Raw genomic sequence first — 57,671 nt, 5'->3', positions numbered from 1 at the left:
TTGTCAACAACGTCAGATGAACTGATAAACGGTGTTGAATTTATTGGTGGACAGGAGCGGACTAACTATCCGTTTGTGTTGTCGGTAGAGGATTTTGGTGATGCATTGGGGCTGACTGCTCAGGTGGTACAACCTTTTGATCCGGAAAGCCTATGCGGTTATATGCAACAGGCGCTGGAAAGTTTGGTGGAAGCGCTGGAGCAAGTTCCAGACATGCCTGTTCGGGCATTGGAAATCCTGCCGGATGCGGAACGTACGATGTTGTTAACAACCTGGAACGCGACGGAAACCGTGTATCCTGAGGCGTTATGTATCCATCAGTTGTTTGAACAACAGGTGGAGAAAACCCCGGAAGCGACGGCATTGATAGCGGCAGACAAAATCCTGAGTTATACGGAACTGAATACCCGCGCTAATCGGTTGGCTCGTCAGCTCATCGAACACGGGGTGTGTCCCGGTGATCATGTTGCGCTCCTGTTAGAGCGTTCGATGGAACTGGTGGTGGCCCAATTGGCGATTCTCAAAGCCGGCGCTGTTTATGTGCCGGTTGATCCCAGTGTGCCGGATGAGCGGAAAAACTGGCTGATAAGTGATTGTTCCGCTAGGTTGCTAATCACCGATATACAGACTGATATTCCGGCTAATCTGGCTGTGCCGCTACTTCGTCTTTCGGATGAATCAGGCACTGACAGAGAGCAGGAGTGTCTCAACCTTGAATTACCGCATTCCAGCGCCGAGTTAGCGTATATCATGTACACCTCCGGTTCTACCGGTACACCTAAAGGAGTCTTGGTGCCGCATCGTGCGGTGGTCCGACTGGTCATCAATAATGGTTATGCCGACATCGGACCGGATGATCGGGTTGCCTTTACAGCTAATCCCGCTTTCGACGCCAGCACGTTTGAAGTTTGGGCTCCGTTGCTCAACGGTGGTGCTTTGGTGGTGATTGACCGCGCCACGTTATTAACACCTCAGGAGTTAGTACGAGTTTTACAAGCTGATCGCATTACGGTTCTGTGGTTGACTATCGGATTGTTTAACCGGTTGGCAATAGAGTTATCTCCGGTTCTGCCGCAGATTAAGATCCTGATTTTCGGGGGAGATATACCCGATTTACATGTGATTGCTCAGGTTCTGGATAATCGTCCGCCACAACAATTATTACAAGCTTATGGCCCGAGTGAGGGAACCACCTTTACCACGATATATCCTATTGAGGCGTTAGCGCAGGGAGCGACCCGGATCCCTATTGGCCGGCCGATAGCCAACACGCGAGTTTATTTGTTGGATGCGTATGGTCAGCCGGTACCATTGGGGGCGACCGGAGAGATTTATGTCGGGGGAGATGGCGTAGCCTTGGGTTATTTCAATCGCCCTGAATTAACCGCCGAACGTTTCCTTATTGATCCGTTTAGTGATAATCCAGATGCGCGCATGTATCGCACCGGGGATTTAGCCCGCTATTTGCAGGATGGCAATCTGGAATTTTTGGGGCGTAACGATCAACAAGTTAAAATTCGCGGTTTCCGCATTGAACCGGGAGAAATTGAAGCCCGGTTGACAGAGTATGCATCGGTGCGTGAAGCGGCTGTGCTGGTCTTAGGTGATGGGCCGGAAAAACGGCTAGTGGCCTATGTGGCGGCGGAAGCTCAGGAGGGGCTGGTGAACAGCCTGCGTGCTCACCTACAAGCTACTTTGCCTGATTATATGGTGCCGACGGCTTTTGTGCGGCTGGATGGCTTTCCGTTAACCCCTAATGGTAAGTTGGATCGTCGTGCGCTACCGGCACCGGATAGTGAAGCCGTTGCCCGTCAGGTTTACGCAGCGCCCCAAGGGGAAACGGAAATGATATTGGCAGCGATTTGGCGTGAATTGCTGGGTATAGAACAGATTAGCCGGCACGATAGCTTCTTTGCACTGGGCGGTCATTCTCTGCTTGCTGTGCGCATGATTGAACGCCTGCGTCACTTGTGGTTGACCCTAGCGGTGCGTGACTTGTTCCAGTCTCCGGTGCTGTCTGAACTGGCGCAAACCTTGGGGCAACATCAGGTTGTAGTGGTGCCGCCGAATGTCATTACGCCAGCGGCGACGAAAATCACCCCGACGATGTTGCCGCTGATTAACCTGACTCAGCCTGAAATTGATCTTATTGTTGGGCAGGTGCCGGGCGGTATCGCCAATATTCAGGATATCTATGCGTTGTCGCCGTTACAGGATGGTATTTTGTTTCATCATCTGTTGGCAAACGAAGGTGACCCGTATCTGTTGATGGGTCAGATGGCCTTTGCTGATCGGTCTCTGTTGGATCGTTATTTGGAGGCTGTTCAACAGGTGGTTGATCGGCACGATATCTTACGTACCGCCTTTATCTGGCAAGGATTGTCAGTTCAGGCACAAGTGGTCTTACGTCAGGCCACCTTATCGGTAACTGAACTGACACTAAACTCGATTGACGGTCCGATCAGCGACCAACTAGCTCAGCGTTTTGATCCCCGTCATTATCGTCTTGACCTGAGCGAAGCCCCGTTGTTGCGCTTTGTAGTGGCACAGGAAACTGATGGTCGTTGGATCCTGTTGCAACTACTGCATCACCTGATTGGCGACCATACCACGCTGGAAGTGATGAATCGTGAAGTACAAACTTATCTGGACGGACAGGAGGACAGTTTGCCTGTACCGGCCCCTTTCCGCAATTTGATAGCGCAGGCCCGGCTGGGTGTCAGTCAAGCGGAACATATCCGCTTCTTTACCGATATGTTAGCGGAGGTGGATGAACCGACCTTGCCATTTGGTTTGACGGAAGTGCATCGTGATGGCTCGCAAGTGACGGAATCGAACCGGATGTTGACGGCCGGGTTAAATGGCCGTTTGCGTAATCAAGCGAGACATTTGGGCGTCAGTCTGGCAGCGCTGTGCCATTTGGCTTGGGCGCAGGTGTTGTCGCGTACCAGCGGTCAGGAGAAAGTGGTGTTCGGCACGGTACTGTTTGGACGGATGCAGGCAGGGGACGGTGCTGACAACGGCATGGGGTTGTTTATCAATACTTTACCGTTGAGGCTGGATATCAATGATACGCCGGTACGGGACAGTGTGCAGGCAGCCCATACCCGACTGGCCGGGTTGTTAGAACATGAACATGCTTCACTGGCGCTGGCTCAGCGTTGTAGTGGCGTACAGGGTGAGATCCCCCTCTTTAGTAGCCTGTTGAATTATCGACATAATGCATTGTCAACAACGTCAGATGAACTGATAAACGGTGTCGAGTTTCTTGGCGGACAGGAGCGGACTAATTATCCGTTTATGTTGTCGGTGGAGGATTTTGGTGACGCATTGGGGCTGACCGCTCAGGCGGTACAACCATTTGATCCGGAAAGCTTATGCGGTTATATGCAGCAGGCACTGGAAAGTTTGGTGGATGCCCTTGAGCAAGCCCCGGACATGCCCGTTCGGGCATTGGAAATCTTGCCGGAAGCGGAACGCACGTTGTTATTGAAAACCTGGAACGCCACGGAAACCGTATACCCTAATCAGTTATGTATTCATCATTTGTTTGAACAACAGGTGGAGAAAACCCCTGACTCGATAGCGTTAGTGTATGAAGAGCAGACCTTCAGTTATACCGAATTAAATACCCGCGCCAACCGGTTGGCTCATCAACTTATTGCGTTGGGCGTCGTACCGGACCAGCGAGTGGCGATTTGCGTGTCTCGTTCACCGGCAATGGTGGTGGCGTTGTTAGCAGTGCTGAAAGCCGGCGGGGCTTATGTACCATTAGATCCGGCCTATCCGGGTGAACGTCTGGCGCATATCCTGCATGATGCCGCACCGTCAGTGGTACTGGCGGATGAGGTAGGATGCGTTGCACTGGGCGAAGAAGCGCTTGCTGGATTGACGGTACTGGACCCCAATATTTTGCCTGATCAAGTGGACAATAATCCTCAGCTACCTGCGCTAACTTCACGGCATCTGGCGTATGTGATTTACACCTCCGGCTCCACTGGGATGCCAAAAGGGGTGATGATTGAGCACCGGAATACGGTTAACTTCCTGCGCTGGGCACAACAGGCTTTTGCGGCCGAAGAAATCCGAGAGACGCTTTTTTCAACATCGATGAACTTCGACTTGTCCATTTTTGAATGTTTTATGCCGTTATTCCGTGGTGCGGCGATTCATTTGGTGGATGATGTCTTGGCATTGATGCAGCGTGCTCTGCCGGTGACCTTGCTCAACTCAGTCCCCTCTGCGATGAAACCATTATTGCAGGTTCAGGCACTGATGGCGTCGGTTCATACCGTTAATCTGGCGGGTGAACCGCTTAAAAGCGCTTTAATTGAACAGATTTTCGAAGAAACGCAAGTACAGCGGTTATGTAATCTCTATGGGCCTTCCGAAACGACAACCTATTCTACTTGGTTGCCGATACAGCGGGGTGACAGGATTATTGAAAGTATCGGCCGTCCGATAGCCAACACCTGCCTTTACTTGCTCGATAGGCATGGTCAACCTGTGCCATTGGGCGTGGTGGGGGAAATTTATATTGGGGGCGCGGGAGTGGCGCGTGGTTACCTCAATCGCCCTGACTTGACGGCTGAACGTTTCCTGAACGATCCCTTTAATGATAAACCCGATGCACGAATGTACCGTACCGGGGATTTAGCCCGCTACTTGCCGGACGGCAACTTGGAATTCTTGGGCCGTAACGACCAGCAGGTTAAAATCCGTGGTTTCCGCATTGAACCGGGTGAAATTGAATCCCGGTTGGTGGAACACCCGGCGGTAAGTGAATCAGTGGTATTGGCACAAGGGGAAGGGCAGGAGAAACGGTTAGTCGCTTATGTGGTAGCGGAAGCCCATGAGGAGCTGGTGAATAGTCTGCGTACCCATTTGAAGGCCACTTTACCTGACTATATGGTGCCATCAGCCTTTGTGCGGTTGGATGCGTTTCCATTAACACCGAATGGCAAGTTGGATCGTCAGGCGCTGCCGGCACCGAACAACGAGGCTTTTGCCCGTCAGATCTATGAGGTGCCGCAAGGAGAAATGGAAACTACATTGGCGGCCATTTGGTGTGAATTACTGGGCATTGAACAGATCAGCCGGCACGATAACTTTTTCACTCTGGGCGGTCATTCTCTTCTGTCAGTACGGATGATTGAAAGCCTGCGTAAATTGGGGCTGACGTTAGCGGTGCGTGACCTATTCCAGTCGCCGGTGTTGGCTGACTTGGCGCAAACATTGGGGCAGCATCAGGTTGTGGTGGTACCGCCGAATATGATTACACCAGTGACGACGGTACTCACGCCGGCGATGTTGCCGCTAATTAACCTGACCCAGCCTGAAATTGATCTTATCGTCGGACAGGTGCCATTCGGTATCGCCAATATTCAGGATATCTATGCGTTGTCGCCGTTGCAGGACGGTATTTTGTTTCATCATTTGTTGGCGAATCAGGGGGACCCGTATCTGCTGGTTGAACAGATGATTTTTACTGATCGGTCTCTGTTAAATCGTTATTTGTCCGCGGTTCAATGGGTAGTTGATCGTCATGACATCTTACGTACGGCTTTTATCTGGCAAGGATTATCTGTACCGGCTCAGATAGTTTGGCGTCAAGCCACTGTCTCCGTGACGGAACTGGCCTTGGATCCGACTGACGGCCCGGTCAGTGAGCAGTTAACCCGGCGCTTTGATCCACGTCATTATCGTCTCGACCTGAACGAAGCACCGTTATTGCGCTTTGTAGTGGCGCAGGAAACCGATGGCCGTTGGACCCTGTTGCAACTGCTGCATCATCTGATTGGCGACCATACCACGTTGGACGTAATGAATCGTGAAGTGCAAGCGTACCTTGCTGGACAAGAGAATCGCCTGTCGGCGCCAGTCCCTTTCCGTAATCTGGTGGCTCAGGTTCGGCTGGGGATGAGTCAGGAAGAACACGCCTGTTTCTTTACTGACATGTTAGCGGAGGTAGATGAGCCGACCTTGCCGTTTGGTTTGACGGAGGTACATCATGATGGCTCGCAAGTGACGGAATCTCACCGGATGCTGACGGCTGCCTTGAATGATCGTCTGCGCAGTCAGGCCCGGTGTTTGGGTGTTAGTGTGGCGGCGTTGTGCCATTTGGCCTGGGCACAGGTGTTGTCGCGTACCAGTGGACAGGAAAAAGTGGTATTTGGCACTGTGCTGTTTGGACGGATGCAGGCAGGTGAAGGGGCAGACAATGGCATGGGGCTGTTTATTAATACCTTGCCGTTGCGGCTGGATATCAATGATACACCGATACAGGATAGCGTAAGAGCAGCGCATGGCCGGTTGGCGGAATTGTTGGTGCATGAGCACGCATCGCTGGCGCTGGCTCAGCGTTGTAGTGGGGTGCAGGGTGATATCCCCCTCTTTAGTAGCTTGCTGAATTATCGACATAATGCATTGTTAACAATGTCAGATGAACTGATAAGCGGTATTGAGTTTATTAGTGGACAGGAGCGAACTAACTATCCGTTCGTGCTGTCGGTGGAGGATTTTGGTGACGCACTGGGGCTGACCGCTCAGGTAGTACAACCGTTTGATCCGGAAAGGCTATGCGGCTATATGCAACAGGCGCTGGAAAGTTTGGTAGAAGCGCTTGAGCAAGCTCCGGGAATGCCCGTTCGGGCCCTGAATATTTTGCCGGAAACGGAATGTTCATTGCTGTTAAGAACTTGGAACGCAACGGAAACCGAATATCCTGACCAATTGTGTATCCATCAGTTGTTTGAACAACAGGTGGAGAAAAACCCGGATGCCACAGCATTGGTGTATGAAAATCAAACTCTCAGCTATGCCGAACTGAATGCCCGCGCCAACCGACTGGCCCATCAGCTGATTGCGCTAGGTGTAGAGCCGGACCAGCGGGTGGCGATTTGTGTGTCACGTTCTCCGGCAATGGTAGTGGGATTGTTGGCGGTGTTGAAAGCGGGTGGCGCTTATGTGCCGTTGGACCTAACTTATCCTGACGAGCGTCTGGCGTATATTCTGATGGATGCCGCGCCGACTATTTTACTGGCGGATAATGCTGGACGTACAGCATTGGGTGAGAAGGTACTGGCAAAACAGGTTGTGCTCGACCCAAACACCCTGTTTGACCAACCGGGCGGCAACCCAAAGAGATCAATGCTAACCTCACGGCATCTGGCGTATGTGATTTACACTTCTGGTTCGACTGGTGTGCCGAAAGGGGTAATGGTTGAACATCGAGGGCTGGTCAATCTTATCCGGGATAAAATCACCCAATTCGCTATTCACTCTGGTAGCCGGATGTTGCAGTTTGCTTCATTTGGCTTTGATGCCAGTGTCTGGGAAATCATGATGGCGCTGTGCGGTGGCGCTACTTTGGCTATTTCTGTTGATATCGTTCGTCAGGACCCGCGCCGCCTCTGGTGTTATCTGGAGGAACAGGCGATAACACACGCCTGTTTAACACCGGCCCTGCTTCGGGATGGTGCTGATTTACCGATGATAACGATAAAACCGACCTTGATTCTGGGAGGTGAAGCCCCCAGTGTGGCGCTGCTCCGGGCATTGTGTGGTCGGGCAACGCTATTCAACGCGTATGGGCCGACAGAGATAACGGTTTGTGCCACAACCTGGCATTGTCCGTCAGACTATATGGATACAGAGGTGCTTATCGGGCGTCCAACGGCCAATACGTGGGTTTATCTGTTGGATGCTGATGGTCAGCCGGTTCCGTTAGGATGTGTGGGAGAGCTGTATATTGGCGGCGCAGGTGTTGCCCGTGGCTATCTGAATCGCCCTGAATTAACTATTGAGCGTTTCTTGGCGGATTCGTTTAGTGATATGCCGGATGCTCGGATGTATCGCACCGGCGATTTAGCTCGTTACCTGCCGGATGGCAATTTACTGTTTGTCGGTCGTAATGATCAGCAAATTAAGATCCGCGGCTTCCGGATTGAGCCGGGGGAAATCGAAGCTCGGCTGATAGAACATCCGATGGTGCGAGAAGCCACAGTGTTAGCGCTAGGTGATGGTCATGACAAGCGTCTAGTTGCCTATATGGTAGCACCAGAGGATGACGGGCTGGCGAACAACCTGCGTACTCACCTGCAAACTATTTTGCCAGACTATATGGTGCCGGCGGCCTTTGTGCGTCTCGATGCGTTCCCACTAACCCCGAACGGTAAGTTAGATCGTCGTGCGCTACCGGCACCGGACAGTAAAGCGTTTGCCCGTCAGGTTTACGCCGCTCCCCAGGGAGAAACGGAAATGGCGCTGGCCGCGATTTGGTGTGAATTGCTGGGGGTTGAACAGATAAGCCGGTATGACAGCTTTTTTGCCTTGGGAGGGCATTCGTTGCTTGCTGTACGTATGATTGAACGCCTACGTCACTTAGGGTTGACATTGGCGGTGCGTGATCTATTCCAGTCGCCGGTGCTGTCTGACTTGGCGCAAACCCTGGGGCAGCATCGGGTTGTCGTGGTGCCGCCGAATGTGATTACGCCAGCGACGACGGCACTCACACCGGTGATGTTGCCATTGATTAATTTGAACCAGCCTGAAATTGATCTTATCGTCGGGCAGATACCGGGCGGTATTGCCAATATTCAGGATATCTACGCGTTGTCGCCGTTGCAGGATGGCATTTTGTTTCATCACCTGTTGGCAAATGAAGGTGACCCGTATCTATTGATAGGTCAGATGGCTTTTGCTAACCGGTCTCTATTAGATCGTTATCTAGTGGCTGTTCAGCAGGTGGTTGATCGGCACGATATCTTACGGACGGCTTTTATCTGGCAGGGATTATCCGTACCCGCTCAGGTGGTTTTGCGTCAAGCCGCCTTATCCGTGACGGAACTGACATTAAACCCGGCTGACGGTCCGGTCAGCCAGCAGTTAACCCGGCGTTTTGATCCGCGTCAACATCGTCTCGATCTGAGTGAAGCGCCGTTATTGCGTTTTGTGGTGGCACAGGAAACCGATGGTCGTTGGTTCCTGCTGCAACTGCTGCATCACCTGATTGGCGACCATACCACGCTGGAGGTGATGGACCGTGAAGTACACGCTTATCTGGAAGGACAAGAGGGCAACCTGCCTGGCCCGACACCTTTCCGCAATTTGATAGCGCAGGCCCGTCTGGGTGTCAGTCAAGCGGAACATATTCGCTTCTTTACCGATATGTTAGCGGAGGTGGATGAACCGACCTTGCCGTTTGGTTTAACGGAAGTGCATCGTGATGGCTCGCAAGTGACGGAATCGCACCGGATGCTGACGGCAGCCTTGAATGACCGTCTGCGTAGTCAGGCTCGACGTTTGGGGGTCAGTCTGGCGGCGCTGTGCCACTTGGCTTGGGCGCAGGTGTTGTCGCGTACCAGCGGTCAGGAAAAAGTGGTGTTCGGCACCGTGCTGTTTGGACGGATGCAGGCAAGCGAAGGTGCTGACAATAGTATGGGACTGTTTATCAATACCTTGCCGTTACGGTTGGATATGGATGATACCCCGGTACGGGACACTGTACAGGCAGCGCATACCCGACTCGCCGGACTATTAGAGCATGAACATGCCTCACTGGCGTTGGCTCAGCGTTGTAGTGGCGTGCCAGGTGAGAGTCCTCTCTTTAGTAGTTTGTTGAATTATCGACATAATGCATTGTCAGCAACGTCAGATGAACTGATAAATGATCTTGAATTTATTAGCGGACAGGAGCGGACCAACTATCCGTTAGCGCTATCGGTGGAGGATTTTGGAGACGCTCTGGGACTGACTGCTCAGGTGGTACAACCGTTTGATCCGGCAAGGCTATGTGGTTATATGCAACAGGCGTTGGAAAGTCTGGTAGAAGCGCTTGAACAGGCGCCAGAGACACCGGTGAGGGCATTAAATATTCTGCCGGAAGCGGAGCGTACGTTATTGTTAACAACCTGGAACGCTACGGAAACAGTCTATCCTGAGGCGCTATGTATTCATCAGTTGTTTGAACAACAGGTGGAGAAAAATCCGGATGCGATAGCGTTGGTGTATGAAGATCAGACCCTCAGTTATACTGAATTAAATGCCCTCGCTAACCGACTGGCCCATCAATTGATTGCTCTGGGTGTTGTACCGGACCAGCGGGTAGCGATTTGCGTGTCACGTTCTCCGGCAATGGTGGTGGGATTGTTGGCGGTATTAAAAGCCGGAGGAGCTTATGTGCCGCTAGATCCGGCCTATCCGGGTGAACGTCTGGCGCATATCTTGATTGATTCCACTCCTGTAGTCGTGTTGGCTGATGGTATTGGACGGGAGGCACTCAGTGAAACAGGAGTGGCGGAACGGATTGTACTCGACCCGAATATCCAATTTAATCAGCCGGACAGCAACCCACAGGTTACGGCGTTGACGCCACAGCATCTGGCGTATGTGATTTACACCTCCGGCTCAACCGGGCAACCGAAAGGCGTAATGGTAGAACATCAGGCTGTTTATCAACGTAGTTTGGGTTTTAGTGAGACCTATGCAGTGACGGCGCAAGACCGGGTACTACAATTTTCCTCTTTTGCGTTTGATGCTTCAGTAGAAGAATTCTTTTCGTCATTATGTCATGGCGCCACGTTGGTTATCCGGAATGATAGTTGGCTGACTTCGGTGCCGGTATTTATCTCTTTAATCCGGCAACATGGTATTACAGTGATGTCTCTACCGACTCTATTTTTGTCTGAATTGGCGGTTGTAGGCGGTACATCACGGCTTCCTGAGTGCCTCCGGTTAGTCATTATTGGTGGCGAGGCGGTGAAAAAGAGCGTCATTCAGGCGTGGTTTGCTCAAGAAACCTACCATCCCCGGTTGTTAAATACGTATGGCCCAACGGAAAGTACTGTAATTGCAACCAGTCGGGAGATATTATCACCAGAAAATGATCGTTCAATTGGTCGGCCGGTTAAAAATACCTGTATTTACCTGTTGGACAGATACGGCCAACCGGTGCCATTAGGTAGTATTGGCGAGATATATATTGGTGGTGTTGGCGTGGCGCGTGGTTATCTGAACCGACCTGAATTGACGGCTGAACGTTTCCTTATCGATCCATTTAGCGATAAGCCGGGTGCACGGATGTACCGAACCGGGGATTTGGCCCGTTACCTGCCGGATGGCAATTTGGAATTCTTGGGGCGTAACGACCATCAGGTGAAAATCCGCGGTTTCCGCATTGAACCCGGTGAAATTGAGGCTCGGTTGGTGGAGCACCCGGCGGTGAGTGAATCTGTGGTATTGGCGCAAGGGGAAGGGCAGGAGAAACGGTTGATTGCCTATGTTGTGGCACAGGCGGATGAAGGGCTGGCTAATAGCCTACGTACTCACTTGAGCGCTATTTTGCCTGATTATATGGTGCCGTCGGCTTTTGTGCGTCTGGATGCCTTCCCGTTAACCCCTAACGGTAAGTTGGATCGTCGTGCGCTGCCGACACCGGACAATGAAGCGTTTGCTCATCAGGTTTTCGAAGCGCCACAAGGCGAAACGGAAACTGTATTAGCGGCGATTTGGTGTGAATTGCTAGGGGTTGAGCAGATTAGCCGGCATGACAGCTTCTTCGCGTTGGGCGGTCATTCCTTGCTCGCTATGCGAATGGTAAACCTTGCCGCGGGTCGTGGTTTAGTTTGTACATTGAATGCTGTGTTCCAATTCCCGGTGCTGACTGAACTGGCTGCAAAAATCACTTCAGATTTATTATCTCAGCCACAAAGTGAGGCTATATCGGTGCGACCTGACGGAACGGGGCTGCCGTTGTTCTTTGTTCCCAGTGGCATGGGTGACCACTCCTATGTCTTTGGGTTAGCTCAGCATATCCAGTCAGGTTATCCAATTTATGCTTTGCCTTGGCCGTCCATCCATGAGGAGCCGATGTCAACGATGGAGGAGCAAGCTGTCAGAATGATCACCTTGATGAAAACTGTTCAACCGGTAGGCCCGTACCAGATATGCGGTTACTCTTCTGGTGGGATATTGGCTTACGCTATTGCTCAACAGCTTTTGAATGCCGGAGAAACGGTTAATTTCCTGGGCTTGATTGATACGCCTGCGCCTCATTATTTTAGGAAAGAGTCCATACAGCCCAAATATCACTTCTTTACTGATCTGGCCCGGCGGTCAGGGGAGGAATTCCCAGAAGAGATTGCGGCGTTGTATCGGCAAATTGATGAGTTGAATTTGGTGCAGTTTATTGCAGCGGCGCAGGAACTGGCGTTATACCCTGCAAATCTGTGTGCTGATGTGATCGCAAAACGTTGGGAACAGATCGCGCGTTATGCACAAATAGTTGCCAATTATGAGCCGTCGACATTAGCAATAACGTTGCATCAATTCTATGCGGTAGACCCTTCCCCTGCGATTTCTTTTGTGACGGATGAAAAACCAAAGTCCATAAGCATAGAACCGTCGTTGGGCTGGGAACGGATAATGCCTAATACTTCTCTTGAGTTGATTGCGATGCCGGGTAACCATTTTAGTTTATTAGAGGATAATGAGAATAAAACTGTTTTAGCTCAAGCTTTGAATAGGGTGCTGGCAATCAGTTTTGAAAAGGAGGTGGCGTGATACTAATAAGTAAGGAATATTGGATAATTTAACGTTGGTGTGACAATCCGGTATATATTGTTTATACCGGATTGTTTTTGTTTTAAAACAGAATAATAGAATTGATAATTTCCATATGGGTTATTTAATCAAGTTTTTTCTGTCATCGATAGTAATTTAATCTAATCTGGCTTTGTTTTTTACTGATTTTCTTTGCTATATATAAAAATATATTTCATTGTTGTTTTCATGAATGATTAAGAATAATTAATGTAAAATATTGAAAATAGTCATATATTTTCCATTGTTAATATTGACCAATATCATGTCTATACCCGTAATTATTGAAACTGCTTGATTTTCGCCCAAATGAAGCTCATGGTATCAGTCATGAAAATATTCATTACCGATGAACAAAAGGCCGAACTTGAACACCTCCATCACACCTGCCGTGATAAGAGAGAGTGTGATCGCATCAAAGCGGTCCTGCTGGCCTCTGAGGGCTGGAGTTCAGTCATGATCGCTCAGGCCCTGCGTCTTCATGAAACGACCGTTAATCGTCATATCAGCGATTACCTTAATCACCGCAAAATCAAGCCTGAAAATGGCGGCTCTCAGAGCTATCTCAGCGAAACACAGACTCAGGAACTTATCGCTTATCTGACCGCCAATCTTCTGCCCACCACACAGGCGGTTACCCGTCTTGTCGAAGAGAGGTGGGATATCAGTTACACCGTTCCCGGCATGAATAAATGGCTGCACCACAATGGCTTCAGCTATAAAAAACCGACCGGCGTACCACACAAATTCAATGCGGAACAGCAACGGGCCTTTATGGAAGCCTACGGGAAACTGAAGCAGGAAGCCGGAGACCATGAGCCTATCCTGTTCATTGATGGCGTCCATCCCACACAGGGGACAAAACTCGCTTATGGTTGGATGCGCAAAGGCCAGAAAACTACGGTGAAAACAACGGGCAGCCATACCCGTCTGAACCTGATGGGGGCCCTGAATCTGGCCGATATCAGTCAAACGGTGGTGCGCGAATATGACCGTATCGACAGTTATCACATCGCCGAGTTTTTCATTGCCCTGCGTGAAACCTATCCGGTCAGTCAGAAGATTCATATTATCCTTGACGGAGCCGGTTACCACCGGAGTAGGCTGGTAAAAGACTGGGCTTATGTAATGAATATCGACCTTCATTATTTACCGCCATACAGCCCGAATCTGAACCCGATAGAAAGGCTGTGGAAGGTGATGAATGAACAGGTCAGAAATAACCATTATTTCGCCTCGACGGCCTTGTTCAGGCAGGCAATACATCGCTTTTTTACGGAAATATTACCGGAACTTGCCGGGAACCTGTCGTGCCGTATTAATGACAACTTCCAAGTTTTGAATCCTGCATCTTCAAGTTAAGCGGGTATATATATTTCTTTGATATGTTGAAATTAAACTATAAATTAATAAATGTCGCAGGGGTAAAGTAAATTACCGTGTAGAACGATTTACTTGGGGGATATTGTCCTGTAATGAATGATTCATTACATAGCTTATTGTTTTATAGCATTAATGTTTATTGTAAGATAGTGTGTAATAAAGCCATTTCTAGTTTTAAATTGTTTCTTTATGGTATTAAACATAGTCATATTTATATCGGCTTTATAATCTTATTATTATAAAACAATATAATGAATTTAATTTGAATTTGTATTGGTTCGTTTACGGTATTTACATTAACGATATTATTTATTTGTTGAAAAATAGTGCGTTATGAATTACTTTAACCCAGACTTATATCTTCAAATAATTGAATATATAGGAAGGCTTGTAAATGTTGAATAAGTTACATTTGTAATTGAAATATTAGTTAATTATTAAGGTAAAGAATTTATTTTATAGGTAATTATCAAAGTAAACTTTTTTGATAATTGAGGGTTAATTTATTCATTTTATCTTTATAAATTTTTAATTTATTTTTGAAATGATTTTAATTAGATATTAATAGAGAATTAGATAAAATACAGGAGTGATTTAGTATTTATCCATAATTAAATAAAGTTAACGATTCCATCTTAAATGATGGAATTCAATGTCAGCCAATTAAAATTGCAGTCAATTAATAGAATTTATCTAAAAACAGGGACAAAAATAAAATATTTTATTCCGGATTATAAGATGAATTATTTACTCCGTTGTCAGGAAAATTAGTGTCAAAAAATTGTTAATTAGTTGTTGTCAACCGGACTGTAGCATCCCGTATTTGAATGTCTTGAATTGATGTCAGATGTGTCCGTTTTTATTTCTTGGGGGCAAGAAGTAAGAAAGAAATATTGGTAATGGTTGTCAGAAATGACAGTTTTCAAATTTCTAACAGATTCGTTGAGGTAGTAAATGAAAGATAGCATTACTCAAGCAGGAAGTGCTTTTAAAGCTGAACTCCTCTCTCAAACATCAGAAAATATAACCAACGTAAATAACATTTTGCCACCGACTCAGAATGTAAAGAATATTCCCCAGACGTTTACATTCAGTGAATCATTTTGGTGTGAACGTCTTGCTGCTTTGCAACCCCTCCAATTACCTTTTGAAACCGCCGGAGAACAAGCGGAACCCAGTTGGGTAATCAGTGACTGGCAGCCGCCGTTGCCAAAAAATGGTGAAGAAGAGCCACTACGAACGTTGTTGCAGGCATTCGTTATCTATCTTGCGCGTCTGACTCAACAGACGACATTCCAAATTGGTTGGTGCGTGGATGGAGTAAACGATAAGTCGGCAGATTTGGCGCCGGTGGCGCCAATGGTCGTTGAGATGGAGTTTGATAAGCCCTGGCATGTGGCAGCGAACGGGTTGGATGGTGAGTTGGCCCGGTTGAGCCGGTACCACACATTTAGTCGAGATCTCCTCGCGCGCGCTCCTTCATTGTGGGCTATTCCGGCGTTGACAACTCATTGTCCGTGGCGGATAGCCGTTTCTGTCATAGCGGAAGATAGGCCGTGTGATCAGGCGCCACAGGGCGAATTACTGACGCTGCAAATCAATGCGCAGGGCGGTTTTCGTTGGATCTACGATGAAAATCGCCTGAGTACGGAAGTGGTTCTGCGCATGGGTGAACATTTACAGGTGCTGGCAGCGTCACAAAGACAGGGAGAGGAAATCCCTATCTGGCAGCTTAATTTGTTATCTGAAGCTGAGCGTACCTTGCTACTGGAAACCTGGAACGCCACGGAGACCCCTTATCCTGATCCATTATGTATTCATCAATTATTTGAGCAACAGGCAGAACAGGCTCCGCACGCCACAGCGTTGGAATATCAAGAACAGGCCCTCAGTTATGCGGAATTGAATACCCGTGCTAACCGATTGGCTCATCAACTGATTGCGCTGGGCGTCACACCGGACCGGCGGGTAGCGATTTGTGTGGAGCGCTCCCCGATGATGGTGGTGGCATTGCTGGCAGTGCTGAAAGCCGGTGGGGCTTATGTGCCGCTGGATTCGACTTATCCGCGGGAACGTCTGGCATATATCCTGAGCGATAGTGCGCCGTCAGTGGTGCTGGTTGATGAAGCTGGCCGGGCGGCGCTGGGCGAACAGGCGCTGGTAGGCATGACGATACTGGACCCGAATATCCAACTTAACCAGCCTGACAGCAACCCGCAGATCCCGGCGTTGACGCCACAGCATCTGGCCTATGTGATTTACACCTCCGGCTCTACTGGGCAGCCGAAAGGGGTGATGGTGGAACATCAGGCAATTTACCAACGTTATCTGGGTTTTAATGACACCTATGCCGTCACCGCGCAAGACCGGCTATTGCAGTTTGCCGCGTTTGCGTTTGATGTTTCAGTGGAAGATTTCTTTTCGTCATTATGCAACGGGGCCACACTGGTTATCCGGGATGATAGCTGGCTGGCTTCGATACCAGAATTTATTGCCTTAACCCGACAATATCGTATTACGGTGATGTCACTGCCGACGCTATTCTGGTCTGAGCTAGCGGCCAGAGATAGTGGATTACCGCTACCAGATTGTCTCCGGCTCATCATCATTGGAGGGGAGGCGGTGAAAAAGAGCGCCATTCAGGCGTGGTTTAGACAGACGGGCCACCGGCCCCGGCTATTGAATGGTTATGGCCCGACAGAAAACACCGTGACGGTGACCTATAAGGACGTGCTATCCCCGGAAGATGCCCGTTCTATCGGCCGACCGGCTAAAAATGCCCGTATCTACCTGTTGGGCAAATATGGCGAACTGGTACCCGTAGGTTGCGTGGGCGAGATGTACATTGGCGGCGTGGGTGTGGCTCGGGGTTATCTCAACCGGCCAGCGTTGAGCGTGGAACGTTTTATGCTGGATACTTTTAGTCCGGTATCCGGCGAACGGATGTATCGTTCTGGGGATTTGGCCCGCTATCTGCCGGATGGTGACTTAGAATTTCTGGGCCGTAACGATGAGCAGGTTAAAATTCGCGGTTTTCGAATTGAACTGGGGGAAATTGAAACCCGGCTAACGGAACATCCGGCGGTACAAGAGGCGGTGGTGTTGGCACTGGATGGCGATCAGGGCAAACGGCTGGTGGCCTATGTGGAGGCGGAAGCAAATGAGAGATTAGCGGCTGATTTGCGTGAATACCTGAGCGCCATTTTACCTGACTATATGGTGCCGGCGGCTTTTGTGCGTCTGGATACCTTCCCGCAAACTCCGAGTGGCAAGTTAGATCGCCGGGCGTTGCCAGCGCCAGGGGAAGACGATTTTGCCCGTCAGATTTATGAAGCTCCACAAGGGAAGGCTGAAATCACTCTAGCGGCCATTTGGCGTGAATTATTGGGCATTGAACAAATCAGTCGGCATGACAGTTTCTTTGCGTTGGGTGGTCATTCCCTACTTGGCGTGCAGATGATTGAGCGTTTGCGTCACTTGGGTTTGACGCTGACGGCGCGTGATCTGTTCCAGTCGCCGGTGCTGTCAGCATTGGCTCAAACGTTGGGACAGCATCAGGCTGTGATAGTGTCGCCTAACGTCATCACGCCAGCCACCACGGCTCTAACGCCGGAGATGTTGCCGCTGATTGATTTGATTCAGACTGACATTGACCGCATCGTCGAGCAGGTACCGGGGGGAATGACGAATATTCAGGATATCTATGCCTTGTCGCCGTTACAGGACGGTATCCTGTTCCACCACCTGTTGGAACAGGAAGGCGACCCCTATTTGGTGCTCTATCCGGTGGCTTTTGCTAACCGCTCTTTGCTGGAGCGTTATCTGACGGCGGTACAACAGACGATTGATCGCCATGATATCTTGCGGACGGCGTTTATCTGGCAAGGATTGTCAGTCCCGGCGCAGGTGGTCTTGCGCCGGGCACGATTGCCTGTGACAGAACTGACGTTAGATCCGGCTGACGGCTCAGTGATTGACCAGTTAACCCGGCGTTTTGATCCCGCTCAGTATCGTCTTGACTTGCGTCGGGCGCCGCTACTGCATTTTGTTATCGCTCAAGAAACCGATGGCCGCTGGTTCTTACTGGAATTACAACATCACTTGATTGGCGACCATGAAACGATGGAAGTCATGCACCGTGAAGTGCGGGCCTATTTTGCCGGACAGGGGGAGCATCTGCCGGTGCCGGTGCCGTTCCGTAATCTGGTGGCCGAGTCTCGGTTGGGAGTGAGTCAGGCGGCGCATACCCGTTTCTTCACCGATATGTTGGCGGCAGTGGATGAGCCAACGTTGCCGTTTGGGCTGACAGGTGTGCATCGTGATGGATCTCAGAAGACGGAATCTCACTGGATGTTAGCTCCTGAGTTAAATGACCGTCTGCGCAGTCAGGCCCGGCGTTTGGGTGTCAGTCTGGCGGCGTTGTGTCATCTGGCCTGGGCGCAAGTGTTATCGCGTACCAGCGGACAGGAAAAAGTGGTGTTTGGTACCGTCCTGTTTGGACGCATGGCTGTGGGGGAAGGAATGGGGCTGTTTATCAATACCCTGCCGCTGCGGCTGGATATGGATGAGACCCCGGTACGGGACAGTGTGCGGGAGGCGCATCTGCGGCTGGCTGAATTGTTGGAACATGAGCATGCTCCGTTGGCGCTGGCTCAACGATGCAGTGGGGTTGACAGCGGTACGCCGCTCTTTAGCGCCCTGTTGAACTATCGCCATAATGAGCAGCTCGATCCTTTGGATGAAACAATGGCCGGAATTGAATTCCTTGGCGAACAGGAGCGAACTAACTATCCGTTTGTGCTGTCGGTAGAGGATGGCGGTTCTACTCTGGGGCTGACGGCTCAGGTCGTGCAACCGTTTGATCCGGAAATTCTATGTGGTTATATGCAACAGGCACTGGAGAGTCTGGTGGAAGCGCTGGAGCAAACCCCGGAAATGCCTGTTCGGGTATTGGATATCCTGCCGGAAGCGGAGCGTACCTTGTTGTTAGAAACCTGGAACGCCACGGAAACCGTCTATCCTGAACAGTTATGTATCCAGCAGTTGTTTGAACAACAGGTGGAGAAAACCCCAACGGCGACGGCGCTGATAGCCGGAGATAAAACCCTGAGCTATACAGAACTGAATATCCGTGCTAACCGGCTAGCTCGTCAGTTAATCGAACAAGGAGTTCGGCCCGGTGATCATATTGCGTTTTTGCTAGAGCGATCGATAGAACTGGTGGTGGCTCAATTGGCTATTCTTAAGGCCGGTGCCGTTTACGTGCCGGTTGATCCCAGTGTGCCGGATGAGCGGAAGAATTGGCTGATAAATGACTGTTCAGCTAAGTTGCTGATTACTGATGAACAATCTGAGATTCCTGTCGGCCTTTTGGTTCCGCTGTTTCGTCTCTCGAATAAGACAGACACGAGCAAAGAGGAAGATTGCCTCAACCCTGATTTACCGCATTCCAGTGCCGATTTAGCGTATATCATGTACACCTCCGGTTCTACCGGTACCCCAAAAGGGGTATTGGTACCTCATCGTGCGATGGCACGGTTGGTTATCAATAATGGTTATGCCGAAATCGGTCAGGATGATCGGGTTGCTTTTACAGCTAATCCGGCTTTCGATGCCAGCACATTTGAAGTCTGGGCGCCGTTACTCAATGGCGGAGCATTAGTGGTTATTGACCGCGCCACGTTATTAACACCACAGGAGTTAGTGCGGGTTTTACAGGCCCGCCAGATCACGGTTCTGTGGCTGACTATCGGGTTGTTTAACCGGCTGGCGGCAGAGTTATCTCCGGTTCTGCCGCAGATTAAGCTCCTGATTTTCGGGGGAGACATACCCGATTTACATGTGATTGCTCAGGTTCTGGATAATCGTCCGCCACAACAACTCTTGCAGGCTTATGGTCCGAGTGAGGGAACCACTTTTACCACTATGTATCCTATTGCGGCATTAGCGCAGGGAGTGACTCGCATCCCCATTGGTCGGCCGATAGCCAATACACGTATTTATCTGCTGGATGCTTATGGTCAGCCGGTACCGTCAGGTGCGATTGGTGAGATTTATGTAGGGGGTGATGGAGTTGCTTGCGGTTATCTTAATCGTCCTGACCAGACTGCTGAACGTTTCCTGACAGATCCATTTAGTGATCAACCGGATGCGCGTATGTATCGGACCGGGGATTTGGCCCGTTATCTGCCGGATGGCAATCTGGAATTTCTGGGCCGTAATGACCAACAGGTTAAAATCCGTGGCTTCCGTATTGAACCGGGGGAAATTGAGAATCGTCTGGCGGAGCATCCGGCGGTGCGAGAGGCGGCGGTGTTGGCGTTAGGCGATGGGCCGGAAAAACGGCTGGTGGCCTATGTGGCGGCGGAAGCCCATGAGGGGCTGGCGATGAGTCTACGTGATCACCTGAGTGCCATTTTACCGGATTACATGGTGCCGACAGCCTTTGTGCGTCTGGATGGGTTTCCACTGACTCCGAACGGTAAACTGGATCGCCGAGCGCTCCCGGCACCGGACAGTGAAGCTTTGGCCCGTCAGGTTTATGCTGCGCCGCAAGGCGAAATGGAAATGGTTCTGGCAGCGATTTGGCGTGAATTACTGGGGATTGAACAGGCCAGCCGGTATGACAGTTTCTTTGCACTGGGCGGCCACTCGTTGTTGGCTGTGCGGATGGTTGAACGCTTGCGTCACTTGGGGTTGACGCTGGCGGTGCGCGACCTGTTCCAGTCGCCAGTGTTGTTTGAATTAGCACAAACACTGGGGCAGCAACCGGTTATGGCGGTGCCGCCGAATGTGATTACGCCAGCGACGACGAACATTACCCCAGAAATGTTGCCGCTGATTGATCTGACTCAGGCTGAGATTAACCGTATCGTCGGGCAGGTGCCGGGCGGGATGATTAATATTCAGGATATCTATGCCCTGTCGCCGTTGCAGGACGGTATTTTGTTCCACCACTTATTGGCAAATGAAGGCGATCCCTATCTGGTGGTCAGTCAGATGGCCTTTGCTGATCGCTCTCTGCTAGACCGTTATTTGGCGGCGGTGCAGCAGGTGATTGATCGTCACGATATTCTGCGTACTGCCTTTATCTGGCAAGAGTTGTCAGTACCGGCTCAGGTAGTCTGGCGTCAGGCATCCTTGTCGGTGGCTGAGTTGACGCTGGACCCGGCTGATGGCCCGGTTTGTGATCAACTCATTCAACGTTTTAATCCCCGTCATTATCGTCTTAATTTGAGTCAGGCACCGCTGTTACGTTTTGTGGTGGCACAGGAGACCGATGGCCGCTGGCTCTTACTGGAATTGCAGCATCACCTGATTGGCGACCATACCGCAATGAAAGTGATGAACCGTGAAGTGCAAGCGTACCTTGCCGGACAAGGGGATAGCCTGCCTGACCCGGTACCGTTCCGCAATCTGGTAGCTCAGGCCCGGTTAGGGGGAGATCAGGAAGCGCATACCCGTTTCTTTACCGAGATGCTAGCGGAGGTGGATGAGCCAACGCTGCCGTTCGGGCTGACGGATGTGCATCGTGATGGATCTCAGGAGATAGCGTCCCATCGACTGTTGACGGCCAGTTTGAATGACCGTTTGCGTAGTCAGGCTCGGCGTTTGGGAGTCAGTCTGGCGGCGTTGTGTCATTTGGCCTGGGCGCAGGTATTGGCGTGTACCAGTGGTCAGGAGAAAGTGGTGTTTGGCACCGTGCTGTTTGGGCGCATGACTGCGGGAGAAGGGGCTGATAGTGGCATGGGGCTGTTTATTAATACCCTGCCGCTACGGCTGGACATCGATGATACGCCGATACGGGATTGTGTACAGACAGTACATGCCCGTCTGGCGGGATTGTTGGAACATGAACATGCCTCACTGGCGCTGGCTCAACGATGCAGTGGGGTTGCCAGCGGTACGCCGCTCTTTAGCGCCCTGATGAACTATCGCCATAATGATCAGTCAGCTCCTTTGGATGAAACGATGGAGGGGATTGAATTCCTGGGCGAACAGGAGAGCACTAACTACCCCTTCGGGATGTCGGTGGAGGACGATGGCGCTACATTGGGGTTGATTGCTCATGTGGTGCGACCGTTTGATCCGGAAAGTCTATGCAATTATATGCAGCAGGCGCTGGAGAGTTTGGTAGCGGCCCTTGAGCAGGCCCCAGAAATGCCGGTACGGGCACTGAACATCCTGCCTGAAACGGAACGCACATTGTTGCTGGAAACCTGGAACGTCACGGAGACCCCGTATCCTGAGGCGTTATGTATTCATCAGTTGTTTGAACAACAAGTGGAGAAAACCCCGCAGGCCACGGCACTGGTGTATCAAGAGCAGACACTGAGTTATGCCGAATTAAATGCTTGCGCCAACCGATTGGCCCATCAACTGATTGCGTTTGGCGTAACACCGGAGCAACGGGTAGCGATTTGCGTGGCACGCTCACCGGCAATGGTAGTGACGTTGTTGGCGGTGTTGAAAGCCGGTGGCGCTTATGTGCCGCTGGACCCAACTTACCCGGAGGAGCGCCTGACCTATATCCTGCATGACACAGCCCCATCAGTGGTCTTGGCTGATGCGATCGGACAGGCCGCACTGGGTGGCGAGGCGTTGGCCGGGCTGACGGTAATTGATCCGAATATCCAGCCTGAACAACCGGGCAGCAATCCATTAGTGACCGCATTGACGCCACAGCATCTGGCTTATGTGATTTACACCTCCGGTTCAACCGGGCAGCCGAAAGGGGTGATGGTAGAACATCAGGCGGTGTATCAACGTTATCTGGGGGTTAATGAACCCTATGCCATCACCGCGCAAGACCGGGTGTTGCAATTTGCTGCTTTTGCGTTTGATGTTTCAGTGGAAGAGTGCTTCTCGTCATTATGCAGCGGCGCCACGCTGGTGATTCGTGATGATAGCTGGCTGGCTTCAATGGCGGAATTTATTGCTTTAGCCCGGCAAAGCCGTATCACGGTGATGTTTCTGCCGACCTTATTCTGGTCTGAACTGGCGGCCAGAGACAACGGATTATCGTTGCCGGCGTGTCTCCGGTTGATCATCATTGGCAGTGAGGCGGTTAAAAAGAACGCTATTCAGGACTGGTTTAGACAGGAAGGCCGCCGACCTCAGTTATTGAACGCCTACGGTCCGACGGAAAATACCGTGACGGCGACCTGTAAAGAAATAGTATCCCCGGCAGATGATCGTTCTATTGGTCGGCCGATTAAAAATACTCGTGTCTATCTGTTGGACAAATACAGCCAACCTGTGCCATTGGGCTGCGTGGGTGAAATGTATATTGGGGGCGTAGGTGTGGCACGGGGTTATCTGAACCGGCTGACATTGAGCGAAGAACGTTTTATGCCAGATTCCTTTAGTCCGGTGTCCAATGCGCGAATGTATCGCACCGGAGATTTAGCGCGTTATCTGCCGGACGGCGAGTTGGAATTCTTCGGTCGTAACGACCAACAGGTTAAAATTCGCGGCTTCCGGGTTGAACTGGGGGAAATTGAAACTCGGCTGGTGGAACATCCGGCGGTACAAGAGGCGGCGGTGCTGGCGCTGGATGATGAGCTGGGCAAACGGCTGGTGGCTTACGTAGCGGCACAAGCGCATGAGAGATTGACTGCTGATTTACGTGAACACTTGTGCGCAGTTTTACCTGACTATATGATACCGGCGGCCTTTGTGCGACTGGATAGCTTCCCGCAAACGCCGAATGGCAAGCTGGATCGCCGGGCGTTGCCGGCACCGGAGGCGGCGGCGTTTGCTCGTCAAGTTTATGAGGCCCCGCAAGGGAAGATAGAAACGATGCTGGCGGCTGTCTGGTGTGAGTTACTGGGCGTTGAACAGATTAGCCGACATGACAGCTTCTTTGCATTGGGCGGCCACTCCTTACTCGCCGTGCGTATGATTGAACGATTGCGGCGTGTCGGTCTGGGTGTATCAGTACAAACGCTATTTCAGCATCCAACACTCCGTGTTCTGGCACAGTCTCTGGTTCAGCATGATGAAATCCGGGTGCCTGATAACGGTATTACATCGGATACGACGGTGCTGACACCGGCGATGTTGCCGTTGATTGATTTAACTCAGTCTGACATTGACCACATCGTCGGACAGGTACCGGGCGGGGTGGCGAATATTCAGGATATTTATGCATTGTCGCCATTGCAGGATGGTATTTTGTTCCACCATCTGTTGGAGAATGAAGGTGATACGTATCTGTTAGTCAGCCAGATGGTCTTTGCTGACCGGGCGCTGTTGGATCGTTATCTGGCGGCGATTCAACAGACCATTGATCGGCACGATATCTTACGTACCGCCTTTATCTGGCAAGGATTGTCAATGCCGGCGCAGGTGGTCTGGCGTCAGGCCCCATTGTCAGTGACTGAATTGACGCTAAACCCGGCTGACGGTCTGGTCAGTGACCAGTTAACCCGGCGTTTTGATCCCGCTCACTATCGTCTTGATCTGAGCCAAGCCCCGTTACTGCGTTTTGTTATCGCTCAAGAAACGGATGGTCGTTGGTTGTTACTGGAATTGCATCATCACTTGATTGGCGACCATGAAACGATGGAAGTGATGCACCGCGAAGTGCAGGCGTATCTGACGGGGCAAGAGGAGCGCTTGCCGGCGCCGGTTCCTTTCCGCAATCTGGTGGCGCAGGCCCGGTTGGGCGTCAGTCAGGAAGAACACACCCGCTTCTTTACCGAGATGTTGGCGGAGGTGGATGAATCCACGTTGCCGTTTGGATTGACGGAGGTGCATCGTGACGGTTCGCAGGTGACGGAATCTCACCGGATGTTGGTTCCTGAGCTAAATGACCGTTTGCGTAGTCAGGCCAGGCGTTTGGGTGTCAGTCTGGCGGCGCTGTGTCATCTGGCTTGGGCGCAGGTGTTGTCTTGTACCAGCGGTCAGCAGAGTGTCGTGTTTGGTACGGTGCTGTTTGGGCGTATGCAGGCGGGGGAGGGTGCTGACAATGGCATGGGATTGTTTATCAATACTTTGCCGTTGCGGCTGGATATCGATGAGACCCCAGTGCAGGACAGCGTGCAGGTCGCCCATACCCGACTTGCCGGATTATTGGCGCATGAGCATGCTTCACTGGCACTGGCTCAACGTTGCAGTGGAATTGCCAGCGGTACGCCGCTCTTTAGCGCATTGTTGAATTATCGACATAATGCTTTGTCGGCAATGTCAGATGAACTGATCAGTGGTATTGAATTTCTTGATGCACAGGAGCGAACCAACTACCCATTTGTGCTGTCGGTGGAGGATTTTGGCGAATCTCTGGGGCTGACGGCTCAGGTAGTGCAACCGTTTGATCCGGAAAGCCTGTGCGGTTATATGCAGCAGGCGCTGGAGAGTCTGGTGGAAGCTTTGGAGCAAGCCCCGGAGACACCGATACGCGCCTTGAACATCCTGCCTGAAATAGAACGCACACTGTTGCTGGAAACCTGGAACGCTACGGAAACCGCCTATCCTGATGCGTTATGTATTCATCAATTGTTTGAGCAGCAGGTAGAGAAGACCCCGGAGGCGACGGCGCTGATAGCGGGAGATAAAACCTTAAGCTATACGGAACTGAATACATGCGCTAACCGATTGGCTCATCAGCTAATCGAACAGGGAATTCGTCCAGATGACCATGTTGCGATCCTGTTAGAGCGCTCGATGGAACTGGTGGTGGCCCAATTGGCGATTCTCAAAGCCGGCGCTGTTTACGTGCCGGTTGATCCCAGTATGCCGGATGAACGGAAAAATTGGCTGATAAGTGATTGTTCCGCTCGGTTGCTGCTTACCGATACACGGACTGATATTCCGGCTAACTTGACTGTTCCGCTATTGCGTCTCTCGGATGAGAAAAGCGCGAACAGAGAGCAAGATCGTATCAACCCTGATTTGCTGCGTTCCAGCACCGAGTTAGCGTATATCATGTATACCTCCGGTTCTACCGGCACACCCAAAGGGGTTTTGGTGCAGCATCGTGCTATGGTTCGGCTGGTCATTAATAATGGTTATGCCAACATCGGGCCGGAGGATCGAGTGGCCTTTACGGCTAATCCGGCTTTCGATGCCAGCACGTTTGAAGTTTGGGCGCCGTTGCTTAACGGTGGTGCTTTAGTGGTTATCGACCGCGCCACCTTATTGACGCCACAAGAGTTAGTGCTGACGTTACAGGAGCGCCGCATCACAGTTTTATGGCTGACTATCGGGTTGTTTAACCGGTTGGCGGCAGAGTTATCTCCCATTCTTCCGCAAATTAAGATCCTAATTTTCGGGGGAGATATCCCCGATTTACAGGTGATTGCTCAGGTTCTGGATAATCGTCCGCCGCAACAACTCTTGCAAGCCTATGGTCCGAGTGAAGGGACCACTTTTACCACTATGTATCCTATCGAGGCGTTGCCACAGGGAGCGAGCCGGATACCTATTGGTCGGCCAATAGCGAATACGCGCGTTTATGTGCTGGATGCGTATGGTCAGCCGGTACCGCCGGGTGTGATCGGTGAAATTTATGTTGGTGGCGATGGGGTCGCTCAAGGTTATTTGAATCGCCCTGAGTTAACCGCCGAACGTTTCCTGATCGATCCATTCAGCGATGAACCTGATGCTCGTATGTACCGTACCGGGGATTTGGCTCGCTATTTGCCGGACGGTAATCTGGAATTCTTAGGCCGTAATGACCAGCAGGTGAAAATCAGAGGCTTCCGCATTGAGCCGGGAGAAATTGAGGCGCGTCTGGTGGAGCATCCGGCGGTGCGTGAGGCGGCGGTATCGGTGCTAGGGGATGGGCCGGATAAACGGCTGGTGGCCTATGTGGCGGCGCCCGCGGATGACGGGCTGGTGAATAGTTTGCGTGATTACCTGAGTAAAATTTTGCCTGACTATATGGTGCCGTCAGCTTTTGTACGTCTGGATACGTTTCCATTGACCCCAAACGGTAAGTTGGATCGTCGAGCGCTACCGGCACCGGACAGTGAAGCCGTTGCCCGTCAGGCTTACGTAGCGCCGCAAGGCGAAACGGAAATGACATTAGCGGCGATTTGGCGTGAATTACTGGGGATTGAACAGGTTAGTCGGTATGACAGCTTCTTTGCGTTGGGCGGCCATTCACTGCTTGCTGTACGCATGATTGAACGCTTGCGTCAATTGGGGTTGACACTGGCGGCGCGTGATCTGTTCCAGTCTCCGGTGCTGTCAGATTTGGCGCAAACGTTGGGACAGCATCAGGCTGTAATCGTGCCGGCTAACGTGATCCCCCCGGCAACTACGATGCTGACACCGGAAATGTTGCCGCTAATTGATTTAACCCAAGCTGACATTGACCGCATCGTCGGGCAAGTGCCGGGCGGGGTTGCCAATATTCAGGATATCTATGCCCTGTCGCCATTGCAGGACGGTATTTTGTTCCATCACCTATTGGCAAACAAAGGGGACCCCTATTTATTAACCGGTCAGATGGTCTTTACTGAGCGGACTTTGCTGGACCGTTATCTGGCGGCGGTGCAACAGGTGGTTAATAGACACGATATCCTGCGTACAGCCTTTATCTGGCAAGGATTGTCAGTGCCCGCCCAAGTGGTTTGGCGTCAGGCATCTTTGTCGGTGATTGAGCTGACACTAAACCCAGCCGATGGACCGGTTAGCGGGCAATTGGCTGAGCGTTTTGATCCCCGTCACCATCGTTTAGACCTGAACGAAGCCCCGTTATTACGCTTTGTGATAGCACAGGAAACCGATGGCCGTTGGATTGTACTGCAATTATTGCATCATCTGATTGGCGACCATACCACGTTGGACGTGATGAATCGTGAAGTCCAAGCTTATCTGGACGGGCAGGAGGAGAGCCTGCTAACGCCGACGCCTTTCCGCAATTTGGTGGCGCAGGCCCGGTTGGGGGTAAGTCAGGAAGCGCATACCCGTTTCTTTACTGACATGTTAGCCGGGGTGGATGAACCTACGCTGCCGTTCGGATTGACGGAGGTGCATCGTGATGGCTCGCAGGTGACGGAATCGCAGCGGATGTTGGCGCCTGAGCTGAATGACCGTCTGCGTGGTCAAGCCCGACGTTTGGGGGTGAGTCTGGCGGCTTTATGTCATTTGGCTTGGGCGCAGGTGTTGTCGCGTACCAGCGGACAGGAACAGGTGGTGTTCGGTACCGTAATATTTGGGCGTATGGCGGTGGGGAAAGGGGTTGATAGCGGTATGGGGCTATTTATCAATACCTTGCCGTTGCGGCTGGATATGAATGATACGCCGGTGCGTGATAGTGTACAGGCAGTACATAGCCGGTTAGCGGGATTGTTGGAACATGAACATGCCTCACTGGCGCTGGCCCAGCGTTGTAGTGGGGTGCTGGATGGCATTCCATTGTTCAGCGCCTTGTTGAACTACCGGCATAATGATCAGCCAGATCCTTTGGATGGAACGATGGACGGTATTGAATTCCTTGGGGCGCAGGAGTTTACCAACTATCCGTTTGCCTTATCGGTGGAAGATTTTGGTGACGCACTGGGGCTGACGGCTCAAGTTATCCAGCCGTTTGAGCCTGAACGGGTATGTGGCTATATGCAGCAGGCGCTGGAGAGCTTGGCGGAGGCACTGGAACAGACCCCGGAAACGCCGGTACGGACATTGAACATTCTGCCTGAAACGGAGTGTACGTTACTGTTGAATACTTGGAATGCGACAGAAACCTCGTATCTGGAACCGTTATGTATTCATCAATTGTTTGAACAACAGGTAGAGCAAACCCCGGACGCGACAGCTTTAGTGTATGAGGAGCAAACTCTCAGTTATGCCGAATTAAATGCCCGCGCTAATCGGTTGGCCCATCAGCTAATTGCGCTAGGTGTAGAACCGGACCAGCGGGTGGCGATTTGCGTGGCGCGTTCACCGGCGATGGTAGTGGGATTGTTGGCGGTGCTGAAAGCAGGCGCGGCTTATGTGCCGCTGGACCCGGATTATCCGGGCGAACGTCTATCACATATTTTGGCCGATGTTTCACCGGTTATTTTGCTGGCTGATGCCGTTGGGCGTACCGTGTTGGGTGAAAACGTGCTGACCGGGCTGACAGTGCTTGATCCGAATACATTGCTTGACCTGCCAGACAGCAATCCACAGATACCGGAATTGACCTCACGGCATCTGGCGTATGTGATTTACACCTCCGGTTCGACCGGTACGCCAAAGGGGGTGATGGTTGAACATAGGCAACTGGTCAGTCAAATTACTTCGTTGAACATGAAGTGGTCGCTTAACGCATCTGACCGTATATTACAATTTTGCAACCCCTCTTTTGACGTTTGTGCATCAGAAATATTTTGCGCAATAACACTGGGGGCACAATTAGTCTTAAGGACAAATCAATGGCTCCTGAGTGCGCAGGAGTTCTGGCGTCTGTGCGAGTTTTATAAAATTACCTACATTGCGATACCTGCCCAATTCTGGCGGATAATATCAAATGTTAATAAAGGCGATATCTATCAGGGCGTAAGAATTATTTGCATTGGTGGGGAAGCGATACCTGATCATGAGTTACAACGTTGGCTATCGGTTCATGGCGAATACCCTGTTCTGGTTAATTGCTACGGTCCGACAGAAGCTACGATTACTACAACGACATCCTGCCTAAACGAGGGGGTGGGGCAGGCCAATATCATTGGTCGTCCGCTGCCGAATACCCGTGTTTACTTGCTCGACGTTCAGGAGCAGCCAGTACCGTTAGGCGCGGTGGGGGAATTGTATATTGGGGGAGCGGGTGTAGCGCGGGGTTATCTCAACCGTGCTGAACTGACCGCGGAATACTTCCTGACTGATCCGTTTAGCGATAATCCAAATGCACGGATGTATCGCACCGGGGATTTGGTTCGCTACCTGCCGGATGGCAATCTGGAATTCCTGGGCCGCAATGATCATCAGGTGAAAATTCGCGGTTTCCGTGTTGAACCGGGTGAAATTGAGGCCCGGTTGGTGGAACATCCTGCTGTAAGTCAATCTGTGGTGCTGACGTTGGGTAAAGGTCAGGATAAACGCTTGGTTGCTTATGTAGTGGCGCAAGCGGATGAGAGGCTGGCGAATAACTTGCGTACCCACTTGAGTGTTATTTTACCTGACTATATGGTGCCGTCAGCCTTTGTGCGTTTGGACGCTTTTCCATTGACGCCAAACGGTAAGTTGAATCGTCATGCGTTACCGGAGCCGGACAGTGAAGCATTTGCTCGTCAGGCTTACGAGGCGCCACAAGGCGAAACGGAAACCGTATTAGCAGAGATTTGGTGTGAATTGCTAGGGATTGAGCAGGTTAGCCGGTATGACAATTTCTTCGCGTTGGGCGGTCACTCGTTGCTTGCTATGCGAATGATGAATCTTGCCGCTGGCCGAGGGTTGATTTTTACACTGAATACTTTGTTCCAATTCCCGGTATTGGCCGAATTGACCGCAAAAATCACCTCAGATTTATTGTCTCAGCCGCAAAGCAGCGCTATATCGGTGCGACCTGATGGAGCAGGATTGCCGCTGTTCTTTGTTCCCAGTGGCATGGGTGATTATTCTTATGTCTTCGGGCTGGCTCAACATATCCCGTCAGGCTACCCGATTTATGCGCTGCCTTGGCCATCGATCAGTGAAGAACCGATGTTAACGATGGAAGAGCAAGCAGCCAGAATGATCGCCTTGATGAAAGCCGTTCAACCGGCAGGTCCATACCGAATAAGCGGCTACTCTTCTGGTGGGATATTGGCTTATGCCATTGCCCAACAGCTTTTGAGTGCTGGCGAGCGAGTTAATTTCCTGGGGCTGATTGATACGCCTGCGCCTCATTATTTTGGCAAAGAGGCCATGCAGTCCAAACATCATTTCTTTACCGAGCTGGTCCGGCAGTCAGGGGAGGCGTGCAAAGAAGAGATTGCTGCGCTATACCGGCGAATTGATGAATTGGATTTGGTTCAGTTTATTGCTGCGGCGCAAGAATTGGCGTTATATCCAGCAAATCAGCGTGCTGATGTGATTGCAAAATGTTGGCGGCAGATCGAACGTTACACACAAATCGTTGCCGATTATGAGCCGCCGGCATTAGCGATAACGCTGCATCAGTTCTATGCGGTAGAACCTTCTCCTGCTGTTTCTTTTGTGGTAGATGAAAAGCCAGAATCCGTGAACATAGAACCGTCGTTAGGTTGGGAGCGGGTAATGCCTGATACTTCACTTCAATTGATTGCTACTCCGGGTAACCATTTTAGTTTATTGGAGGATAATGAGAATAAAATCACTTTAGCTCAGATTTTGAATAGGGCGTTGGCAATCAACTATGACGAGGAGGCTTCGTAATACTGATATATTAAGGAAGTACTCAATTATTTAGTTCTAGTGTGATAATCCGGTATGTATTTATTATACCGGATTTTTTATGCATTAAAATAGAATAAGGGAAGTTATCATTCCCATATAAGTTATTTTTTTAGGTTTCTTTGTTATTATTGTTGCTATTTTATATTGTGTGAACTCAAACGGATTTGATTGTTGATTTTATTTTATTTTGTTGATTGCCTTGGTATCGAAATTATATTTTTAATTGTGGTGTTATTGTTGGGAATATTTATTGTAATAGATAATTATGAGAAGATAATTGAAGGTGTGATCATGGTAATGTGTTTTTTGGTGGTGATATAGGCTGGTTTAATTACCTTTAATTTCATGATCTCGCTTTGGAATATATCGGGTTTATTTTAAATGCTCGTGATAATTAAAGACCTTACCTATTAGGGGTAATTGTTGCGGGCCGTTTTTATAAATGAACAGCAAATACGGACGGTGCAGATAGCCCGGCGTATACACGTAATATGTGAAGGGTAATTCGCCTTGTTCTCTATGGCAAAGAATAGCAAGTAAAATAGTCATATTGGGAGGGGTATATAATTGAATAATATTAAATTTAATCCCATCTTGCACCACGTGTTGATAAATATCTCTGGGCGTCAGAAAAATAACATCACAAAACGATCTAATTGGAATATATCTCGTTACAATCAATATTTTATTGAGTTTATTATTATACATGTCACATTATTTTATTATTATGAAATAATATGTGATGATGTTAATTGTAATTTGTAATGTTTCTTTATGGTATTGAATATAATAATGTCATTATAGTGACAAGAATAGAGTGTTTTATTTGTGTAATTAAGGTCGATTATTTGTTCGGTTATTGGATGTATTAGCATGAAAAATAACTAATTGGCCGTTATTAATCGAGCGACAACACGGTTTTTGAATATTTTGAATTGATGTCGGATACGTCCGATTTTATTTCTTGGGGGCAAGAAGTAAGAAAGAAATATTGGTGATGGCTGTCGGGTATGACAGTTTTCAAATTTCTAACAGATTCGTTGAGGTAATAGATGAAAGGTAACATTGCTACAGCGGGAAATGTTCTTAAAGACCAAGCTCTCTCTCAGATATCATGTGAAAATATAACTCATAATACGTATGATACATCGATTCCATCACGAATATGCGTTGTGGTGGGGGGAACGACCCTTGCGGTGTTCTGTGCTGAACAAATTCTGGCGGCTGGGCATACCATACAAGCAGTACTATCTACTGATACTGTTCTACAAACATGGGCTGCCCAACAAGGGATTGTTTGTGTGAACTCGGTTGATGCATTACAAGAACAAATCACGTCACAGCCTGTCGATTGGCTTTTTTCAATCGTTAACCCAATCATCTTGCCGGTGGCGCTCATTGAACAAATTCGTGGCGGGGCTTTTAATTATCATAATAGCCCCCTGCCACGCTATGCGGGTAGTCATGCAACCTCTTGGGCGTTGTTAGCTCGGGAGACACATTACGCTATTTCTTGGCACTGTATTGAAGGCGGTGTGGATACCGGCGATATTGCCGTGCAATGGCCGGTATCGATTGAGGAACAGGATAACGCTTTCTCGTTGAATCTGAAATGTTATCAGGCGGCTCAGGAAGGATTTGTTGAACTACTGAAAAATCTGGGGCGCGACGCACTGGTGACTTATCCTCAGGATCTCTCGCAACGGAGTTTTTATGCTCAGTCGCGTCGTCCCGATTGGGGAGGATATTTGTGTTGGGAGCAGTCGGGAGAAGTCCTGTCAGCTTTAGTGCGAGCATTAGATTTTGGGGAGAATTATTTAAACCCATTGGGTTGCCCGAAACTGTTGCTGAGGCAGGGCCCGGTACAAATTTCCTGGCTTGAGCGGTTGAACACGAGCTCTGATGGTCTACCCGGTACGTTGATTAGTGTGGAGGAGGATGCTTGGCAGGTGACGACCGGCAGTGAGGATGTGCGGATTGGGGGATTCGCTACCCTTGAAGGTCATCCGTTGTCTGCCAGAGAGCTTGCCGATATATCGGAACTTAGACCGGGTAAACAGCTTCCTTTACTCTCCTCACAACAAGCGCGGAATGTAAAAGATACCCTTCAAACACTCGCACCCAGTGAACCATTTTGGTATGAGCGTCTTGCCTCGTTGCAACCACTCCAGTTGCCTTTTGAAATGATTGGAAAACAGGCAGAACCCCGATGGGGAATCAGCCCCTGGCAGCCTTCATTGCCAAAAAATGGTGGAGAAGACCCATTACAGACACTGTTGCAGGTATTCGTTATCTATCTTGCGCGTTTGACTCAGCAGACTGAGTTCCAAATCGGCTGGTGTGTGGACGAGGCAAAAGATAAACCAGATATATTGACAGGCTTGTCATCGGTGGCGCCGATGGTTGTTGAGGTGGCGTTTGATAAGCCGTGGTCTGTGGTAGCTGACTGGATGGATAACGAGTTTGTTCGATTGGCGCGGCACCGCACATTTAGTCGTGATCTTCTTTCCCGTTCTCCTTCACTGCGCTCTATCCCGGAATTAAGAACAAGCCGACCGTGGCAGATCGCCGTTTCGGTGATACAGGATGACAAATCGTGTGATCAGGCGGTATCCGGCGAATTGCTGACGTTGCAGATCAATGCGCAGGGTGGTTTTCGCTGGATCTATGATGAAAATCGCCTGAGCCCGGAAGTTATTCTGCGGATGAGTGAACATTTGCAGGTGCTGGCATCATCAAAAAGGATGAGTGATGAAATCCCCGTGGGGCAGCTTAATTTATTGCCTGAGACTGAACGTAGGTTGTTGCTGGAAACTTGGAACGCTACTGCAACCGCGTATCCAGAGGCGTTATGCATTCATCAGTTGTTTGAACAACAGGTGGAGAAAAACCCGGAGGCAATAGCACTGATAGCGGGAGATAACACTTTCAGTTATATGGAACTGAATGCCCGCGCCAATCGGTTAGCTCGTCAACTCATCGAACAAGGGGTGTGTCCCGGTGATCATGTCGCGTTTCTGCTAGCGCGTTCGATGGAGCTGGTAGTGACGCAATTAGCGATTCTCAAAGCCGGCGCCGTTTATGTGCCGATTGATCCCAGTGTGCCGGATGAGCGGAAAAAACTGGCTGATAAGTGATTGCTCCGCCAGATTACTGCTCACCGATACACAGGCGGATATTCCGGCGGATCTGGCTGTGCCGCTGCTTCGTCTCTCGGATGAGACAGATACGGATGGTGGTGAAGAAGAGCATCTTAACCTTGACTTACCGCGTTCCAGCACCGAACTAGCGTATATCATGTACACCTCCGGTTCTACCGGGACACCCAAAGGGGTTTTGGTGCCGCATCGCGCGGTAGTCCGGTTGGTTATCAATAATGGCTATGCTGAAATCGGGCCGGATGATCGGGTGGCTTTTGCCGCTAATCCAGCTTTTGACGCCAGCACGTTTGAAGTTTGGGCGCCGTTGCTTAATGGCGGCGCGTTAGTGGTGGTTGATCACGCCACTTTGCTGACGCCGCAGGCGTTTGTAGAAGCTTTACAGATTCAGCAAATAACGGTTCTGTGGTTGAGCGTCGGGTTGTTTAACCGGCTGGCAGTAGAACTGTCTCCGGTTTTGCCGCAGATAAAGTTTCTGATTGTCGGCGGAGATACCCTTGATCCCCATGTTATCGGCCAGGTACTGAATACCAGTCCGCCGCAACAGCTATTAAATGGTTACGGGCCAAGTGAAGGCACCACTTTTACGGCAACGTATCGAATCAATGCAGTCGCACCGGGAGCGACTAATATCCCGATCGGTCGACCGGTAGCCAACACGCGGGTTTATCTGTTGGATGCTTATGGTCAGCTGGTGCCGTTAGGGGTGGTCGGAGAGATTTATGTGGGTGGAGATGGGGTGGCTTGTGGTTATCTTAACCGGCCTGAATTGACTGCTGAGCGTTTCCTTACCGATCCGTTCAGCGATAACCCGGATGCTCGCCTGTACCGCACTGGAGATTTGGCCCGTTATCTGCCGGACGGCAATCTGGAATTCCTGGGCCGAAACGATCAGCAGGTTAAAATCCGCGGCTTCCGCGTTGAACTCGGGGAAATTGAAGCCCGGTTAGCCGAGCATCCAACGGTGCGTGAGGCGGCGGTGTTGACGCGGGGGGAAGGGCAGGATAAACGACTGGTGGCCTATGTGGCGGCGGAAGCCCGTGACGGGTTGGTGAACAATCTGCGTACTCATCTGCAAGCTATTTTGCCTGACTATATGGTGCCGTCAGCCTTTGTGCGGCTGGATGCGTTTCCGCTAACGGCGAACGGTAAATTGGATCGTCGCGCACTACCGGCGCCGGACGATGAGGCTTTTGCCCGTCAGACTTACGAAGCGCCTCAAGGAGAAACAGAAATAGCTCTTGCGGCGATTTGGCGTGAATTACTGGGCATTGAGCAGATAAGCCGGTATGACAGCTTTTTTGCTCTGGGTGGTCATTCGCTACTCGCGATACGGGTGGTTGAACGGCTGCGTCACTTGGGATTGACACTGACGGCGCGTGATCTGTTCCAATCGCCGGTGTTATCAGACCTGGCGCAAACATTGGGACAGCATCAAGCTGTGATAATACCGCCTAACGTTATTACGCCAGCAACTACGGCCCTGACGCCAGCGATGTTGCCGCTGATTGATTTGACTCAGGCTGACATTGACCGCATCGTCGGGCAGGTGCCGGGCGGGACCGCTAATATTCAGGATATCTACGCCCTGTCGCCGTTGCAGGATGGTATTTTGTTCCACCATTTACTGGCAAACGAAGGTGATCCCTATCTGTTGACGGGGCAAATGGCTTTTGCTGATCGGGCGCTGTTGGATCGTTACCTGGCAGTGGTGCAACGGGTGGTTGATCGCCATGATATCTTACGTACCGCTTTTATCTGGCAAGGGTTGTCAGTCCCAGCGCAAGTGGTCTGGCGTCAGGCCACTTTATCGGTGACTGAACTGACATTAAACCCGGTTGATGGTCCGGTCAGAGAGCAGTTAATCCGGCACTTTGATCCTCGTCAGCATCGTCTCGACCTGAGTGAAGCGCCGTTATTGCGTTTTGCCGTGGCGCAAGAAACCGATGGCCGTTGGATTCTGCTGCAATTGCTGCATCACCTGATTGGCGACCATGAAACAATGGAAGTGATGCACCGCGAAGTTCAGGCATATCTAACAGGTCAGGAGGAGAGCCTGCCTGTACCGGTGCCTTTCCGCAATCTGGTGGCTCAGGCCCGGCTGGGGGTGAATCAGGAGGAACATACCCGCTTCTTTACCGAGATGCTGGCGGAAGTGGATGAACCGACGCTGCCATTCGGCTTGACAGAGGTGCATCGTGATGGTTCACAGGTGACGGAATCTCACCGGATGTTGGCGCCTGAGTTGAATACCCGTTTGCGCGGTCAGGCCCGGCGTTTGGGCGTCAGTCTGGCGGCGTTGTGCCATCTGGCCTGGGCACAGGTATTGGCGCGTACCAGTGGTCAAGAGCAAGTCGTGTTTGGCACCGTACTGTTTGGGCGTATGCAGGCAGCGGATGGCGCTGACAATGGTATGGGGCTGTTTATTAATACCTTGCCATTGCGGTTGGATATCGATGAAACCCCGGTACGGGAGAGTGTACAGATTGCTCATACCCAACTCGCCGGATTACTGGCGCATGAGCATGCGTCACTGGCGCTGGCTCAGCGTTGCAGTGGGGTTGCCAGCGGTACGCCGCTCTTTAGCGCCCTGTTGAACTATCGGCATAATGCCTTATCGGCAGCATCAGATGAACTGATTGGCGGTATTGAATTCCTTGGCATACAGGAACGAACCAACTACCCGTTAGTGCTGTCAGTGGAAGATTTTGGCGATGCACTGGGACTGACAGCTCAGGTAGTGCAACCGTTTGAGTCAGAACGGGTATGTGGCTATATGCAACAGACGCTGGAGAGTCTGGTGGAGGCTCTTGAGCAAACCCCGGATATGGCTGTTCGGGCATTGGAAATTCTGCCGGAAGCGGAACAGACGTTGCTGTTAAAAAATTGGAACGCCACGGAAACCGCCTATCCTGATGCGTTATGTATCCATCAGTTGTTTGAACAACAGGCGGAGAAAACCCCTGACGCGATAGCATTAGTGTATGAAGATCAGACCCTCAGTTATGCCGAATTAAATGCCCGCGCTAACCGGTTGGCTCGTCAACTCATAGAACAAGGGATGTGTCCCGGTGATTATGTCGCGTTTCTGCTAGAGCGCTCGATGGAGCTGGTAGTGGCGCAATTGGCGATTCTCAAAGCCGGTGCTGTTTACGTGCCGATAGATCCTAATGTGCCGGATGAGCGGAAAAATTGGCTGATAAGTGATTGCTCCGCCAGATTGCTGCTTACCGATACACAGGCGGACATTCCGGCGGATCTGGCTGTGCCGCTGTTTCGTCTCTCAGATGAGACAGAGACAGACAACGAGGAAGATCGCCTTAACCTTGACTTACCGCGTTCCAGCACTGAGTTGGCGTATATCATGTACACCTCCGGCTCGACCGGGATACCTAAAGGCGTTTTGGTGCCGCATCGTGCGGTGGTCCGGCTGGTGATTAACAACGGCTATGCTGAAATCGAACCGGATGACCGGGTGGCTTTTGCCGCTAACCCGGCTTTCGATGCCAGCACGTTTGAAGTCTGGGCGCCGTTGCTGAATGGCGGCGCGTTAGTGGTTGTTGATCACGCCACTTTGCTGACGCCGCTAGAGTTTGTACAGGTTCTACAAGTTCAGCGAATTACTGTTCTGTGGTTGAGTGTTGGATTGTTTAACCAGCTAGCAGAAGAATTGTCCCCGGTTTTACCGCAGATAAGGCTCCTGATTGTCGGCGGAGATGCCCTTGATCCGCATGTTATCGGTCAGGTGCTGCGCACGAATCCGCCACAACAGCTATTAAATGGCTATGGGCCGAGTGAGGGCACCACCTTCACGACCACATACCGTATCAATGCAGTCGCGCCGGGAGCGACCAACATCCCGATTGGCCGACCGGTAGCCAACACGCGGGTTTATCTGTTGGATGCCTATGGCCAACCGGTGCCGTTGGGGGTGGTCGGAGAGATTTATGTGGGTGGAGATGGGGTGGCCTATGGTTACCTTAATCGGCCTGAATTGACCGCCGAGTGTTTCCTTGTCGATCCGTTCAGTGATAACCCGGATGCCCGTATGTACCGCAGCGGAGATTTGGCGCGTTATCTGCCGGACGGCAATCTGGAGTTCTTGGGCCGTAATGATCAGCAGGTTAAAATCCGCGGTTTTCGTATTGAGCCAAAAGAAATTGAGGCCCGGTTAGCCGAGCATCCAACGGTGCGTGAAGTGGCGGTGTTGGTACAGGGGGAAGGTCAGAATAAACGGCTGGTGGCCTATGTGGTGGAATCAGCGGATGACGGGCTGGCGGACAGCTTGCATACTCACCTGAGCACTATTTTACCTGACTATATGGTGCCAGCGGCCTTTGTGCGGCTGGATGCTTTTCCGTTGACGCCGAACGGTAAGTTGGATCATCGGGCGTTACCGGTGCCGGACAGTGAAATTGTTGCCCGTCAGGTTTACGCTGAGCCTCGGGGAGAAACAGAAATAGCGCTGGCGGCGATTTGGCGTGAATTATTGGGCATTGAGCAGATAAGTCGGTATGACAGCTTTTTTGCCTTGGGTGGTCATTCGTTGCTCGCTGTACGTATGATTGGACGCTTGCGTCACTTGGGATTGACACTGACGGCGCGTGATCTGTTTCAGTCGCCGGTGTTGTCAGATTTGGCGCAAACATTAGGACAGCATCAGGCTGTGAAAGTGCCGCCTAACGTCATTACGCCAGCAACCACAGAGTTGACGCCGGCAATGTTGCCGCTGATTGATTTGACTCAAGCTGATATTGACTGCATCGTCGGGCAGGTGCCGGGAGGGATAACCAATATTCAGGATATCTATGCCCTGTCGCCATTGCAGGATGGCATTTTGTTCCACCATTTGCTGGAGAATGAAGGCGATCCCTATCTATTGTTCAGTCAGATGGCCTTTGCTGACCGGGCGCTGTTGGATCGTTATCTGGCCGCGGTTCAGCGGGTGGTTGATCGCCACGATATTTTGCGTACCGCTTTTCTCTGGCAAGGATTGTCAGTGCCGGCGCAGGTAGTCTGGCGTCAGGCCGCCTTATCGGTGACGGAGCTAACACTAAACCCGGTTGATGGTCCGGTCAGTGACCAGTTAACCCGGCGTTTTGATCCGCGTCAGCATCGTATTGATTTAAGGGAAGCGCCGTTATTACGTTTTGTGGCGGCACAAGAAACTGATGGCCGTTGGGTTCTGTTGCAACTGTTGCATCACCTGATTGGCGACCATGAAACGATGGAAGTGATGCACCGTGAAGTGCGGGCGTATCTGGCAGGTCAGGAGGAGAGCCTGTCTACACCGGCGCCTTTCCGTAATTTGGTGGCGCAGGCCCGGTTGGGGATGAGTCAGGAGGAACATACCCGTTTCTTTACTGACATGTTATCGGGGGTAGATGAACCCACATTACCGTTCGGGTTGACGGAAGTGCATCGTGATGGCTCGCAAGTGATCGAATCCCATCGGATGCTGGCGCCTGAGCTAAATAACCGTTTGCGCAGTCAGGCCCGACGTTTGAGTGTTAGTCTGGCGACTTTGTGTCATCTGGCTTGGGCGCAGGTGTTGTCGCGTACCAGCGGACAAGATCACGTGGTGTTCGGTACGGTTCTGTTTGGGCGTATGGCGGCGGGAGACGGGGCTGACAATGGCATGGGGCTGTTTATTAATACCTTGCCGTTGCGGTTGGATATGGATGATACCCCAGTACGGAACAGCGTACAGACCGCCCATACCCGATTGGCTGGATTATTAGCACATGAGCACGCGTCACTGGCGCTGGCACAGCGTTGCAGTGGCGTGCGGGGTGAGATACCCCTGTTTAATAGCTTGTTGAACTATCGGCACAATACTTTGCCGGTAACGTCAGATGATTTGATGAGCGGTATTGAGTTTCTTGGCGCGCAGGAGCGGACCAACTATCCGTTAATGTTATCGGTAGAGGATTTTGGCGATGCTCTGGGGCTGACGGCTCAGGTCGTGCAGCCGTTTGAGTCGGAAAGCCTGTGCAGTTATATGCAGCAAGCACTGGAGAGCTTGGCGACAGCGCTGGAACAGGCCCCGGAAATGCCGGTACGACAGTTGGAAATTCTGCCGGAAGCGGAGCGTACTTTGTTGTTAACAACTTGGAATGCTACGGAAGCCGTCTACCCTGACCAGTTGTGCATTCATCAGTTATTTGAACAACAGGTGGAGCAAACTCCTGACGCGACAGCGTTGGTGTATCAAGAGCAAACCCTCAGTTATGCCGAATTAAATGCTCGTGCCAACCGTCTGGCCCATCAGCTTATCGCACTGGGCGTCGCACCTGACCAACGGGTGGCGATTTGTGTGGCGCGTTCACCGGCAATGGTGGTGGGATTGCTGGCGGTAATGAAGGCGGGCGGAGCCTATGTGCCGTTAGATCCGGCTTATCCTGGCGCGCGTCTGGCTCATATTCTGACCGATGCGGCTCCGGCGGTGGTGTTGGCAGATGAAGCTGGCAGGGTTGCACTGGGTGAAGAAGCACTGACCAGACTGACCGTACTGAACCCAAATACCTTGCCTGATCAACCGGATGGTAATCCACAGGTACCGGAGCTGACTTCTCGTCATCTGGCCTATGTGATTTATACCTCCGGCTCCACGGGGGCGCCCAAAGGGGTGATGATTGAGCACCGCAATACGGTTAACTTCTTGCACTGGGCGCAGCGGGCCTTTGAGATGGAAGAGATCCGCGAAGTGCTGTTCTCAACGTCGATGAATTTCGACCTGTCCATTTTCGAATGTTTTATGCCGTTATCTCGCGGTGCGGCGATTTATCTGGTGGATGATGCGTTGTCATTGATGCAACATGCCCTGCCGGTGACTTTGATCAACTCAGTCCCGTCTGCGATGAAACCGTTATTGCAGGCTCGGGCGCTGATGGCGTCGGTCCATACTGTCAATCTGGCGGGGGAACCGCTTAAAGGCGCCTTAATTGAACAGATTTTCGAAGAGACGCAAATACAGCGGTTGTGTAATCTCTATGGACCTTCTGAAACGACAACTTATTCTGCCTGGCTGTCGATACAGCGGGGCGACAGGATCATTGAAAGTATCGGCCGTCCGATAGCCAACACCTGCCTTTACTTACTGGACGAATATGGTCGACCAGCGCCGTTGGGCGTGGTGGGGGAAATTTATATCGGAGGCGTGGGAGTGGCGCGTGGCTACCTCAATCGCCCTGATTTGACGGCAGAACGGTTCCTGATTGATCCGTTTAGTGATGTGCCGGATGCCCGGATGTACCGCACCGGGGATTTGGCCCGTTATTTGCCGGACGGCAATCTGGAATTTCTGGGCCGTAATGATCAGCAAGTGAAAATTCGCGGCTTCCGTATTGAACCGGGGGAAATTGAATCCCGGTTGGTGGAACACCCGGCGGTGAGTGAATCGGTAGTATTAGCGCAAGGGGAAGGGCAGGAAAAACGGCTGGTGGCCTATGTGGCGGCAGAAGCGAGCGAGGGGTTGATTAACCGTTTACGCGAACATCTGAGCATTCAGTTACCTGATTACATGGTGCCGTCGGCCTTTGTGCGGCTGGATGCGTTTCCATTAACGCCGAACGGTAAATTGGATCGTCAAGCGCTACCGGCGCCGGACAATGACGCTTTTGTCCGCCAGGTTTACGAAGCGCCTCAGGGAGCAATGGAAATGGCGCTGGCGGCGATTTGGCGTGAAGTTCTGGGCGTTGAACAGATCAGCCGGTATGACAATTTCTTTGCCTTGGGCGGCCATTCGTTGCTGGCGGTACGGGTGATGAACCGGGTAGCCGCTTTGGGTATCGAACTGCCGCTAACCACCCTGTTTAAATTCCCTTCGTTAAGGGCATTTGCTGAGGCTATGCAGACTCGGAAGGAGCAACCGGATACTATCCTGCCAGCTATTGTGCCGATATCCCGCGAAGGGGAATTACCGTTGTCATTTGCTCAACAACGCTTGTGGTTCCTGGCACAACTTGAGGGCGTCAGTGAAACTTATCATATTCCGATGGCCCTGCGTTTGTGTGGTGAGTTGGATATCGTGGCCTGGCAAAAGGCGCTGGATACCTTATTTGCCCGCCATGAAGCGTTGCGCTCTGTTTTTGTCTCTGTAGATGGTCAGCCACAAGTGCGGTTGTTGGAGCCGGATAGCGGCTTACTGTTATCTCAATATGATCTGCGAGGGGTTCCGGATGCGGATGGGGTTCTTGAACGCTTGAGCGTGGAGGAAGCCCATGCGTCATTTGACCTTGACAGTGGTCCGCTTATCCGCGCCTGTCTTATCCGAATCGCTGATGATGAATATCAGTTTTTGCTGACCCAGCATCACATAATTTCTGATGGCTGGTCTGCCAGTGTGCTGGTACAGGAACTGAACACGCTCTATACAGCGTTTATGGCCGGACAATCCGATCCGTTGCCGCCGTTGGCGATTCAATACCCGGATTACGCCGCCTGGCAGCGTCAGTGGTTGTCGGCTGAACGTATTCAGGTTCAGTCTGACTATTGGCGTGCAATGTTGGCTGACGCGCCGGTTCTGCTGGATTTGCCGACAGATCGGCCCCGTCCGCCGGAGCAGTTGTTTGCCGGACAGGCCGTGCCGGTTAACCTGGATGTGACGTTAACGACCGCCCTTAAGCGCCTGAGTGAGCAGCAGGGCGTCACCTTATTTATGACGTTGCTGTCAGCCTGGGGGATAGTCCTGTCGCGCCTGTCAGGTCAGGAAGATGTGGTGATTGGCACCCCGAGCGCCGGCCGTAGTCGTCGGGAAGTGGAGCCGTTGATTGGCTTCTTTGTCAATACGCTGGCGTTGCGCATGGATTTATCCGGTGAGCTGACCGTGACGGAATTACTGGCGCGAGTTCGGCAAACCGCATTGGCGGCACAGGAGCATCAGGATTTACCGTTTGAACAGGTGGTGGAAATCGTGCAACCACCGCGCCGACTGGCGCATACCCCGTTATTCCAGGTGATGTTTGCCTGGCAGAACAATGAAAGCACGGAATGGGGATTACCGGGGCTGGCGGTGTCGCCGGTCGATCAAGCCGTTGATGCTGTCAAGTTTGATCTTGAGCTTAACCTGTTAGAAGAGGAAGGCAGGATTGTTGGAGCGTTGAGTTATGCCGCCGCTCTGTTTGATCCAGCGACAATGGAACGGCAAGTCGGATATCTGCATGCGGTGCTGCAAGCGATGGCGGCTAACCCTCAACAGCCGGTCGGAGAAATTGATATTCTATCTCCGGCGGAGCGCAGGTTGTTGCTGGAAACTTGGAATGCCACGGCAACCGCCTATCCTGAGACGTTATGTGTTCATCAATTGTTTGAACAACAGGTGGAGAAAACTCCGGAGGCGATGGCCTTGGTGTGTGAAGGGCAGACCCTCAGTTATGCTGAATTAAATGCCCGTGCTAACCGGTTGGCTCATCAGCTTATTACACTAGGGGTAGAGCCGGATCAGCGGGTGGCGATTTGCGTGTCGCGTTCACCGGCAATGGTAGTGGGATTGCTGGCGGTGATGAAAGCGGGCGGGGCTTATGTGCCGCTAGATCCGACTTATCCTGGCGGGCGTCTGGCACATATCCTGCGTGATGCTGCCCCGGCTATTGTGTTGGCGGATAAGGCTGGCAGGGTGGCGCTAAGCGAGGAAGCGCTGGCTGGATTAACGGTACTGGACCCCAATGTTCTGCCTAACCAAGTGGACAATAACCCGCAGATATCTGGGCTGACTTCCCGGCATCTGGCCTATGTGATTTACACCTCCGGCTCCACGGGGATGCCTAAAGGGGTGATGATTGAGCACCGGAATACGGTTAACTTCCTATACTGGGCGCAGCAGGCTTTTGAAACGGAAGAGAGTCGCAAGGTGCTTTTCTCGACGTCGATGAATTTCGACTTGTCCATTTTTGAATGTTTTATGCCATTGTTCCGTGGTGCGGCGATTTATCTGGTGGAGGATGCGCTGTCATTGATGCAGCATGCCCTGCCGGTGACTTTGATCAATTCAGTCCCGTCTGCGATGAAACCGTTATTGCAGGCTCAGGCGCTGATGGCGTCGGTTCATACCGTTAATCTGGCGGGGGAACCGCTTAAAGGCGCTTTAATTGAACAGATTTTCGAGAAAACACAAATACAGCGATTATGTAATCTTTATGGGCCTTCTGAAACGACAACCTATTCTGCCTGGTTGCCGATACAGCGGGGGGACCGGATTATTGAAAGCATCGGACGTCCGATAGCCAACACCTGTCTTTACTTACTGGACGAGTATGGTCAACCGGCGCCGTTGGGCGTGGTGGGGGAAATTTATATCGGGGGCGCGGGAGTGGCGCGTGGCTACTTCAATCGTCCTGACTTAACGGCGGAACGTTTCCTTATCGATCCGTTTAGTGATGTGCCGGATGCCCGTATGTACCGCACCGGAGATTTAGCCCGTTATTTGCCGGACGGTAATCTGGAATTTCTGGGCCGTAACGACCAGCAGGTTAAAATCCGTGGCTTCCGCATTGAACCGGGGGAAATTGAGGCCCGGTTAGTGGAACACCCGGCGGTGAGTGAAGCCGTGGTATTGGCGCAAGGGGAAGGGCAGGAAAAACGGCTGGTGGCCTATGTGGCGGCGGAAGCTCACGAGGGGTTGATTAACCGTTTACGCGAACATCTGAGTATTCAGTTGCCTGATTACATGGTGCCGGCGGCCTTTGTGCGACTAGATGCGTTTCCGTTAACACCTAACGGTAAGCTGGATCGTCAAGCGTTGCCAACACCGGACAATGAAGCTGTTGCCCGTCAGGTTTACGAAGCGCCTCAGGGAGAAACGGAAATGGCGCTGGCGGCGATTTGGCGTGAAGTTCTGGGGATTGAGCAGATCAGCCGGTATGACAATTTCTTTGCTCTGGGCGGTCATTCGTTGCTGGCTGTGCGGGTGATGAACCGGGTAGCCGCTTTAGGTATCGAACTGCCATTAACCACCCTGTTTAAATCCCCTTCGTTAAAGGCATTTGCTGAAGTCATGCAGGCCCGGAAGGAGCAACCGGATACTATCCTGCCGGCCATCATGCCGATATCCCGTGAAGGAGAATTACCATTATCATTTGCTCAACAGCGCTTGTGGTTCCTGGCGCAGCTTGAGGGCGTCAGTGAAACTTATCATATCCCGATGGCCCTGCGCTTGTCTGGTCAATTGGATATCATGGCTTGGCAGAAAGCCCTGGATACCTTATTTGCCCGTCATGAAGCGTTACGCTCTGTCTTTGTCTCTATTGATGGTCAGCCGCAAGTACGGTTGTTGGCGTCGAATAGTGGCTTACTGTTATCGCAATATGATCTGCGCGGACTCCCGGATGCGGATGTTGTTCTTGAGCGTCTAAGCGTGGAAGAGGCTCACGCGTCATTTGATCTTGAAAGCGGCCCGCTTATCCGTGCTGCGCTCATCCGGCTCACCGATGACGAATATCAATTTTTGCTGACTTTGCATCACATTATTTCCGATGGCTGGTCTGCCAATGTACTGATACAGGAACTGAACACGCTCTATACGGCATTTATGGCCGGGCAATCCGATCCGTTGCCGCCGTTGGCGATTCAATACCCGGATTACGCCGCCTGGCAGCGTCAGTGGCTGTCGGCTGAACGTATTCAGGTGCAGTCTGACTATTGGCGTACAATGTTGACTGATGCGCCAGTCTTGTTGGATTTGCCTACTGACCGGCCCCGTCCGCCGGAGCAGGCGTTTGCCGGAGATGCCGTGTCGGTTAACTTAGATGTTGAATTAACGACCGCCCTTAAGCGTCTGAGTGAACAGCACGGCGTCACCTTATTTATGACGCTGTTGTCAGCCTGGGCGGTGGTTCTATCGCGTATGTCAGGTCAGGAAGATGTGGTGATTGGCACCCCGAGCGCGGGCCGTAGTCGTCAGGAAGTGGAGCCGTTGATTGGCTTCTTTGTCAATACGCTGGCATTGCGCATGGATTTATCGGGTGAGCTGACCGTGACTGAGTTGCTGACGCGAGTTTGGCAAACCGCATTGACGGCACAGGAGCATCAGGATTTACCGTTTGAACAGGTGGTGGAAATTGTGCAGCCGCCGCGCCGGTTGGCGCATACCCCATTATTCCAGGTGATATTTGCCTGGCAGAACAATGAGAGCACGGACTGGGAACTGCCGAAGCTGACAGTCTCACCGGTCGATCAGGCCGTTGATGTTGTCAAGTTTGATCTTGAACTGGGTTTGTCAGAAGAGGAGGGCAGAATTGTTGGGGCGTTGAATTATGCCACCGCCCTGTTTGATCCATCGACGATGGAGCGGCAGGTGGAATATCTGCACGTGGTGCTGCAAGCGATGGCGGCTAACCCTCAACAGCTCATCGGAGAAATTGATATCCTGTCCCCAGCAGAGCGCAGATTGTTGCTGGAAACCTGGAATGCGACGGAAACCTCCTATCCTGAGGCGTTATGTGTTCATCATTTGTTTGAACAACAAGTGGAACAAACCCCGGATGCGATAGCATTAGTGTATGAAGATCAAACCCTCAGTTATGCGGAATTAAACGCCCGTGCTAACCGGTTGGCTCATCAGCTTATCGCGCTGGGCGTTGTACCCGATCAGCCAGTGGCGATTTGCGTGTCGCGTTCACTAGCAATGGTGGTGGGGGTATTGGCAATACTGAAAGCCGGTGGCGCCTATGTGCCGTTGGACCCGGTTTATACCGGGGAGCGTTTGGCGCATATTTTGACTGATGCCGCGCCGGCTATGGTGCTGGCGGATGATACCGGGCGTAGTGCGCTGGATGAGAAAACGCTGGCTACTCTGACTGTGCTCGATCCTAATATTTTGCCTGATCAGCCGGATAGTAACCCACAAGTACCGGCATTAACCGCACAGCATCTGGCTTATATAATTTACACCTCGGGTTCGACGGGAACGCCGAAGGGGGTGATGGTCGAGCATCGTAATATCCAGCGTTTGTTTGACGCGACGGAATCCTGGTATCACTTTAACCGGCAAGATATTTGGTGCCTGTTCCATTCCATTGCGTTTGATTTCTCGGTGTGGGAATTATGGGGGGCGTTACGCTATGGCGCTAAACTGGTTCTGGTGCCGCATGCGATCGCTCGTTCCCCTCAAGAGCTGCATCAATTCGTGTGTCAGCACGGTATCACGGTATTGAATCAGACGCCGAGCGCTTTCAAAGCCTTTATTGCCAGTTATGTTGACAATCCATTACCGGACCAGTTGCGTTATATCATCTTTGGGGGAGAAGCCCTCGATCCGGGTATGTTGCGACCGTGGTATCGCCTGCGTGAAGAGACCTCGCCAAGGCTGGTGAATATGTACGGTATCACGGAGACAACGGTTCATGTGACTTACCGGGAACTGAGTCCGCATGATGTGGAACAGATAACCAGTCCTATTGGTACGCGTATTCCGGATTTAACCCTCTATCTGTTGGATAAATACGGTCAGCCGGTGCCGTTAGGGGTAACAGGTGAATTGTATGTCGGGGGGGCGGGTGTAGCTCGGGGTTATCTGAATCGCCCAGAGCTGACGGCGGAACGTTTCCTGATTGATCCGTTTAGTGATCAACCGGGCGCCCGCATGTACCGCACTGGGGATTTAGCCCGTTACCTGCCGGAAGGGGATTTAGTGTTTGTGGGCCGCAACGACCAGCAGGTTAAAATCCGCGGTTTCCGCATTGAACCGGGTGAAATTGAGGCTCGATTGGTAGAACACCCAGCGGTGAGTGAATCGGTGGTGTTGGCGTTTGGGGACGGGCAGGATAAGCGTTTGGTTGCCTATGTCGTGGCGCTCGCGGATGAGGGGCTGGCGAATAGTCTGCGTACCTACCTAAGCGCTATTTTACCGGATTATATGGTGCCGTCGGCCTTTGTACGGCTGGATGCGTTTCCGCTAACGCCGAACGGTAAATTGGATCGTCGGGCCTTGCCGGCCCCGGACGGCGAGGCTTTTGCCCGTCAGATTTATGCAGCGCCGCAAGGGGAGACAGAAACCACATTGGCGGCTATCTGGCGTGAGTTGCTTGGTATTGAACAGATCAGTCGGCACGATAGCTTCTTCGCGCTGGGGGGCCATTCTCTGCTGGCGGTACGGATGATTGAACGCTTGCGTCACCTGGGGCTGACACTGGCGGTACGTGATCTGTTTCAGTCGCCAGTGTTGTCTGAATTGGCGCAAACGTTGGGGCAGCATCGGGCTGTGGTGGTACCGCCAAATGTCATTACGTCAGCAACGACGACAATTACGCCGGGAATGTTGCCGCTGGTAGATCTGACTCAGGCTGACATTGACAGTATCGTCGGGCAAGTGCCGGGTGGGATGGCCAATATTCAGGATATTTATGCCTTGTCACCGTTGCAGGACGGTATTTTGTTCCATCACTTATTGGCGAGCGAAGGTGATCCCTATCTGGTGATCAGTCAGATGGCTTTTGCTGATCGCGCTTTGCTAGACCGTTATTTAGCGGCAGTGAAACAGGTGATTGAACGTCACGATATCCTGCGTACTGCTTTTCTCTGGCAAGGATTATCTGTGCCGGTTCAAGTGGTTTGGCGTCAGGCGCCTTTATCGGTCACTGAATTGACGCTGAACCCGGCGGATGGGCCGATTTGTGAACAACTGACTCAACGTTTTAATCCCCGTCATTATCGTCTTGACTTGAACCAAGCGCCATTGTTGCGGTTTGTGGCGGCGCAGGAGACTGATGGGCGCTGGATGGTACAGCAATTACTGCATCACCTGATTGGCGACCATACCACGTTGGACGTGATGAACCGTGAAGTTCAAGTTTATCTGGACGGACAGGCAGAAAGCCTGCCTGTGCCGACGCCTTTCCGCAATCTGGTGGCACAGGCTCGGTTGGGTGTCAGTCAAACGGAACATATTCGCTTCTTTAGCGAGATGTTGGCTGGTGTGGATGAACCGACGCTGCCGTTTGGTTTGACGGAAGTACATCGTGATGGTTCACAGGTGGCGGAATCCCATCGGATGTTGGCGCCTGAACTGAATGATCGCCTGCGCGGTCAGGCTCGGCGTTTGGGCGTCAGTCTGGCGGCGTTGTGCCATCTGGCCTGGGCACAGGTGTTGTCGCATACCAGCGATCAGGAGCAAGTGGTGTTCGGTACCGTGCTGTTTGGACGCATGGCGACGGGAGAGGGTACCGACAATGGCATGGGGCTGTTTATCAATACCTTGCCGTTACGGTTGGACATCGATAATACGCCGGTACAGGACAGTGTACGGGCCGCTCATACCCGACTGGCCGGATTATTAGAACATGAACATGCTTCACTGGCGCTGGCCCAGCGTTGCAGTGGCGTGCAGGGCGAGATCCCCCTCTTTAGTAGCTTGCTGAACTATCGACATAATGCCTTGTCGGCAACGTCAGATGGACAGATAGACGGTATTGAGTTTCTTGAGGCACATGAGCGAACTAACTACCCGTTAGTACTGTCGGTGGAGGATTTTGGCGAAGCATTGGGATTGACCGCTCAAGTTGTCCAGCCGTTTGAACCAGAACGGATATGCGGCTACATGCAACAGGCACTGGAGAGCTTGGTGGAAGCACTAGAACAGGCGCCGAAAATGTCGGTACATCAGTTAAAAATTGTGCCGGAAGCGGAGCGTACATTGTTGTTAACAACCTGGAACGCCACGGAAACCACATATCCTGATGTGTCATGTATTCATCAATTATTTGAACAACAGGTGGAGCAAACCCCTGATGCGATAGCGTTAGTGTATGAAGATCAGGCGCTCAGTTATGCGGAATTAAATGCCCGTGCTAACCGGTTAGCCCATCAGCTTATCGCGTTGGGCGTAGAGCCGGATCAGCGAGTGGCGATTTGCGTGTCACGTTCGCCGGCAATGGTGGTGGGGGTATTGGCAATACTGAAAGCCGGTGGCGCCTATGTGCCGTTGGACCCGGTTTATACCGGGGAGCGTTTGGCGCATATTCTGACCGATGCCGCTCCGGCTATGGTGCTGGCGGATGATATCGGACGTGATGCACTGGGCGAGAAAACGCTGGCTGGTCTGACTGTACTCGACCCCAATATCTTGCCTGATCAACCGGATGGCAATCCACAGCTATCTACATTGACTTCCCGGCATTTGGCGTATGTGATTTACACCTCTGGCTCAACCGGCACGCCGAAGGGGGTGATGGTCGAACATCGTAATATTCTGCGTTTGTTTGAGGCGACTGAATCCTGGTATCACTTTAATCGACAAGATGTTTGGTGCTTGTTCCATTCTATCGCCTTTGACTTCTCGGTGTGGGAATTATGGGGGGCGTTACGTTACGGTGCTAAACTGGTTCTGGTGCCGCACGCGATTGCCCGTTCCCCTCAAGAGCTGCATCAATTCGTGTGCCAGCACGGTATCACGGTATTGAATCAGACGCCGAGCGCTTTCAAAGCCTTTATTGCCAGTTATGTTGATAACCCATTACCGGACCAGTTGCGTTATATCATCTTTGGAGGAGAAGCTCTTGAACCCGGTATGTTACGGCCGTGGTATCGCCTGCGTGAAGAGACGTCACCGCAGTTAGTCAATATGTACGGTATCACGGAGACAACAGTTCATGTGACTTATCGGGAACTGAATCCGCATGATGTGGAACAGATAACCAGTCCTATTGGTGCGCGTATTCCGGATTTAACCCTCTATCTGTTGGATAAATATGGCCAGCCGGTGCCGTTAGGAGCGGAGGGTGAGTTGTATGTGGGTGGCGCCGGTGTGGCCCGTGGTTATTTGAATCGCCCAGAGCTGACAGCGGAACGTTTCCTGATTGATCCGTTTAGTGATCGACCGGATGCCCGGATGTACCGTACCGGAGATTTGGCCCGTTACCTGCCGAAGGGGGATTTAGTGTTTGTGGGCCGCAACGACCAGCAGGTTAAAATCCGCGGTTTCCGCATTGAGCCAGGGGAAATTGAAACCCGTCTGATAGAGCACCCGGCTGTGCGTGAGGCGGCTGTGCTGGCGCTGGGGGATGGGCCGGATAAACGTCTGGTTGCTTATGTGGCGGCGCCAGTGGATGACGGGTTGGTGAATAGTTTGCGTACTCACCTGAGTAAAATGTTGCCTGACTACATGGTACCGTCAGCCTTTGTGCGGCTGGATGCTTTCCCGTTAACGCCGAATGGGAAGCTGGATCGTCGGGCGCTACCGGCACCGGACGGCGAGGCTTTTGCTCGTCAGATTTATGCAGCGCCGCAAGGGAAAACGGAAATCGCATTGGCGGCTATCTGGCGTGAGTTGTTAGGTATAGAACAGATTAGCCGGTACGATAGCTTCTTCGCGCTGGGCGGCCATTCTCTGCTTGCTGTACGGATGATTGAACGTCTGCGTCACCTGGGGCTGACACTGGCGGTGCGTGACCTGTTCCAGTCGCCGGTGTTATCTGAACTGGCCCAAACATTAGGGCAATATCGTGCTGTGGCAGTGCCGCCGAATGTGATTACGTCAGCGACGACGACAATTACACCGGAGATGTTGCTGCTGGTAGATCTGACCCAAGCTGACATTGACTGTATCGTCGGGCAAGTGCCGGGCGGGATGACCAATATTCAGGATATTTATGCCTTGTCGCCGTTGCAGGATGGTATTTTGTTCCACCACTTATTGGCAAACGAAGGTGATCCGTATCTGGTGGTCAGTCAGATAGCCTTTGCTGATCGCGCTTTGCTAGACCGTTATCTGGCGGCGGTACAACAGGTGGTTGATCGCCATGATATCCTGCGTACCGCCTTTATCTGGCGAGAGTTGTCTGTACCGGTTCAGGTGGTCTGGCGTCAAGCCGCTTTGTCAGTGATGGAACTGGATTTGAATCCGGCGGATGGGCGAGCTAGTGATCAGTTAACCCAGCGTTTTGACCCCCGTCATCATCGTCTCGATTTGGGCGAGGCGCCGTTATTGCGCTTTGTGGTGGCGCAAGAGGTTGATGGCCGCTGGATTGTACAGCAATTGTTGCACCATCTGATTGGCGACCATACCACGTTGGACGTAATGAACCGTGAAGTACAAGCTTATCTGAACGGGCAGGAGGAGAGTCTGCCAGCGCCGACACCTTTCCGCAATCTGGTGGCGCAGGCCCGGTTAGGCGTCAGTCAGGAAGAACATACCCGCTTCTTTACTGACATGTTAGTCGAGGTAGATGAACCGACCTTGCCGTTTGGTTTGACGGAGGTATATCGTGATGGATCACAGGTGACGGAATCGCACCGGATGTTGTCAGTCGAACTCAATAACCGTTTACGTCATCAGGCGAGACAGTTGGGCGTCAGTCTGGCGGCCTTGTGTCATCTGGCCTGGGCACAGGTACTATCGTGCGCCAGCGAGCAGGAACAAGTGGTGTTTGGCACGGTGCTGTTTGGGCGCATGGCGGCGGGAGATGGGGCCGACAGCGGCATGGGGCTGTTTATTAATACCTTGCCGCTGCGGTTGGATATCGATGAGACCTCGGTACGAGACAGTGTGCAGGCCGCTCATACCCGATTGGCTGGATTATTAGCTCATGAGCATGCGTCTCTGGCGCTGGCGCAGCGTTGCAGCAGTGTCGCTAGTGGTACGCCGCTCTTCAACGCATTATTAAACTACCGGCATAACCTCTCTCTGGTAGCGCCGGATGAAACAATGAAGGGCATTGAATTCTTAAGTGGGCAGGAGCGGACTAACTATCCGTTTACCCTGTCAGTGGAGGATTTTGGCGATGCTCTGGGGCTGACGGCTCAAATTGTCCAGCCGTTTGATCCGGATCGCATATGCGGTTATATGCAGCAGGCGCTGGAAAGTCTGGCGGAAGCACTTGAACGGCGGCCTGAGACGCCGGTGCGGGCATTAAATATTTTGCCAGAGGTGGAGCGAAAGCTGTTGCTGGAAATGTGGGATACCACTGAAACCGCGTATCCTGAGATGTTATGTATTCATCAGTTGTTTGAACAACAGGTGGAGCAAACCCCAGAGGCCACGGCGTTAGAGTATCAAGAACAAATCCTCAGCTATGCTGAACTCAATAGCAGAGCTAACCGTCTTGCTCACAAACTGATTACGCTGGGAGTCGTACCGGACCAGCGGGTAGTGATTTGTGCAACACGTTCACCAGCGATGCTAGTGGGACTGTTGGCGATACTGAAAGCCGGAGGGGCGTATGTGCCGTTGGACCCAACTTATCCGGGGGAACGTCTGACGCATATCCTGAATGATGTTGCCCCGTCAGTGGTGTTGGCGGATAAGATTGGACGATCGGCTCTGAGCGAAGAGGCATTGGTCGGGTTAACGGTATTAGATCCGAATATTCAGCCTGACCAACCGGACAGCAATCCACAAGGGATTGCACTGACTCCACAACATCTGGCGTATGTTATCTATACTTCTGGCTCTACCGGCATGCCGAAAGGTGTAATGGTGGAACATCAGGCTATTTATCAACGCTATTTCGGTTTTAATCAGACCTATGCCGTCACGGCACAAGACCGGATGCTGCAATTTTCCTCTTTTGCTTTCGATGCGTCCGTCGAAGAATTGTTTTCGTCATTATGCAATGGCGCCACGCTGGTGATTCGTGATGATAGTTGGCTGGCTTCTGTGTCGGCGTTTATCACCTTAGCCCGGCAGAATCAAATCACCGTGATGTCTCTGCCAACCCTGTTCTGGTCTGAACTGGCAGCCAGAGACAGGACATTATTGCTACCGGATTGCCTCAGATTAATCATTATTGGTGGCGAGATGGTGAAGAAGAGCGCCATTCAGGCGTGGTTTGCGCAGGCAGAGCCTCGTCCACGATTATTAAATACTTATGGCCCGACGGAAAATACCGTCATTGCGACCTGTCAGGCGATATTATCCGCGGAAGATGCGTGTTCTATAGGCCGACCAGTTAGCCATACTGGCATATACTTGCTGGACAGATATGGCCAGCCTGTGCCATTAGGCAGTATTGGCGAAATATATATTGGTGGCGCCGGTGTGGCGCGTGGCTATCTGAACCGCCCTGAATTGACCGCCGAACGTTTCCTTGTTGATCCATTCAGTAGTAACCCAGATGCCCGTATGTACCGCACCGGGGATTTAGCCCGTTATCTGCCAGACGGCAATCTGGAATTCCTGGGCCGTAACGACCAGCAGGTTAAAATCCGCGGCTTCCGCATTGAACCGGGGGAAATTGAAGCCCGGTTGGCGGAACACCCGGCGGTGAATGAATCGGTGGTATTGGCGCAGGGTGAAGGACAAGAGAAACGGCTGGTTGCCTATGTCTTGGCGCCAGAGGATGATGGGCTGGTGAACAGCCTGCGTGCTCACCTGAGCGCTATTTTGCCTGATTATATGGTGCCAACGGCTTTTGTGCGGCTGGATGCATTCCCGTTGACTCCGAACGGTAAGCTGGATCGTCGAGCGTTACCGGCGCCGGACAGTGACGCGGTGGCTCGTCAAACTTATGAAGCGCCACAAGGGGAAACGGAAATAGCCCTAGCGGCGATTTGGCGTGAAGTCTTAGGTGTTGAACAGATCAGCCGGTATGACAATTTCTTTGCTCTGGGCGGTCACTCGTTACTGGCGATGCGAGTGATGAATCGGGTAGCTGCTTTAGGTGGAGAATTGCCGCTGACGACTCTGTTTAAATCCCCTTCGTTAAAGGCATTTGCTGAGGTTATGCAAGTCCGGATGGGACAGCCGGACATTATTCTGCCGTCCATCCTGCCGATATCCCGTGAAGGGGAATTACCGTTATCATTTGCTCAACAACGCCTGTGGTTCCTGGCGCAGCTTGAGGGCGTCAGTGAAACTTATCATATCCCGATGTCCCTGCGTTTGTCTGGTCAACTGGATATCATGGCCTGGCAAAAGGCGCTGGATACCTTGTTTGCCCGTCATGAAGCGTTACGTTCTGTCTTTGTTTCTGTAGATGGTCAGCCGCAAGTGCGACTGTTGGAACCGGATAGCGGCTTACTGTTATCTCAATATGACCTGCGCGGAGTTTCGGATGCTGATGAAGTTCTTGAGCGCCTGAGCACGGAGGAGGCCCATGCGTCATTTGACCTCGAAAGCGGCCCGCTTATTCGCGCGGCTCTCATCCGGCTCACCGATGACGAATATCAATTTTTACTGACTCAGCATCATATTATTTCTGATGGCTGGTCTGGCAATGTACTGATACAGGAACTGAACGCGCTCTATACGGCGTTTGTGACTGGGCAACCGGATACGTTGCCGCCGTTGGCGATTCAATACCCGGATTACGCCGCCTGGCAGCGTCAGTGGTTGTCGGCTGAACGGGTTCAGGTTCAATCCGACTATTGGCGTGCAATGTTGGCTGACGCGCCGGTTCTATTGGATGTGCCCACTGACCGGCCCCGTCCGCCGGAGCAGTCGTTTGCCGGAGATGCCGTGCCGGTTAACTTAGATGTTGAATTAACGACCGCCCTTAAGCGCCTGAGTGAGCAGCAGGGCGTCACCTTATTCATGACGCTGTTGTCAGCCTGGGCGGTGGTTCTGTCACGTTTGTCAAGTCAGGAAGATGTGGTGATTGGCACGCCGAGCGCAGGCCGTGGTCGTCAGGAAGTGGAACCGTTGATTGGCTTCTTTGTCAATACGTTGGCGTTGCGTATTGGTTTATCAGGCGAGCTGACCGTGACGGAATTACTGGCGCGAGTTCGGCAAACCGCATTGACGGCTCAGGAGCATCAGGACTTACCGTTTGAACAGGTGGTGGAAATCGTACAGCCGCCGCGCCGACTGGCGCATACCCCGTTATTCCAGGTGATGTTTGCCTGGCATAACAATGAGAACTCGGAATGGGAATTACCGGGGCTGGCAGTCTCACCGGTCTATCAAGCTTTTGATATTGTCAAGTTTGATCTTGAACTGGGCCTGGCAGAGGAGGAGGGCAGGATTATTGGGGCGCTGAGTTATGCCGCCGCCCTGTTTGATTCGGCAACAATGGAACGACAGGTGGGATATCTGCATGCGGTGTTGCAAGCGATGGTGGTTAACCCTCAACAGCCGATCGGAGAAATTGATATTCTGGCCCCGGCGGAGCGCAAGCTATTGCTGGAGACCTGGAACATGACGGGAACCACCTATCCTGAGGCGTTATGCATTCATCAATTGTTTGAACAACAGGTGGAGCAAACCCCGGAGGCCACGGCGCTGGTGTATCAAGAGCAAACCCTCAGTTATGCCGAATTAAATGCCCGCGCTAACCGGTTGGCCCATCAGCTTATCGCATTGGGTGTCGTACCTGACCAGCCGGTGGCGATTTGTGTGTCACGTTCACCGGTGATGGTGGTGGCGCTGTTGGCGGTGTTGAAAGCCGGTGGCGCCTATGTGCCGCTGGACCCAACTTATCCGCTAGAACGTTTGGCGTATATCCTGAATGATACTACTCCGTCAGTGGTATTGGCTGATGCGACTGGACGGGCAGCGCTGGGTGACGAAGCGTTGAGCGGGCTGACGGTACTTGACCCGAATACCTTGCCAGATCAGTCGGATCGCAACCCGCAGGTAGCTGCGTTGACGCCGCGGCATCTGATTTACATCATCTATACCTCCGGCTCCACTGGACAGCCGAAAGGGGTGATGGTGGAACATCAGGCGGTGTATCAGCGTCATTTGGGTTTTAATGAGTCTTATGCGGTTACGGCACAAGATCGGATGTTGCAATTTGCTTCTTTTGCATTTGACGTTTCAGTGGAAGAGTGTTTCTCGACATTATGCAACGGAGCCACGCTGGTTATGCGTGATGATAGTTGGCTGACGTCGATGTCGGAGTTTATTGCCTTAGCCTGGCAGCACCGTATCACAGTGCTGTCTTTACCGGCGTTATTTTGGTCCGAACTGGTTGCCAGAGACGATAATGCATTACCGCTGCCGGATTGTCTCCGGCTCATTATCATTGGCGGTGAGGCGGTCAAAAAGAGCGCCATTCAGGACTGGTTTGTGCGAGAACTCCATCGACCCCGACTATTGAACGCTTATGGCCCGACGGAAAATACCGTAACAGCGACTTGTAAGGAGGTTTTATCTCCAACCGATGATTGTTCTATTGGTCGGCCGCTTAAAAATACCTGCGTTTACCTGCTGGACAAATACGGTCAGTTAGTGCCGTTGGGCGGGGTTGGCGAAATGTATATTGGCGGCGTGGGTGTGGCGCGGGGTTATCTTAACCAGCCGGAACTGAGCGC

At 51.7% G+C, this 57,671-nt stretch carries 5 protein-coding genes (2 of these 5 running past the window's edge); all 5 read left to right on the top strand.

From position 1 onward, the window contains the following. Positions 1-12,561, top strand: the 3' portion of a protein-coding gene (locus B0X70_RS15875; RefSeq protein ID WP_217469784.1) for a non-ribosomal peptide synthase/polyketide synthase. Its footprint begins 10,215 nt before the window's first position; 12,561 of the gene's 22,776 nt are visible here — the last part of the coding sequence; its start codon lies off the left edge, out of view; the stop codon is at positions 12,559-12,561. Between the two features lie 369 nt (positions 12,562-12,930). After that, a complete protein-coding gene (locus B0X70_RS15870; protein ID WP_217469783.1) occupies positions 12,931-13,962 on the top strand; it encodes an IS630 family transposase in 1,032 nt (343 codons plus the stop codon). Between the two features lie 975 nt (positions 13,963-14,937). Then, positions 14,938-31,308: a non-ribosomal peptide synthetase gene (locus B0X70_RS15865; protein WP_217469782.1), complete on the top strand. Its 16,371-nt coding sequence runs from the start codon at positions 14,938-14,940 to the stop codon at positions 31,306-31,308. 1,073 nt (positions 31,309-32,381) lie between these two features. Then, on the top strand, positions 32,382-34,466 hold the full coding sequence (locus B0X70_RS25540; RefSeq protein ID WP_217469781.1) for an AMP-binding protein: 2,085 nt from the start codon (positions 32,382-32,384) through the stop codon (positions 34,464-34,466). Then, positions 34,438-57,671, top strand: partial view of a non-ribosomal peptide synthase/polyketide synthase gene (locus tag B0X70_RS25680; protein WP_217469780.1) — the 5' portion only. Its footprint extends 11,119 nt past the window's final position; the window shows 23,234 of its 34,353 coding nt (coding positions 1-23,234); its start codon is at positions 34,438-34,440; the stop codon falls past the right edge of the window. The genes B0X70_RS25540 and B0X70_RS25680 overlap by 29 nt, the downstream gene beginning before the upstream one ends.

This window comes from Photorhabdus akhurstii (assembly GCF_019090985.1).
Classification (GTDB): Bacteria; Pseudomonadota; Gammaproteobacteria; order Enterobacterales; family Enterobacteriaceae; genus Photorhabdus; species Photorhabdus akhurstii.
This window is presented reverse-complemented; position numbering and strand designations above follow the sequence as displayed.

What these genes read in the sequence shown, in the direction of transcription:
- B0X70_RS25540 (WP_217469781.1), top strand. Translation starts at nt 32,382, where the DNA reads ATGAAAGGTAACATTGCTACAGCGGGAAATGTTCTTAAAGACCAAGCT.
- B0X70_RS15870 (WP_217469783.1), top strand. Translation starts at nt 12,931, where the DNA reads ATGAAAATATTCATTACCGATGAACAAAAGGCCGAACTTGAACACCTC.
- B0X70_RS15865 (WP_217469782.1), top strand. Translation starts at nt 14,938, where the DNA reads ATGAAAGATAGCATTACTCAAGCAGGAAGTGCTTTTAAAGCTGAACTC.